Source organism: Thermoanaerobacterium xylanolyticum LX-11 (assembly GCF_000189775.2).
Taxonomy (GTDB): Bacteria; Bacillota; Thermoanaerobacteria; order Thermoanaerobacterales; family Thermoanaerobacteraceae; genus Thermoanaerobacterium; species Thermoanaerobacterium thermosulfurigenes.
Genome location: NC_015555.1, coordinates 1 through 57,671, shown reverse-complemented (window position 1 = coordinate 57,671; position 57,671 = coordinate 1). Strand labels below are relative to the sequence as shown.

Sequence of the window (57,671 nt, the reverse complement as noted above, 5' to 3'; positions counted from 1 at the left end):
CATTATTTAAAACAAACTTCCAATATAGTATCCTAAAAAAGCGCCAATAAGTCCAACAACGACAGTAACAGATGAATACAAAAATGCATGTATATAATGTTTTTTTCGAAAAAGATCTATTGTCTCATGAGAAAAGGTAGAATATGTAGTAAAAGCACCTATAAATCCTGTCATGATAAACAATTTTACATCATTATCAAATAGATGGATAAGCTTAGGACTTGATAAAAAACTTAATAATAAGGCACCTGTTACGTTTATGATAAATGTTTCTAATGGCACTACAAATTCCCTACTCTCTTTTATGTGTCTGGATATTTCATACCTTAATATTGCTCCCAAAACTCCTCCAAAGCCTACTAACAGCATATTTAGCATCAATTTTCTTCACGCCCTTTAATTATTTTTGCTGTCTTATCTCCTAACTCAAATCCCATAAAAGACATAATAAATCCTATAAGTATTGACAGAAGGACATACGTTACTGCAACTGCGATTCTCCCATTTCTCAGTAGATCCATAGTCTCTTTAGTGAACGTAGAAAATGTAGTGAAGGCACCTATAAATCCTGTCGTAATAGCAAGTCTTATATTGAAATTTATATTAAATTCTTCCAGGGTTAAATTTGAAATATAGCTCAGCAAAAATGACCCAAAAATATTTATAAAAAATGTCTCAATAGGAAATACAGTATGCAATATACTTTGATAATAAGTAGAAATTAAATATCTTAATATTGCCCCAAAAAAGCCGCCTACTCCTATATAGATGTATTCCATGAAAATCACCCTTCCATTTTCATTTTAAGTAATAAATATACTCCTATCAGGTAGTATACCCAATAGGAGCCATTAGCATCATCGCATTTAATGGTGAGCTCCTTCACCAGTCTTAATTATATTATAATCCAAACAAATTTTATGTCAAATTAATTTTCAGTAAACTTTAATTTACATTTCCCTTCTGCCTTCTAAAGCTCTGGACAGTGTTACAGAATCTGTGTATTCGAGGTCACCGCCTACTGGTACACCGTGTGCAATTCTTGTTACCTTTATTCCAAAAGGTTTTATCAGCTTTGCAATGTACATGGCAGTTGCCTCGCCTTCTATATCTGGATTTGTAGCTAATATTATTTCATTGATTTCAGCATCTTTTATCCTCTCCAACAGCTCTTTTATCTTTATATCCTCTGGCCCTATTCCATCCATAGGCGATATTGCACCGTGAAGTACATGGTATAATCCTCGATATTCCCTCGTCTTTTCCATCGCTACTACGTCTTTAGGATCGGAAACTACACATATGGTATGTGTATCCCTCGTCTCGTCACTGCATATACTGCAAAGCTCACTGTCAGTAAAGTTATAGCACTTTTTACAGTATCTTAAATTGTTCTTTGCTTCTAAAATAGCATTAGACAAATTGACAACATCATCTAAAGGCATATCTAAGATGTAAAACGCCAGTCTCTGAGCTGTCTTGCGTCCAATGCCGGGGAGTCTTGATAATTCATCAATAAGCCTTGACAATGACCTCGAATATACGTTCATTAATTAACTCACCTCAGAACAAGCCAGGTATGTTGAAACCTCCTGTTATTTTTCCCATCTCTTCTGCAATCATCTTTTCAGCACTTCTTAAAGCTTGATTTACTGCAGCCAATACAAGATCCTCCAGCATCTCTACATCGTCTTTGTCAACGACATCCGGATCGATCTTTATACTTATAAGTTCCTTTCTGCCATTTGCCACTACCTTTACAGCTCCACCGCCTGCAGACTCCTCAACCGTCTTGTTTTCAAGCTCCTCCTGCATTTTCTTCATTTGCTCCTGCATCTGCTGCGCTTGCTTTATCATGTTGTTCATGTTAAAACCGCCAGGAAATCCTCCTTTAGCCATCCAAATACCTCCTAATTAATTTTGTATTCTCTCTTATTTATATGCTAATTTTGACTTAGTAGTGATTAATCAATCTATTATTTCTACATCGCCAAAATATTTTTTTACTGCCTCAATTAACTGTTCATCTTCATTTTTTTCTTCTATAGCAAAAACTATGTTGTAATCATTACCTGTCAGTCTTTTAATAACATCTTTGATGTAATCTTTATTTTCGATTTTATTAAGTTCTTCTTTATAAAACACATGCTCCTTTGGATATTCTATCACAAAATTGCCATCTTTCAAATACGGTTTGCCTAAGCTTAAAAAAGAAAAAATCATCGGCCTGTCTTTCATTATCATACTTAACAGTTTTTTGAAAACTTCATTTACATTTATCTCAATGTTCTTATCTACTTTATCAACTATATCATCAGTTTTTTTCGCTTCTTTTTTTATCACTACATCATCAAAAACCCCTTCAGATTTTAAAGTTTTATCATTAGCGACAATATCCTTCTCTACAAACGGCATCATCTTACCGCTTTTAATCACATTCTCCAACTTATTTAGTCTATCTAATATGCTGTCTATATCAGGTGAGATTTCCGGATTTATAAGCTTAAGCAATGTTATCTCCAGCATTATTCTGGGAGATTGAGCATATCTTATTTTCCCCTGAAGATCTATCAATTTCTCTAACGCATTTGATAAAAACGCCATATCAAATAAAGATGCCTTCTCGATTACATCATTTATCTCTGTTTCTAATATCTCTTCTGACTCATCACCACATGTTTTGTATACAATCACATCTCTCAAAAAAGATAACAGAGCTTTCACCAAATTATTTACGTCTATGCCGTAAAGCATCAACTTATCTATCTGTTTTATGATTTCTTTTCCATCTCTATCGTTTAAACTATTCACTAAAGCAAACAACGTATCATCATTTACAGTGCCGAGTATATCGCACACATCATCATACGTTAAAACATCGCTGTATGAAGCACACTGCTCAAGTATGCTTATAGCATCCCTCATAGAACCATTTCCATGCTTGGCAATCAGTGCAATTGCTTTACCGTCTATATTTATTTGGCTGTCTTCAGCTATTTTCTTTATATTCTGTGAAATGACTTTCGATGATATCCTTTTAAAGTCAAACCTTTGACACCTTGACAAAATAGTTGCAGGTATCTTGTTTGGCTCAGTTGTAGCTAAAATAAATATCGCATGCTGTGGAGGCTCTTCAAGTGTTTTTAAAAGGGCATTAAAGGCACTGCCAGATAGCATATGGACTTCATCTATAATGTACACCTTGTACTTACATGAAGATGGAGCATATATGATGTTGTCCCTCAATTCTCTCACATCATCAACGCTGTTATTCGACGCCGCATCTATCTCTATTATGTCCATTAGAGAATTGTTATTAGCAGACTCGCATATCTGACATTTGTTGCAGGGCTCCCCATCTACGCTATTAGGACAATTAACAGCTTTTGCAAAAATCTTCGCAACACTTGTCTTGCCTGTACCTCTTGTACCGCAAAAAAGGTATGCATGTCCTATTCGTCCGCTTTTTATCTGATTTTTTAAAGTTCTGACAATATGATTTTGCCCCAAAACTTCACAAAAACTTTTGGGCCTATACTTTCTGTACAGTGATTGGTACATAAAAAAACACCTCATTTACTTAATTGTAACAAAAAAAAGGATACTTTTCTATATCCTTTTAGTTTGCTATTTCCGTTTCTATTTTAATCCTCTCCATCTTTTTTCTATCCCTCATGTAAATAGATATTACGCTGTCAACCACCCTCGGATTAAACTGTGTGCCTTTGTATTTCAACAATTCATTTACAGCCTCGTCAAAGGAAATACCTTTCCTATACGATCTATCAGATGTCATAGCGTCGAATGAATCCGCCACACACAGTATCGCAGCAATCAGCGGTATATTGTCGTCATTAAGCCCAAACGGATATCCTTTCCCATCATATCTTTCGTGGTGCTTTTCAATTCCATCTATTATATCCTTAGATAGTCCAATTGGTTCTAATATTTTTCTGGATATTTTTGGATGTTGTTTTATTTTGTCGTACTCCTCACTTGTAAGTTTTCCAGGTTTGGTAAGTATACTGTCAGCCACTCCTATCTTTCCTATATCATGCAGCAAACCAGCAATTCTTATCTTTTCTATCTCATCTTTTGGCAGTCCCATGCTTTCGGCTATAATTGCAGCGTACTTCGAAACTCTAAGCGAATGCCCTTTAGTATACTTATCCTTTGCCTCAACAGCATGAGCCAAAGCATCGATGGTCCTAAAGTACCAATTCCTCATGTCGTCATATAGATTTGCATTTTCTATGGCAACAGACACACTATCAGCAACAGATCTCAACAAGCTTATATCATTGGCAAGCCTTGAAGTTGTTAATATGTTTAAGATTCCCACAGCCTTATCTTTAGATATGAGTGGAACAGCTATTACGTTTTTTACATTTAATTCTTTCAATCGCAAAAGCAAATTATCATCTATCGGGAATTTATTAGGATCCAAAACAGTAATTTCTTTTGAAACAAGAAGCTTAACATTTTCATCCGACGACAACGACAACTCTTTTAAAAGAGGCATGTCTCTCAATTCCCCTGCTGCTACCATAAGCTCTAATCTTCCTGACTCATTTATTGTCCTTATGGTACAAAGTGGTGAAGAAAGTATGGTGGATATTTTCTCAGCAATAGAATATAGAACATCTCGAGGTTCTAAATTTTTAGTCAGCAATTGCGTCACATTTCCTATAGCCAGAATCTGCCTATTTCTCTCCATTATCTCTTTTTTCGCATTATTGTAATCAGTTATATCCCTCGACAAACCTTGAATTCCCACTATCTCATTTTCATTGTTCTTTATTACCTTAGCTCTCGTTTCTGTAAGAAGTATTGAACCATCTCTTTTTTTGAATTTTATTTCCGCCATGCTTATTCTACCATTCATCAGATCTTCCATGATCTTCTTATCGTCGTCATGAACGAATTCTGTGATTTTTCTGCCTGTCATCTCGTCTGGCATGTAATCTAAATATCTTACTGATCTATTATTAATAAACTCTATATTGTATTCACCATCAGTAAACCAAAGAATATCTGAAATATTGTCTACCAGTGTCCTATACCTTGATTCCGATTTCTCAAGTTCGTTTGTCACAGCTTCCATCTGCTCATAAGACGCCTCAAGCTCTGCATAGTAATCTTGCAATTCATTGTTTTTCTTTAAAAGCTCCTGAGATTCCCTTTTTAACTCTTCATAAGTTGACTTTAGCTTATGTGACATTTCTCTAAAACTTCTTGATAACTCTACAAATTCTTCTGAAACATCTATATCAATATTATAATCGTATTCACCATCTATTATACGTTTAACGCCTTTATTCAACTTTTCTATTGGATATGACAAGTGCTTTGACTCTGTCATTGCTATAAAAGCCGAAATAAACAATATCAAAAAAGAAGCAAATATGTTATTGCCTATGCCTTTTACTATGTGGACAAACGAAAGTAGATATACAAAGACTGAAACTCCGAATATTATGACAAACAAACGATTGCGATAACTTCTAAACATAAATACCTCCCTAAGCAGTAAAAGTCACTATTAGTATAGTCGACAATGCCCAAAAAAACTTTACACAAATTTTAAATATCTGAATATTTTTTGATATAATATTTTTTGTGTATGTATTAAAATTTTTTAGTAAAAGATAATAAAAATAAAAAGGCCGCACACCCGACTCTGTCATGTTACCATAAGCGTTACATAAGCAGTTAACTCCACTCAAGCACTCCCCCGGCACATGAAAGTATTTGCTTACCGTTGCTTCCTTCCAGACCTGGCGGGGTTCACAAATTTCCATTGCGGAGGACTTGAATATCATAATCACTTACTTATGCCAGCCTTACAGTAATCATGCCTCGGCTCGGGAATTCGACCCTGCTATAGCGGATTGCAGGTTACAGGGCACCGCTACCTCCCCATCTAGTACGGCCATGTAAGTCTTTTTTAACTTACAACATTATTTTGTGCAATGCAAGACCTATTATACATCGTCTATATGTAAAAATCAACACATGGATTGAAATTTTTAATGGATGTTATGGATTAAGATGGGAATTACATTTAATGGCGGAGAGAGAGGGATTCGAACCCTCGGTACCCGTTTTGAGGGTACACACGATTTCCAGTCGTGCGCCTTAGACCAGCTCAGCCATCTCTCCATGATATTTCCATGGCGGAGAGAGTGAGATTCGAACTCACGAGGCGGGAATCCGCCCACTCGCTTTCGAGGCGAGCGCTTTCGACCACTCAGCCATCTCTCCAGATCACCTTAGTCTACTAAAAAAATCATTTATCAATTTTTTGCACTCATCTTCCATGATGCCAAAATAAACTTCTGCTTTTTTATTTAAAAGATCATATACAGTACCTGCAGCACCGTTATCACGACTCTCTGCGCCTACATACACTCTTTTTATCCGAGACTCTATTATTGCACCTGCACACATTGGACATGGCTCTAATGTGACATAGAGCGATGCACCATTAAGCCTCCAATCGCCAATGCTTTTGCAAGCATCCTTTATAGCATTGATTTCAGCGTGCTGCGTCGCATCTTTTTCTGTTTCTTTTAGATTGTAGCCTCTGCCAATAATGATGCCATCTTTAACTACAACTGCACCAACCGGCATCTCTCCAAGTTTAAAGCTTATAATAGCCTCATCTATAGCAGCCTTCATAAACTCGTTGTACATCTTAATCACACAAATGGTGCGCCCGAGAGGACTCGAACCTCCGGCACACGGTTTAGGAAACCGTTGCTCTATCCTGCTGAGCTACGGGCGCATGATTTATATTATATATAAATTTTCAAATTTGTCAATATCATAGTGGTGCGCCCGACAGGATTCGAACCCGTGGCCTTTTGATTCGTAGTCCCAATTAGGCCACTTTTTTCGAATATCGTTTATTTCCCTTTAGTGCCTCTAACGCGCACCATTTCAACGTTTCGTTCACTTATATCATTATACAATATATGTTGAAATTAATCAAGTTTTTTCAGTTCGCAACAGAGATTTCGCAATAAAATTCCAGCAAAAAATTTATCTTTACAAGAATTTTTATATTTTACATCTAGTTGAATATATGGTAATAGTAAATCCATTTAGATGCTAAAAAAGTTGCACTTTCCCCTTACCCCATGAATTTAATAATGAATTTCCAGTTTTGTTTCAAATTATGTCTTCACAAACAGTGGATTACTCCATCCAGTTTCTATGATAAATATCTCATCTTTTATATCTTCAATAATATCTATTTGAAGCATATGCTTTTCCCTAAAATTTCTTATACACCTATATTCTAACTTATATCTGCCTTTTTGTCTGTATAGTTTTCTGATATCATTATATTATTTTTACGTAATCAATTTTATCTTTAAAAATATCTCTATTTCCTAAAATCCTAAACATTATTTCAATTTTATTTTTCGCATTAAATTTTTTGTAAATATGATAAATGTGGTTTTTAACAGTATTCTTTTTTATGTGTAAAATATTAGCAATTTGATTGTTTTTATAGCCTTTAAATATATAAAAAAGTATCTCCATTTCTCTTTTTGTTAAATTTATGCTATCTACGTACTTGGCTAATTTTTTAAATTTTAATTCATTCCACATATAAAATCCCTTGCTGAATACTGCTCTAATTGCTTTAAACAACTCAGTTTGTTCAGCATTTTCAAAAATATACCCATTTATATTTGTTCCCAAGGCAGTATATAAGTACAAACAATCAATATATGAATCGAGTAGGAGGCGGTGACTAACCGCCGTCCTCTCACACCACCGTACGTACCGTTCGGTATACGGCGGTTCATTAAGATTTAATGTACGATTAGATACCTTTTTGATAAACTTCTATAACCTATGTCTTCGAAGTATTTATTTGTAAGAGTCATATTGAGTATTTGGCTATTGGATATTCTCCAGTAGCCTTTCCTCGTATTGGCGTATGCCCAGGCTTTTTGTTTTTCTACTCCTAATTTTATCAGATTGTCATACTTTGTTTTTGTCTTCTTCCATTGCTTCCATATACATGCTCTTAGTCTACGCCTTATCCATTCGTCAAGAGCTTTCATTATTCCTTTCGCATCTGCTAATCCAAAATAGTTAACCCATCCTGTCGTTATCTGATTCAATCTACGTATTCTGTATTCCATGCTTATTCCCTTGTTTCGATTGGTTATTTCTCTTACTTTTTCCTTAAACCTTTTGATGGATTTTTCATGAATCCTTATTCTTACTTCGTTTTCTTTTGTATAAAACGAAAATCCTAAGAATTTTCTTTTCCATGGTCTATCTACAGCACTTTTTGTTTCATTGACTTTTAGTTTTAATTTGGTTTCTATGAATTTCTTTATGCTTTTCATTACTCTGTTTCCTGCTGACCTGCTTTTTACGTATATGTTGCAATCATCTGCATATCGACAGAATTTATGTCCTCTTCTTTCTAGTTCTTTGTCTAGTTCATCTAACATTATGTTTGCTAGTAGCGGACTTAATGGCCCTCCTTGTGGTGTCCCTTCTTCTGTTGCTACTTTGATTCCATTTATCATTACTCCTGATTCTAAGTATCTTCGTATTAGCTTCAGTACTCGTTTGTCTCCTATCCGCTTTTCTAATTTGGACATTAGTATGTCGTGGTTTACTCTGTCAAAGAACTTTTCTAAGTCTATATCTACTACCCATGTGCATCCTTCGTTTATATATACTTCTGCGGCTATTACTGCGTCTTTTGCACTGCGTCTAGGTCTGAAACCATAACTGTTATCAGAGAATGTATGGTCGTATATTCCACTTAGTATTTGGGCTATTGCTTGTTGTATTAGTCTGTCTAGTACTGTAGGTATCCCTAGTAGTCTTGTTCCTCCATCTGGTTTTGGTATTTCTACTCTCAACACTGGTTGTGGTTTATATTTTCCTTCCAGTAATTGTTGCTTTATGGTCGGCCAGTTTTCTTTGAGATACGGTAGAAGTTCATCTACTTCCATCCCATCGACTCCATGGCTTCCTTTATTTGCAACTACTCGTTTGTATGCTTCTTTCATGTTTTCTCGGTCTAGTATCATTTCAAGCATATTACTGGTGTATCTTTGTACATTGTTTCTTCTATCTTTTGACGCCGATGATATACTATGCACTTCCGCTCTCTCTTGAAATTCCATTTCTTGATTGAGCGGATAGCCTCTTTGTTGAGTTGTCTGCAGTCTCTGCATATCTTTCGAGTTCATAAGATTTCCAAAACCTCCTAATGTTCGGTCCTTCCTTATCTATTCATGACTAGATAAGTACTATGACCTCTGCTGACTTCTCAAGGTTCAGCCATACATCACTGCATGGGTTGTCATTTCAGAGTTCACTTTAATGACTTATCCTTGAGACCTCCCCGGGTAAGAACGATAACCTTCATCTCGTCTATCTGCCAGATTTACTGTATGGGGTTCGGGTAGTGTTGGACTTCGTTTTGTTCAGCAAACTCGTCCGCCCCAATTCAGCCTCTTATCTGGTTCGTATTCCTCAGACCGAGATTTTGCCTACCGCTTCCTTCAGATTCCACCTCACGATGGACACCCTTGCGGTTCAGCTAGTGGTTCCCACTACCAAGCCCACAGCGGACTTTCACCGCCAAGTTATCGCCCATGCCGGGCGCACTGAAAATAGCAATATTATTTTGCTATTCATCTTTTTACTTTTTATATACCGAAATTGTTCAAGACAATAATTATATGAACTGCTATCACAAATAATTATTATATCCGGATAATAAATAGTACTTATATCCGCAATTTTTTTTGCATTAGCTATTACATTCATACCTAAATCTTTTTCAATTAAACTTGTTAATGCCTGTCTCTCTAATGAATATAAGCCCAAAACCATTATATTTATCATGTCGGCACATCCTTTTTATACCAATGTAATATACTAAATTGCATATAAATAATAATATTCCATTTTGTGCAGAATCTCTGATCGCAATTTATCTTAACTTTGTTACATAAGTTCTCTGTTGTCACTATATCAAATGAATCCTATATAAAATTTACTCGAACATGCAGATCAATTATTATTGAACATCAATTCTATCTCCTTTGAAGTTTTAGGTTTTGATATATAATAACCTTGTATCTTATCACAACCCCATTCTTTTAACATACCAAGTTGTTCTTTTGTTTCTACACCTTCCGCTATAACTTCATAGTTCATTTCTTTTGAAATATGCAAAATACCTTTGATCAAAGTTTTCACTTTATTTTCATTAATCCTGTCAATAAGACTCTTATCTATTTTGATAGTACTTATAGGAAACTCTATCATGTTTATCAATGAAGAATATCCTACTCCAAAATCATCTAATGAAATCTTTATTCCTCTTCTCAACAATTCTTTTATTTTATTTATCTCTTGTTTATTAATATTCAATATTTGAGTTTCAGTAAACTCCATTCCAACAAGATTTAATGCTGTATTGTATTTACTAATAAGTTGTTCAAATTTAAATAAAAAATCATCCTCTTTAAGTTGAAGAGGAGAAACATTAATGTTAACTTTAAGTGCAATTCCTCTATTTTGCCAATAATTTATCTGTTTAAAAACATCTTCAATAACCAAAATGCCAAATTCTTTAATGAAACCACTTTCTTCAATAACCGCAATGAATTGGGACGGAGAGATATCTCCATATTTCTTATTTTTCCATCTTACAAGAGCTTCAACTTCTTCCATTCTATTTTCTTTCAAATTATAAATAGGCTGAAATAAAAGGTAAAATTCATTGTTTAACATTGCTTTTTTGATATCTACGATCATCCCGGTTTTTTTTAGTGTATTATCCTCTGTAACTTTATCAAAAACGATATATTTTGATTTTCCTAGCATTTTAGCTTTAAGCATTGCAACATTTGCTTTTCTTATTATATCATCAATATGTTCTCCCGACTTTGGTATATAAATTCCAGCGTTTACTGTTGTCAAAATATCTTTACCTTCAACTTTAAAAAAATAATTAAACTTTTGTGTAACATCTTCTACAATATTTATTGTTTTGTCAAAATTACTGTGAAAAACAACAATGAACTCATCGCCATCGAATTTAAAAATCTTTCCACTTTCTTTTACTGTTTCAGTCAGTACCTTACTTATTTTAACTGATACTTTATTACCAAAAAGATGTCCATAAGAATTATTTATGTATGTTAAATTATCAAAATCAAAAAGAACAAATATAAACTTATTAGCATCTTGTTTATAATAATCATAGAGAAAATATCTATTAGGGAGATTAGTTAAATAATCATAATAATATTTATCATTAGATTTTACTTCCATATGGTACAACAGTTCATCCTTTCTTACTGATTTAAACTCATAATAAATGAAGTTTAATCAATCAAGCACAAAATACTTCGAATAAAACCTTAAATTATACTAACGATAGAACCATCTATCGACCATAAAAATAATATAATTATGCAGTGCAATCAAATTGTAACCGCACTGCTTAATCAGACTAAAATATAAATAATTTATTTTGTATATATATAAGCATTTTTATATTTCCGTAATTTAAATATAGGTGTAATACGACTCATGGACTCTGAATGACCTAAAAATATATATCCTCCATCTAAAAGAGCTTCATAAAAATAATTTGCCACTTGTCTACGAGATATATCATCAAAGTAAATAAGAACATTCCTGCAAAAAATCACATCAAAGTTCCTCATTTTTTGCATTTCTGTTTTATCAATCAAATTCAACTGAAAAAATGCAATATTCTTTTTGAGCTTTGGTATTACCTCATAATACTGATCATTATGGTAAAAATAACGCTTTTTATACTCTTCAGGTACTACCCGGAGAGATCTTTCTAAATATAGTCCTCGTTCGGCTTTTTTTAAAACATCTGTATTTAAATCTGTTGCATAAATTTCCCATTTAATGCCATGTATATATTCAAGTACTTCTTCTAATATTATTGCCAAAGTATACGGTTCTTCACCTGTAGAACAACCCGCAGACCAAATTTTAATTTCTTTGTCATTTTCTTTCTTTTTTCTTTCAACAATTTCAGGTAAGATTTCTTCGGCAAAACATTTTAATTGATAATATTCTCTAAAAAAATAAGTTTCATTTACTGTCAAAATGTTAACTAATTCTTGAAGACCACGTCCAGTATTATCAAACTTTAGCCATGAAAAATAACTTTTAAAATCTTCATGTCCAGTAAGTTCTATCTGATTTAGAACTCTGTTCTTTACATAATACATCTTTTGATCTTCAAAATATATTCCTGTTTTTTTATATATAAACTCTCTTAACTTAATAAATTCTTCAAATGTCACTAGTTCACCTCATTATAATAATTCAAATTCTTTAACGCAATTTCTGTTATATACTTAAAAAATGGACTTGAAAAACGACTTAAAGTTCGTTTTATTATATTTTTATCTTCTTTGCTTTTTCCAATCTTACCTAAATATTCAACTGCTACAGCTACAACATTCTCTACTTTGTTATGTTCTATAACTTCTCTTAATATCATAGCAACATTTCTAAATTGTTCTTTTCTAAAAGTATTTTCAATTGTTAAACTAATATTTTTCTCAAAATCTGAAAATATCTTTTTAAAAATTTTAAGAGCCGAATTACTATTTGCTGCCAATAATTCTCTCCCAGCATCTCTAAGAAAAGCATCATTACTTTCAAGTAATTCCACAACAAGATTAGCAAAATTTTCGTCTCTTATTTCTGCAATAGATTCAAAAATCAGCTTTTCTAATTTTTTACTTTCTTCTGTTAAAAGCCTATTCATAAGCATTTTTAAACTAAATGTATTACTACAATTATTCATGTTTTTATCATTTTTTCTTAATATAGTCAACTTATCAAAATTTTGAAAATATTGCATGCTCATATACCTTCTTTATCAAGATGTCACTAATTTTATAAGCCGGAGCTATTATTTCAGCTCCACCACGTTCTATAGCCTCTCTTGGCATGCCATATACAATAGCAGTTTCTTGCGATTCTGCAATAGTTAATCCGCCCCGTTTTCTAATTTCAACCATCATATCCGCTCCATCATCACCCATTCCCGTCAAAAGTACTCCTATAATATTTTTACCATCTAAATTTTCCAGTACAGATTTCATTGTCACATTGACAGATGGTCTATAAAGTACATTTTCAGGTTCTTGAGTTAATCTAGTAACAAGTTTAGATCTTATTTTATCTTTTTCTACTTTAAGATGCCACCCACCTTTTGCAATAATAATAGTCCCATGTTCAATAACAGTATCATTTTCAGCTTCTTTTACATTTAAATTACAACTATGATCTAAACGCTGAGCAAAAGCTTTTGTAAAACCCGGTGGCATATGTTGCACAACAAGCACCGCTGCTGGAAAGTCTGAAGGTAAATATGGTAGAATTTCCATTAGAGTTTTAGGTCCACCTGTAGAAACTCCAATTATAACTAAATTTTTATTTTCATTTACCTTATTCTCATATATTTCATCATTTAAATTATGCTCTTCATGTTTTAAAAAATTTTTTATTTTTTTTAAAGATTTTATCTGTTCTCTATTGGATAATGCAGCTGCCCTTACTTTTGCTATAATTTCAGCAGCAAGTTGCTTTATACCCAAAGAAACTGTACCTCCAGGTTTTGCAACAAAATCAACAGCTCCAAGTTCAAGCGCCTCAAATGTGGTTAAGGCACCTTCTGTAGAAAGTGATGAAATAACTACAACAGGACAAGGTGAAAGTGACATTATATATTGCAATGCTGTAAGCCCATCCATTACTGGCATATTTATATCAAGAGTTATAACATCAGGATGAAGATCTATTGCTTTTTTTACCGCTTCATTCCCATCACGAGCAGTATCAATTACTTTCATGTCTTTCTCATTCTCTAGTATATCCTTTATACATCTTCTCATAAAAGCAGAATCATCAACTACAAGTACACGAATCATATGTATCACTTCTCTTATACAAAATTTGTATCAATTATTTACTTCATTATTTACTCTGTTAATTGTCATAAGTTTTTCTCTTTCCTCTCCTGATAATATGTTTTTAACAGATAGCAAAACAATCATTCTATTAGAACTCTCAAACTTTACTATACCTTCTATAAAACTTTCTTCAATTTCATCTGCGAGAACCTCTGGTACACTGTCTATTTGAGAACATCCAACTTTTAATACCTCTTTAATAGAATCAACAATTAAACCTGTATATTTCCCAGAAATATCGACTAACACTATTCTATTATAATCATCTATAATTTTCTCTTGCAGCCCAAATTTTTTTCTAAGGTCAATAATAGGTACAATTGTTCCACGCATATTTATGACACCTTCTACAAAGTCTGGCATATTAGGAACAATCATTATTTCTGTTGCACTTATTATTTCTTTTACATCCTCAATAGGAAATGCACATTCTACACTATCTATCAAAAAGCTCACAAGTTGTTTGTCCTCATCATTATTTGTATCAGAAACATTCATTTTTTGATCGTCTATATGTATTCTTAATACATCGACATTTTCTTTCAATCTATCTTTAAATAATTTTTGAGAATCAAGTACATAAACTAGTCGGTTACCTTCATTCATGCTACATATACCACTTATTTCATTAATATCTTCTGCGTTTAATAATGGTGGCACAGGAAGAACTGCATCTTTATCTATACGCAATACTTCTAAAACTAAATCAACTTTAAAACCAACTAAATATGAATAATCATTTTCTTCCATTTTAGCAACCACTATTCTCGATCTTTCATCAAAAGCACATTCTTCCATATTAAATAATCGTCTTAAACTAACAATAGGCAACACTCTATTACGAAGAGAAATAATGCCAAGTATATATGGTGGTACATTAGGTACTTCATGAATATCGCCAGAAAAACGCACAATTTCCTGTACGTTAGTTACTTCAATACCATATTCTCCTTCCCCTATCTTAAAACTTATCATTTGCAATTGTTTGGCATTGGCATTTATATTCTCTTCTTTTCTCACATTAAATATATCAGGTTTAGTATTTTCAGTACTTTCGTCATTTTCTTTTAAATCTTTGTTACTTAAATTTAAAAGTTTTTTTGCATCTAAAAGCATAACCAACTTGTCACTATCTTCAACTTTAACAACACGTTCAACAAGATTTTGAGCGAATTCTGGTGCATTTCCTTTTTCTAATTCATCCTCATTAAAAGATAATACTCCAACTAATCTATCAACCACATATCCTAATTTTTTATTTTTGGCTGTAAGCACAATTACACGAGTTGATTCAGTATCATCAATTCTTTCTAGTCTTAATCTTAATCTACAATCCACAATCGTCAAGATAGTACCTCGCAAATTAGTAATACCACGTATATAAGCAGGTGCACTTGGAACTTCTACTATATCTGGAACCCTCATTATTTCCTGGAGATATAACATGTCTATACCAAACATTTTATCTCCTAGGTAAAATATAATATATTGATGACCATCTTTTTTCAATATCTCTTTTGTATTCATTGACTCCATAAAATTATCACCTTAATTAATGATTATTTTTAAATTTGTTGCATTTCATCTGCTAATGCCGCAATTTCTTCAACAGCATCTGCTAATTCCTTTACACCTGCCGCTTGTTGTTTGCCAGCTGCTGCTGCTTCTTGAGTACTCTTTGAAGATTCTTCAGCAGCGGAAGCAATCTGATCTACACCTTCTCTTATTTGTCCTATTGCTAATATATTCTGATTTGATTCTTTTGATATTTCTTCACTCGCTTTAATCATTTCGTTCATATCTATTTCTATCTGTTCCAAATCTTTTGTAGTATTTTTAGTTTTTTCTACTTCTTCTACAGTAGAACTTACTACTGCTTCTGCATCTTTGAGTACTATCTGTATTTGTTCTTGAATAGATCTAACCAATTCTTTAATTTGTTCTGCATTATCAGTACTATTTTGTGCTAAATTCCTTATATCTGATGAAACTACTGCAAAACCTTTGCCATATTCTCCTACTCTCGCCGCTTCAATAGCACCACTTACTGCAAGCATATTTGTCTGAATGCCAACTGTAGCAATTGTATCAACAACTTTGTTAATTTGTTTAGCCATATTTTCCAATATTTTTATCTTTTCTACATTTACTTTATTTTCATTAAATATTTCTTCAATACTATTAATAAGCGTTCTAACATTATTTTTATTAGTTTCAAGCAATTTTAAAAGTTCCATTACTTTATTTAAAGCTGCCTGTGATTCTTCACTAATTTTGTTCATTCCCTTTTCAATTTGAGCAACTGCACTTGATGATTCCTCTGCTGCGCTTGCTTGCTGTTCTGCTCCCTTAGAAATTTGCGAGAGTGCAACCATTATTTGATCAGCAGATTTGCTTAATTCTTCTATTGCAGCAGATAATTCTTCCGCTGCAGCTGCAAAGCTTTCAGCCGATTTTTGAGTATCTGTAGATGTTCTCAAATCATCTGCCATTTCAGCTAATTCAGCAGCACCTTGGCTTACATCATCAAGAGCTTTTGTTTGTTGTTCAATCGCTTGAAGTGACTCTTCTGTTGCACTTGCCTGCTCTTCAGCACTGCTTGCTATTATTTCTGCTCCCTTTTGAAATTCTTGTACAGCTTGTAAAGATTGACGACTTAAGTCATTTATAATAGACATTCCTCTTACTACTTCATCCATTGATTTATGAATAGATCCAAGATTTTCACTTATGGTTTTCCCCATTTCAACTTGTGAAAATGCCTTATTAGTAACTCCATTAATTGCATCTACGACTACTTTTACTTCTTCCTGAATTTCATTTACTACTTTTGCAATATCATTAGCAGCTTTTTCAGATGTTTCAGCCAGCACCCTTACTTCTTCCGCAACTACAGCAAATCCTCTGCCGTGATCTCCAGCTCTTGCAGCTTCTATAGCGGCATTTAACGCAAGTAAATTAGTTTGATCAGCTATTTTTCCAACAGTCTTTACTATATCTTCTATATTCTCAGCTTGTTTTTCTAATTGTGCTACTAGTTTTGCTGATTCTTCATTTCGAGCCGATGCTATATTTACACCTTCTATAAGTTTTTCTATATCATTAGCAGCATTTTTTACAAGTATTTGTATAGATTTAGCTTTATCCAATACCTTCTGTGCATTTTCAGATGAACGTTCTGCTCCTTTATTAAGCTGTTCAATCGCAGCAAGCGACTCTTGCGCAGCTTTGCTTGCTTCTTCTGCACCACTAGCGATTTGTTCCATTGAAGACCTTAGTTCTTCAACAGCTCCCGAAGCTTCTTCACTTCCAGATGAAAGTTCTTCAGTTGCTGTAGCAATTCTTTCCGCAATTTGTTGTTTTTTAGCAAATGTACGTGCTTTTTTTCTTTCCATCTCAAATCGTTTTTTATTTGTCACATCATCAATTATTTCAATATTTTCTTTGCTTACGCTTTCTTTATTTAATGGAGCAAGCGTTTTATAATAATTTTCCTTCATGTTTTAAACCTCCGTAAAACTATTAAAATTTTATTATTCATCAATTTCTTAATAAATGTTTTTAAAGAAAATCTCTAGCAATTCATTTGTGAACCTACTCCATCCTATAAAGGATAGAACTTCCTATTTCATTGACCGTTGCCTGCTGTTATTTACGACAGGTCTTACACAATCTCCATATGCATAACTTCGGGAGGAACCTTCCCTACAATAGAAATTCATCGTCCACCTATAAAGGATGTGAGACTTCTTTCAAGCCTTTGTTGAATTTTTTAAGCAACTTAACCTGCTAGACATTGATAGTGTGCTATTGTAAAATCTCTAATTTATACAGTTAATAACACATTTATATTGAAATAATAAATTTAATTACAGTTTGCAAAGCACCTCCGTAACTTCCATATTAATTTAAATATTCTCTATTTTATTAAAAATATTTAAAGTAACAGAATGTCTATTTTGTTACTTTACTGATAATAAAATTAAATTTATATAACAAGATTTTAAAATTATATAATTAAATTTTGTGGATATATCTATGTACAATTTAATGTATTTTTTTTATAATATTTGTGATTAATTTTTACATTAATAGTAGTTTAACTGTTCATCAATATTAATATTTTATAATGGAGAGGAGGATAGACAATTGATAGTAGAACCAATTCGAAATAAAGCAAAAATTAAGCAAATGTATTACTATTTAAGCGGTAAAGATTCAAAATATGGCTTACTGTTTAAATTTGGATTAAATACAGGTCTAAGAATTAGCGATATCTTACCAATTAAAGTCAAAGATATTTATACAAACAATGGTAATTTTCGAGACTATCTTATTTTAAAGGAAAGAAAAACTGGTAAAGAAAAAAAAATCAAAATTAATGAAGCTCTTAAGAAAGAAATAGAAAAATATATGAAGTTGAAAAATTTAACGCAAGAAGATTATTTTTTCCCAAGCAAAAAAGGAGGGCATATAGGAAGGATTCAGAGCTACAGAATATTGCGTGAAGCTGCTGAAGCTGTTGGTATTGAAAACTTTGGTACACATAGTTTGCGCAAGACTTGGGGATATTGGACATATAAAATGTCACGGTATAATATCGGACTTATCATGGAAACCTTCAATCACAGTTCACCACGAATAACTTTACGTTATATTGGTATAAATCAAGATCAAAAGGATGAATTGTATTCTCTAGTTCAATTTTAATGTAATACAAAACCTTCTAAATGAATATTAAATTAAACAATTTTATTTGCAAAAAAAATAAAAAAAATTATTAGCTTGCAGGAAAAACAGATTTTTTGTCGAATTATAATATTTAAAGTAACAAAATAGACATTCTGTTACTTTACTATGCAAATATATTTGACTTATCAATGATAAAAAAGCAGGCTTAATGCCTACTTATCCACAAAAAGGTATGCGCATACCTCTTACTATACACTTTTCTTTTCCCTTTTAAGCTTTTGTTTAGTTCCTTTTTCAGTATCTATATCATAATCTTTCACGATTTCATCAGATTCTTTTATTTCTTTTGCAATAAGCTCATTAACATAAAACGCCAAATGTTCATTTTTGTTCTGTCTCTTTTTTATGTTTTATATTAAGTTCTGTGCCATTTTTTATATTAGGTTTATTTTGAGGCTTTATATTAGATTATTCATTATTTTTGTTAAACCTTTTCTTTAACTTTTACGTCCCATACAGGACTGTAGTTTCCGCCTTCCCTGTCGTATCTTGTTTTTAATTTGATATTTCTTTTATTAATCCTTCTTTTGCAAAATTAATTAATTCTTTCTACTATAGATGAGAAAAATTGATAACAAATATTACCATAAAATAGATACACTACGCCTATGCTAACTGTAGTTCTGCTAAAATTTCATCAATAGGTACTTTATTATTAGCTCGCTCATACAGCCATTGAACACGCTGCTTTTGTACTTCTTTGCGTACTATTTTTATTCCTTGCCCAAATTTATAATATTCGTCACCTGAAGTCGTACAATACAGGTATGTCAATGATATAAGCCATAATAATCTATCTATTGATTTTGTTGAGCGTACTTGATATGTATTTAGTCCAAGATTATTCTTTGTCTGCCTAAAGAATATTTCTATAGGCCATCTTTGACTGTAGTAATTTAGAATAGTCTCGGTATCTAATTCAGTATCAGTACAGATAAATGCATGTAGAACATTCTGATTTTTAAAAGCTTTCTCAGGCCAGCACATTAGAACTACAGCATTATCTATCCCATTTAAGGCTCCTTCATAGCGATATACCCAGTAATTAGAACCGTTCACTGTAACGAGGTGAACTTCGTTCTTTTCGATATATTGGGCAAAGTCTTTTATCTGAATTCTAATGCCTTGTGGATAGATAATTCTGTTAGTTTTTAGTGCTCCTATGAGATGGTATCCTCTTTCGAAATGTGCTTCTATTACTTTTTTGTTTATGTACCATGAATCACATAGTCCATATGCTGGTCCTTTAGGTATTGGAAGCATAGATACCATTTCACATATTCTTTCGATTTTGCTTTTGCCACCTTTTTCATAGCGCTCAATGCAGTAAGGTAATACTACCTTGCCGCAGGATAGCATCATGGTAAGAAGTTGATGTCCCCAAACTTGCTTCCCTTTTAAATGTGATTGATGGAATCCTGTTGCCTGGATAGTATGTTTAGCCTGTAACGAAGGCTTTGTCTTCTCAGCAATAGTATCATCAAAAATCACAAATATCGGCTTGTTGCTAGTTTGGGATAATTCAAATATAATGCGAATAACTTCTCGCCTTATAGCTCTCCATGCATACTCTATATTCCAAACACCTTGGCTTAAGAATTTGCCAAACGTGGTTCTATGGCAATTAGCAAGGCTTAAATTAACTATATCTGTAACAGTACCACTATAACCTTTTTGAGTGGCAGCAATTATAAATTCTAAAATATGACGAATAACAGGTTTAGTAAAATATAATGCAAAATTTAATTTCATTAAGTACTGGATTATTGATGAATTTTCTGTTATTCTATTATTATGAGACATTTGCTCCACTCCTATGGTTAATATTGTTATAGTGTAACAACATATTAAATACCATAGAAGCGAGCATTTGTCTCTATTTTTTATTAAATTTTTTCATGTAAGTTTATTATGGTAATTTATGTTAGTGAATTTTCTCATCTATAGCTTTCTATAGTAAATATTTCAAAACGCTTTTATACGCTTTTTACGCAATTTCTCCCATTATTTTTTGCTTCATAAAGCATATTATCTACTCTCAAAAGAACAGTGTCAATTGTGTCATTTTCTCTGTATTCAGTAACTCCAAAACTTGCCGTCACGTTACCTACATCTCCAAATTTCACTGTACTTATCTGCATTCTAATCTCTTCAGCCAGATTAGTTGCATTATTCAAGGAAGTTTCGGGCAGGAGAATTATAAATTCTTCTCCTCCCCACCGAGCAAAATAATCCGTCTTCCGTATTCTTCCTTTTACCATATCAGCAACTCCTTTAAGAACTGTATCTCCTGCTGCATGTCCAAAACGGTCATTCACGTTTTTGAAATGATCCAAGTCAAACATAATAAGCGAAAATGGCTTTTTACTCCTTTTTGTTCTCCCTGCTTCTTGCTCTAATATCTGCATGAAAAAACGCCTATTATAGATATTTGTAAGTGGATCAGTAACTGATTGACTGTAAAGCAATTCTTCAAATTTTTTGCGTTCACTTATGTCACGAATTATTCCTATAGCATGCCACGAATTATTAATTTTGACAACAGAAAGTGAAACTTCTACATCAATTTCATATCCATGTTTATGTCTTGTTTTCATTTCAACTGTTTTGCCTACTATACTTCCTTTACCATTTAATCGAAATCTTTCAAATGCTTCTCTGTATGCACTATATAATTGTTTATCTTGAATCACAATCGCATGTAGTTCTTTTCCTATTATTTCATCTCTTGAGTAGCCAAGTATCCTTTCTGCCGCAGGATTCCAAAAAGTTACCTTGCCATTATCATCAATCATAATAATGGCATCTCCAGCATAAAATGTTATAGTATTTAAAACTTCATTCTTTTCTTTTAGATCATTTTCTATCTTTCTGCGCTCTGTCAAATCTACAGCAAGTGCTACATATACTTTTTCTTCCCCCAATTCTATAAGTTCTAAGTGAATTTCCGCTGGATATAAAGAGCCATCTTTCCTGCGATTCATTGTATCAAAAATGATTAATTTTCGTTCTCCCTTTGAAAGAGGCTCAAGAAATTCTTTAAAAGCTTGTAATGTAAATTCTGGGCTTAAATCAATAGGTGTCATTTTTTTGAATTCTTCTTCAGTATATCCTAAATTCTCCCTTGCTCCATGGTTTACTGCGATGAATTTCAGTGACTGTGGATGAAATATATAAATTTCATTAAGTGAGTCTTCAAAAAGTTTTTTATAAAATTCAAGATCTTTTTTTGCTTTCCATTCTTCAGTAATGTCAAAAACAATTACGTGCATCAACGTTTTTCCTTGATAATCTAAAATGGTTGAATATGTTTCTACCAATCTTTCTTTCCCATTAACTAATTTTTGAAGGCAAATGCAAGGATTGCAATTATTTTTTAATACTTCGGAACACTTATTACAACCATCAATTGTAAAAATACCAGCAACAGATTCTATGTTCATCTGTAATATGGTTTCTTTAGAACATCCATAAAATTCACAAGCGGCTTTATTAGCATCAACAATAAGTCCTGATTCTGGTTCAATAAGCAGCATTGCTACATCATGATTTTCAAACATGCTATGAAATAATTCTTCTCTATTTTTAATCTGTATTTTTGCCTCATACAGATTAAAAGCCATTTCAATTTGAGAAATGAGTATATATTCATCTGCACCTTTTAGAATATAACCATACGCTGAAACTGATTTTATTTTTTCTGTTATCTCTTTACTGACATTTGCAGTCAAAAATATAATTGGAATGTCTTTATGTTGACCAATTATTTTCGCTGCGTCTATACCATCAATTGTTCCGCTAAGTTCTATATCCATAAGAATTAAATCTGGACTTTTAGAACTATGTATTGCTCTTTCAATGGCCTTTTCCCCTGTTAATACTATCTCTGTTTTGTATCCGTATTTATTTAAAATATCTGCGGTTATTTGTGCATTGAGTTTACTGTCCTCTACTAATAGAACCTCCTTAGTGCTCATCAGCTAATACCCCCAACGAAAGATTCCAGCAAATTTAACTATGTTGAATAAAACAATTTGCAATATTCAATTAAAAATTATTCAAGAATTTTGTTCCACGAAATATTATTATACTATTATCGCCTGAAAATACAATAAAATTTGCCATTTTGAAAATGATTAACGGCAAAATTTTATCATTAAAATTTTGTTCAAAGTGTTGAAAATATTTCCTTTATTATAATGCCCCATCTGTCAAGACAATCTTTTTAAAAACTAAGTTAGATTTTTGTACTACTGATAATTTTATATAAAATGTAAGTTAGATCTAATTTTAATTCGCAATCAACTCGCAATCAAAAAGGGTATATGTCCTATGACATATACCCTCAAATATGCTATCTTACTGGTGCGCCCGACAGGATTCGAACCCGTGGCCTTTTGATTCGTAGTCAAACGCTCTATCCAACTGAGCTACGGGCGCCCATTTACATATTTTATAATACCACAATTTATTTTTATTTGCAAATGCTAAATTGATTCCGCTTAAAAAGGGCTATAGACTTTTATCTATAACCCTTACTTTATTACTGCATTCCTGTTTGTGTTGTATTCTGCTGATTTGCTTGTTGGTTTAAGAAATTTGCCTGTGCTTGCTGAGCTTGTTGAGCTTGCAATTGAGGTGTCAACTGCTGCAGTTGCTGATTTGATGAATCTAATATTTTGCTCATCTGTGCAAATACTTGGTTTGCCTGTATGCTTTGTTGAGCCTGTTGAAGTGCAGCCATAGCCTGTTGTAATGCTTGCTGAACCTGCATATCTGTCTGCTGCTGTTGTTGTTGCGCTTGAGCTTTTACTTGATTTAATAATTGCTGGAATTGCTGCGGTGTGACATTTATGCCCATGCTCTGCAATTGTTGCTGAAATTGCTGCGCTTGCTGCTGTGCCTGTTGTTGAGCTTGTTGCTGTGCTTGATTGTTTTGTTTGCCAAATCTTGCACTTAATTCTTCAGACACTTCGCTATTTACTTTTTCGCCTAGGTAATCCTCAAATTCTCTCCTATTCAATGTAAACCCTCCTTTAAAAAATTTCCCCGTTATTTAATATTCCCTTTATGATTAGAATTAGTAAATGAAAATTTTACTATTGAAAATTTTCCAAATTATTTACAATGTCTTCGTATATTTTTATCCTATTCATGCCTTCTCTGGCGATGTACAAATTATTTAATGCTGTATTTAGATTGTTTACAAGTTGCGGCGGCAAGTCATACACGTATTCTACCTTTTCAGGTTCATTCTGACTGTTTAGCTCTATGTTTAAAAGCACATCCTTTTCGATTACAGCTTTCATAGAGCTAATATCTCTTTCAAGATCTTTTAACTTGTATAGTGTCTTTTTCATGTTATCCAGATTGTCTTTTAGAATTTTTACGTCATTACCTAATTCATAGATATTGGAGTAAATCATGTTTTCCATTTCTTTCAAGCTATCTAATCGATTGTCAGCCTTTATCAGATAACTTATTAGATACTTCCTATCGTTATTTTCTTCAAATTGACTTTCAATGTACTCCTTAATTTCTTTTTCGCTTTTTTCTAATTTTGCATCAATTTTTGTCACATCATTTGATAAAATCTCATTGAAGCTCATTAATTTTTCAAATATATGTTCTGTTTCTTTTATCAAATTTTCTATCTTTAATTCTGACTGCAGTATTTCCATTTAACATCACCTACATTTAGTATCTCCACTTTTAATGCAAAAAATAAAGTGCACCGCCAAATATTAATTAGCAGTGCACTTTTCATCATCACTTTTTTATGCTATTGTTTAAATCATTAAGCACGCTTCCAAGCTCATCGAGATTTTTACCGAAATCTGTCCAATCGCCATTTTTTGAAGCATTCATTGCATTATTATATATGTCATTTGCCTTCTTTATAAGCTCTTGCTGGGTTTCATTCGTCTGCACTTGTGGAACCTGTGGCTGTACCGGAGCTTGCAAATTAAATATCTTGTTTAATGCATTTGCAAGCGTATCCTCCATTACGATTTTATCTTTGTACGCCAGTATAACCCTCTTTACTTCAGGTATTGCATTTTCATTCGATGACTGTATATAGATAGGCTCAACGTATAGCATAGAATCATCAATCGGCAGCGTCAGCAAATTGCCTCTTATGATGCTTGAACCTTTTTGATCCCACAAGCTCATCTCTTTTGAAATATTTGGATCTTGATCGATCATATTCTCAATCTGCATAGGCCCATACACGACAGTGCTTTTTGGAAACTTATAGACTACCAGTTTCCCATAGTTATCACCGTCCATCCTTGCTGCCATCCAAGCCACCATGTTGTCTTTTGTGGCTGGCGTATACGGAATCATCAAAACATACTCAGCAGTTTTTTCTCCTGGAAGCCTCATTATGACATACTGTGACTCTTCCGGTTCTATCTTACCTGTAAATTTCTCCTTTGCTATGTCCCAAGAATCTTCTTTGTTGTAAAAAACCTGCGGATCCGACATGTGGTAATTTCTATAAACATTTGCTTGTATATCAAACATATACTGAGGATACCTTATATGAGCTTTTAAGCCTTTAGGCATCTCGTCTATGTTTTTGAATAGCCCGGGAAATATCCTGCTGTACACCTTTATTATAGGATCATTTTTGTCAGATATATAGTATTTTACATCGCCCGTATAAGCATCAACGACAACTTTGACAGAATTTCTTATGTAATTTATGCCTGTATCCCCATAAGGCTCTGAATACGGATAATTTCCCGAATACATATATGCATCAATCATCCAATACAGTTTGCCATCATCTACTACTATGTATGGATCATCATCGTATATCAAAAACGGAGCTATCCTTTGAACTCTATCCTTTATGTTTCTAAAAAGAAGCATCCTGCTATCATGCGTAATGTCAGTGGATAAAAGTATTTTTATATTGCCAGTATAAATTGTGTACAAAAGCTTGTTTAAAAACGTCATTGGTATGCCTGATTTGCCACTATAAAAATTTTCTTTGTTTGTGTCACCTACAGGGTAATCAAATTCACCTGTCTTTGTATTTACTATTGCGTACGTGTTTGTAAGCTCTCCAAAGTATATCTCTGGCCTCGTTATCTTTATATTTGTGCTACTCACTGGCGGAATATTTTTTATCACCATGTCTGGCTGCCCTGTAGCCGTTACATCATTTACGGTTGACATTACGACGCCATACCCATGTGTGTATTTAAGGTGCATGTTGATCCAATTTTTCGCTTGGCTTGCCAGATTGTCAAGATTCATCTCCCTTGCAGATATAAAAACTTGCCTGTAGTTTCCATTTATCATATATCTGTCGATATCTATATCATTGAACTTATAGTAAAGCCTTATGCTTTGAAGCTGGTTGTATATCTGGCTTACAGGCCTATAATCGTTTATCCTGATATTGTTTATGGTGTCTTGGTTTTCATCTAATACCTTTTTGTCTATATTGCCGCTTAAATCATAATTTTTCTCTTCAACATTATTTAAGTCAAATGCTTTCTGAGTAAAGTCAATATTGTACTTCAAATAAGTTTTTTCCTTGTCAAGCTCGTTTGGAGCAACGATGAAACTTTGAACTACAGTTTGAGAAACAGTCGATAAAATCATGATGACGATAATTATTACAGGTGATGCTATTATATATTTAAGTTTTTGCCTAAATGCACCAATCATAAACAAAATACCGGAAACTATTGATGCCAACATTAAAATCCTGTAAAATAAAAGCCTCACATGAACATCTGTATAACCTGCGCCAAAGACGACACCGCTTTTAGAGTACAATATGCCATACGCCTTTAAGTAATAACCCAATGAAAGTACGGCAAAAAATACAAATCCCAAAACGGCAATTTGCCTAAAAGCTATCATCAGTATCTCTTTGTTGTAAATAGCTCTAAAAAAACCTCCTCTGTCTGATATCTCATAAAACCTGGTCTTATCGGATAGGTACATGAGTCCATATACGATTATAGTGGCAACTATGAGAATCGGTATTATGATAATAAGCAAATCATATACATCTAAAAGAAATGGCAATCTAAACATGTAAAGGCTTATGTCTTTATTAAAAATCGGATCTTTCACGCCGAAATTCGAAGAATTTATGTAAAACAAAAAGTCGTTCCACCAATTTGCAGCGATAAATAAGGAAATCAAAAAGCTTACAAATAACGATAAGCCTATCACTACACCTCTAAATCTCTTGCGTACACTTTTGATTTCAATGTCCTGAGCAAACTTTGCATAGTCTTTAACCATTCTATTCAGGTAGAAATAAGAAAGGATAAAGATTACTACAAACGATGGCACACCTATAGTAAGCTGTGTTAAAAACTTTTTAAAAAATACCCCTAAATAATTTAAACTGTTAAACCACTGTATGTCCACAATAAGGTTTGCAAGGCTTGCAAATAAAGCTGCAATTAAAAATATAGATATCAATAAAATGATTATCGCCAAATTCCCTCTTTTCAAACAAATCACCATCCTAAAATGTACTTCTTGACACTATTATAATATATCCATTTTATAAAATGCAAAGCGATTTTTATTGATTAATTTAGGCATATAATGTATATTAGAAATAAATAGAAAACGATAATAAATGAGGATGTGATATATGGATGAAAAGGGCTTTGAAAATCTCCCTCCTTGTCATTTTAGGAATCGCTTTATCTATTGGCACAAGCGCATTTATGTTTTATAGAAATTTAAACGTTGTAAACACTGAAGAAAATCCTGTCACAACCAATAATCAAGTTAAAACATCTAAGCAAAATAGCAGTAGTCAAAACAAAAAAAATATACTGTTTGTCGGTGATGCCGATGGTCTCTCTGACACTATATTCGTAGCAAGCTTTGATGCAAATAAAAAAGAAATCGATATGTTATCGATTCCACGCGATACATATTATCCAAGGCCAGGCTACAATGCACCAACTGAGAAAAAAATCAATGCGGCTTATTCTGAGCAGAAAATAGATGGTTTAAAAGATGCAGTAGAAAATCTATTGGGAATAAAAATAGACAACTACGTGATTTTAACATACGACGGCTTTAAAGATATCATTAATACCATAGGGGGAGTTGAGGTAAACATACCGTTTGACATGAAATACGACGACAACGTAGCAAATCCTCCACTTCACATAAACCTAAAAAAGGGACTTCAAGTGTTAGATGGTGAACAATCTCTGCAATTTGTTCGTTATAGACATGGCTATACAGATGGCGATATAGGAAGAATAAATGCCCAGCAAGAATTTTTGAAGTCATTCATAAAGAAAGTCACATCACCTACCATAATAACGAAAATTCCATCTCTGGCCATAACACTAAGCAAAAACTTAAAAACAGATTTGACGGCAAAAGATATCACAACGTACGCATTGGACTTCGTCAAGAATAAGCCTCAAAACATAAATACTTCTATACTGCCAGGAGAAGGCGGATACATGGATGCTTACAGCTATTATTTTGTAGATCAGCAAAAAGCCATGGAAGTGGCATCAGAAATGTTTGGAGACGGTCTAAGCAGTGATTCAGTAAGCACAGTGTCGCAAATAACGTATTCACCTATAAATAATACCATTTCTGTTGCAGTCTACAATGGGACAAAAGTGGAAGGACTGGCTGCAAAGTACGCTGATGAACTTAAAAATCTTGGCTTTAACGTAGTAAAAATCGCCAATGCTGATGCGAAAAATTACGATGAATCTTGCGTTTATACAAATACCAACATTGATAAGGCCAGCAAAGTCGCCAGTGCTCTGTCAATAAAAAACGTATTAAAAGGTGAAAACTCAAACAGTGCAGATGTCACCGTAATAATAGGCAATGATAAAAAATGAAAAGGCGCAATTGCGCCTTTTTTTCAACAAAAAAAGTAGCCTATGTATGGCGGAGAAGGAGGGACTTGAACCCTCGCGCCGGGTTATCCCCGACCTACAGTCTTAGCAGGACCGCCCCTTCACCAACTTGGGTACTTCTCCATGTCAGCTACAATCCATTTTAATATTAAATTCATGGCGGAGAGGGTGGGATTCGAACCCACGGCTCCGTTAAGAGACACTGGTTTTCAAGACCAGCTCCTTAAACCCCTCGGACACCTCTCCACGCCGGGAACGATATAAAGTATATCATATGCCGGCTAAGTTGTCAATATTCATAAATCAATTATTTAATGCTATTTGATCCTTTTACTTCCTTATAACATCACATCTCATATACGGTCTTAAAGCCTCAGGCACAACTACAGAACCATCCTTTTGCTGATAGTTTTCAAGTATTGCTGCAAAAGTCCTGCCGACTGCCACACCTGAGCCATTTAGAGTATGGACATACTGAGCCTTTCCTCCATCTTTTGGCCTGTATTTGATGTTTGCTCTCCTTGCCTGAAAGTCTTCGCAGTTGCTGCAAGATGATATCTCAACATACCTTCCGTAACTTGGCATCCAAACCTCAAGGTCGTACTTCTTTGCCGCAGTAAAGCCAAGGTCTCCAGTGCATATAGATACAACCCTATAAGGTATGCCTAAAGTCTTCAGCACATCTTCAGCATCGCTTACCATCTTTTCAAGTTCTTCATATGATTTCTCAGGCTCTGTGATCTTTACCAGTTCTACTTTATTAAACTGGTGTTGCCTTATTAATCCTCTCGTATCTCTACCTGCAGAACCAGCTTCCTGTCTGAAACAAGCGCTATACGCACAATTGTAAATAGGAAGTTTTTCACTGTCAATTATGGTCTCTCTGTACATATTTGTAACCGGAACTTCAGCAGTCGGTATCAAGAAATAATCTGTCCCGGCCACCTTAAATGCATCTTCTTCAAATTTAGGAAGCTGTCCTGTGCCAAACATGCTTCTTCTATGAACCATAAAGGGCGGAAAAACTTCTGTGTATCCATGTTTTTCTGTGTGAAGATCCATCATGAAATTTATGAGGGCTCTTTCAAGCCTACAGCCTAATCCTTTGTAAAACGTAAATCTGGAACCTGTAACCCGTGATGCCGCCTCAAAGTCTAAAAGCCCCAGCTCAACTCCAATGTCCCAGTGTGGCTTTACTTCAAAGTCAAATTCTCTCACATCACCCCATCTGCGGATTTCCACATTATCAGCATCGCTGTCTCCAACTGGAACACTTTCATGAGGAATATTTGGTATGGTCCATAGAAGCTCCTCTAATTTTTCATCGTACTGCTTTACTTCGCTTTCCATCGCCTTGATTTTGTCGGATATTTCTTTCATCTCTTTTATAAGTTCATCAGCATCTTTGCCCTCTTTTTTCAGTTTAGCTATGTTTTCAGATTCTTTATTTCTGGTGTTTTTTAAAGACTCCAGTTCTTTTAAGATTTCCCGTCTCTTTTCGTCAATCTCTAAAAATTCATCGATGTTTGAGTTTTCTTTTTTAAGTTCAATAGCCTTCTTTACCTCATCTGGATTATTCCTTATCCTTTTAATATCAAGCATCATTTACACCTCCTAATAAAAATATCCCGCCCTATGTAGGGACGGGATTTCCGTGTTGCCACCCTGATTCGGCTTAAAAAGCCCTCGTCACTGATTTAACGGTCGCCCGATGGTTATTAACCATAGCTCCAGGCTGGATAAATATGTACATATACTGGTTTACACCCGCCACCAGCTCTCTTAAATACAATACATACTATTGGCCCTTCAACGCTTCTTTTTACTTAAAACTAATTATACTATATAACAAATGCGATTTCAACAGCTATTTGCCAATCATAGATCCAAATCTGCTTAAAGGCCAAATTCTAAATACTATTTTGCCCATTATAGCATCTTTGGATACATATTTGTTTTTCCAATACCTTGAGTCAAGAGACTGATTTCGGTTATCCCCAAGCATGAAGTAGTGATTTGGCGGGACTTTATACGGTCCAAATGTCTCATTTTTATTCATGGGCTCTTTAAGGTACGGCTCTTTTACTGGCTTTCCATTTCTATACAATATCCCATTTTTAATCTCAATGGTATCTCCGCCAATGCCGATTACCCTTTTTACAAAGCTTACAGACGGATCGTCAGGATACTTAAATACGACTATGTCACCTCTTTTAATAGGTTCAAATCTGTATATGAATTTTAATTCAATAAACTTATCATTAAGCTGTATTGTGTTAAGCATAGAACCTGTAGGTACGTCAACAAGCTCAAACACATACGTCCTAATGAACATAGCTATGATAAAAGCAAGCCCAATAGTAAGTATCCAACTTACAATCTCTTTTTTAGTATTGCTCTTCATCGTCCAATCTCCTTTTTTAAATATACAGTTATTATTATATCACATCAATATTTCAAATACTAACTTTATATGTATTACAATGTATATAATAAATATATGTGTCAATAATTACTATATAAAATAATTTATGGGGGAATATGATGAACGAAATTAAATATCTATTAGAAATTGCCGACATAAAAGACACAGAGTACAAAAACACTTTAGCTTTGACATCATTGATAGAATTGCTTATCGAAAAAGGTATAATATCTCAATCAGAAATAGCTAAAAAATCTTATGAAATCAAAATAAAGACCGCCCAATAAATAAAATCCGGCAAAACCGGATTTTATTTATTCATTTATGTAGACACGTGGTTATTCCGATACTATAATAAAGAGTAAGGAGGGGTTTTTCGTGAAAGATTTTCTCTCGCGGTATCAAAGCACCATTAGAAATTCAATCGTAATATTGGCAGTTGTACTAAGCTTTTATCTATTTGTGTTCAAGCTTATTCCATTTTTGATGCCTTTTGCAGTAGCATTGTTTTTGGCGATTTTAATTGATCCTGCCGTAGAGTTTTCAGAAAAAAAGCTGAAAATACCAAGAGGATTGTCATCTGCATTTTTTATACTTTTATTGATTGGAATAATTGGTCTTTTAATAAGCCTTTTAGTCACACAGCTTGTATTCGAACTCAATACCTTAGCTGAACACGCACCAAGTTACACAAAAAATTTTGATGTAGTAATATCTGATTTGATAGACAGAATTAGGAGGTATTATGTATCGCTTCCTACAAACATCTCAACTTTTTTAGAAAGCAATCTTCAATCGATTTTAAATAATATATCTGTGTACGCTAAAAACTTCGCAGGATGGATATTAGGCTTGGCAACAAAGCTGCCTAACTTTTTCTTTATGTCAATAATAACAATCGTATCGACGTTCTTTTTAAGCAAAGACAAATGGCTCATATTAAACTTTATAAAAAGACAATTTCCATCAAATTGGGCATTTCACGCTGAAAATATAAAAGGGGATCTTTTTCAAACTTTAATAGGCTTTATAAGGGCTGAAATAACCATAATGTTTATCACTTTTTTAGAAGTTTCCATAGGGCTTACGATAATAGGATTTGATTACGCATTTTTGCTAGGGCTTTTAGTCAGCTTTATAGACATACTGCCTGTTTTAGGATCAGGTTCTGTATTAGTCCCATGGGCATTGTACAATATATTCACAAAAAACTACCTTATTGGAATCTACTTGCTTATCATATATGCCATCGTCACAGTCGTAAGGCAGATGATAGAGCCAAAGATAGTCGGCCAAAGTATAGGCCTTCATCCTCTTGTAACGCTTTTATCCATGTTTATCGGTGCAAGGCTTTTTGGCGGTCTCGGGCTTATAATGGGACCTGTTTTCGTAGTCGTCTTTAAAACATTTCAAAAATCCGGCATAATACCATCATGGAAGTAAAATACCCATCTTAAAAGCGTAATGCTTATAAGATGGGTATTTTTCATAAGCTTTCTATTTCCTTTATCAAATTGGCCATCTCAATTGCTGTAACAGCCGCTTCAAACCCTTTATTGCCTGACTTTGTTCCAGCCCTCATGATTGCCTGTTCAACTGTATCCGTCGTAAGGACTCCAAATATTACAGGCACATCGTAATCTACCGATATTTTTGCTATTCCTTTTGATACTTCATTTGCAACATAATCAAAATGCGGTGTATCACCTCTTATTACAGCACCCAGTGCGATAATCGCATCGTATTTTTTTGATGTGGCCATCTTCTTTGATACAAGGGGTATTTCAAATGCGCCTGGAGTCCAAGCAATGTCAATGCTTTCATCATCAACACCATGTCTTCTTAAAGCATCCAAAGCACCATCCAAAAGTTTATTTGTTATAAATTCATTAAATCTGCTTACAACAATGCCTACTTTTAAGCCATCTCCAATGAGTTTTCCTTCATACTTTTTCAATACAATCTCTCCTTTGCTTATTTTTAAAATGAAGTAAATATGTGGTCAAATTTTTCTTTCTTTGTTTTAAGATATCTTTCATTGTGTCTATTGATTGAAACCTCTATAGGAACTCTTTCTACAATTTCAAGGCCATAACCTGAAATACCAACCAGTTTTTTGGGATTATTTGTCATTATCCTAAGTTTTTTAAGCCCAAGATCCTTCAAAATCTGAGCTCCAATTCCATACTCTCTCATATCAGCCGGAAAACCTAATCTGATGTTGGCATCTACCGTGTCAAGTCCCTCATCCTGTAAATGGTATGCTTTAATCTTGTTTAAAAGTCCTATTCCTCTGCCTTCCTGCCTTAAATACAACAGCACACCTCCTTCTTTGCCAATCTTCTCCATTGCTGCATGAAGCTGATCGCCACAATCACACCTTAATGAACCCATAATGTCACCTGTCAAACATTCTGAATGAACCCTAACCAATGTAGGGTTATGAGACAAACCACCTTTCACCAACGCAACATGTTCTTTACCTGTTAGGATTTCTTCATAACCTATTATCGTGAAATCTCCATACTTTGTTGGCAAATATGCTTCTGCCACTCTTTTTATCAGTTTTTCATTTTTTCTTCTATATTCTATAAGATCAGCGATAGATATTATTTTTAAATTGAATTTTTTCGAAAATTCAATTAACTCTGGGAGTCTGGCCATTTTCCCATCATCTTTTATTATTTCGCAAATTACACCAGCACTTTTAAGACCTGCAAGCCTTGCTAAATCACACGCTGCTTCCGTATGGCCCGCTCTTACTAAAACTCCTCCTTCTTTCGCTTCCAATGGAAATACATGTCCAGGCTTTGTAAAATCATCCGGCATCGATTCATCATCTATAAGCATTTTTATAGTAAGTGCTCTTTCATAAGCAGAAATTCCAGTTTTACAGTTTTTATGATCTACAGATACTGTAAAAGCAGTTTCTTTTTTATCGGTATTATCAAAAACCATCTTGCCAATGTTTAATTTTTTAAGCCTCTCCTCCATCATAGGAACACATACCAATCCACGGCCGTACTTTATCATAAAGTTCACATGGTCACTTGTCACTTTTTCCGCAGCCATAACTAAATCCCCTTCATTCTCTCTATCTTCATCATCGACTACAATGACCATTTTTCCATTTTTTATATCTTCTATTGCGCTTTCAATAGTATCAAACATCTATGAACATCTCCTTATAAATAATTTTCTATTAAAAATTCATCAACGTTTTTCTTCGCCAAAAGCCTTTCTGCATACTTTGAAAGTATGTCAACTTCAATATTTACGGTATCTCCGATTCTTTTTATATTTAAAGTTGTATTGTTATCTGTATGGGGTATAATTGACACTGTAAAGTATGAAGCTGATGATTCTACCACTGTCAAACTTATTCCATCCACAGCAATACTTCCTTTATCAGCCACATATTTTGAATATCTTTCACCAATTTTAATTTTAAATGTCGTCGTGTCGTTTATTTTGTTTTTATCAATTATTGTACCAACGGTATCCACATGACCCGTCACAATGTGTCCATTTAGCCTACCTAATATGCTTAATGCCCTTTCTAAATTGACAATGCTTCCTATCTTTAAACTTCCTAAATTGCTTGTTTTAAGTGTTTCATACATTATATCTGATGTAAATAAATCTTTACCTATATTTGTAACCGTTAAGCATACTCCATTTACAGCTACGCTATCTCCAATTCTTACACCATCTAAGACTTTTTTGCACTCTACCGCTATTTTGGTAATATTTCCTCTTTGAATCATCTTGACCTTTCCAACTTCTTCTATAATTCCTGTAAACATCTTAACACCTACTTTTTTATATAACCTTCTATAAGTATGTCATCGTCAAATTTTTTTATATCTATCTTTTCAATCATTATTGCGTCTTTAATCAAAGCAATGCCATCACCTTCCACAGGCGTCAATGAATTGCTTCCACCTATTATTTTGGGAGCAATATAAAACATAACTTTGTCTACTATTCCTTCTTTTAAAGCAGAATAGTTGAGAGTTCCTCCACCTTCTATGAGAATACTATCTATCCCTCTTTCCCCTAACGTATAGATCAATTTATTCAGATGGACTTTATTATCTTTTTTTTCGATTGTAACCACATCAACACCCAAATCCTTCAAAGCTTTCACCTTATCATGTGGCATCATATCTGTTGTAGCTATTAATGTCTTAGCAGATTTATCAATGATGACATTTGCATCTAATGGAATCCTGCCGTGACTATCCACAATAACTCTTAAAGGGTTTTTATATCCTTGCAATCTAACGGTAAGATGTGGATTATCTTTTATAACTGTATTAATACCTACCATTATTGCCATAACGCTACCTCTAACTTTATGGACATACTCCCTTGATTTTTCATTTGTTATCCACTTAGAATCGCCTGTAAAAGTTGATATCTTTCCATCAATTGTCATAGCGGATTTTAATATTACATAAGGTTCTCTACTTGTAATGTACTTTATAAATACTTCATTCAATTTCTCTGCTTCATCTTTTAACAATCCAGTATAAACATTTAAACCAGCTTCTTCAAGCTTTTTAATTCCCCTTCCTGCTACAAGTTCATTTGGATCCTCCATAGCGATAAAAACATTTTTTATGCCTGATTTTATGACAGCATCGACGCAAGGTGGTGTTTTTCCATGATGGCAACATGGTTCCAATGTCACATAAAGCGTGGCTCCATTTACATCTTCTTTAGCGTTTTTTAATGCATTTATTTCTGCATGTGGTCCTCCATAGTATTCATGATAGCCTTCACCTATTATCCTGCCATCTTTAATAATTACAGCTCCTACTAAAGGATTTGGGTTTGTGTGTCCTACACCAAGTTTAGCAAGCTGCAATGCCCTTTTCATGTATTTCTCCATAAAATCACCTCAAAAAATTAGCCCTGAAGCATGTAATACTTCAGGGCATAATGACAATTGCCATTTCACCTTCTTTCATCCAGACTATACTGTCGGCTCTGGAATCTAACCAGATCTGCCATAAGGCTCGCGGGCTTTACCGCCGGTATGGAATTTCACCAATCCCTGAAGGTTTAATCTTATTTAGTTTCTATAATTATAACATTGATTTTATAAAAATGCTAGTCTATCATCTCTTCAATGGTTCCTCCAGCAGGAATAAATGGCAGAACCATTTCGTCTTTGTCTATGATACACTCTAAAACATAAGGATTGTTGTTTGACAATGCTTCACTAAAAGCATCTGTAAATTCTTCTTTTGTGTAGATCCTTCTTCCAGTTACCCCAAAAGCTTCGGCGACTTTTGAAAAGTTGAGATTCGGATTTAAATCCGTCTGAGAAAATCTTTTATCGTAAAGGAGATTTTGCCATTGTCTAACCATGCCAAGTGTTTGATTGTTGAGGATTATCGTTATAACAGGTATGTTGTACACCGACATCGTTTCAAGTGCATGAATATTCATCCTTATGCTGCCGTCACCTGCAATATTTACCACTCTTTTGTCATCTCGCCCTACTTGTGCACCTATTGATGCAGGAAGTCCAAAACCCATAGTTCCAAGTCCACCAGATGTGACAAATGTCCTTGGCTCTTTGAATTTATAATATTGAGCCGTCCACATCTGGTTTTGCCCTACTTCTGTCGCTACTACAAGATTGTCTCCTCCAAGCTCTTGAACCCTTTCTACTATCCACTGTGGCTTCAATTTTCCATCATCTTTATATTTAAAGGACGTTTTGTCTTTTATCGATATAAGCTCATTAATCCATTCCCTATTGTCTTTTTCTTTTATCATTGCATTTAAAAGAGACAAGACTTCTTTGATATCTCCTACTAATGGCACATCGACATCGATATTTTTGCCGATTTCTGCAGGATCGATATCGATGTGAATGACTTTTGCATTTGGCGCCAGACCCCCTGCTTTACCTGCAACTCTGTCGCTAAACCTTGACCCTACTGCAATAACCAAGTCTGATTTATAAACAGCCGTATTGGCATATCTGCTTCCATGCATTCCAATAAGCCCTAATGACAATTCATCATCTTCTGGAAAGCATCCAAGTCCCATAAGCGAAGTAGCTACAGGTATCATGTGCTTTTTAGCAAAATCGTACAAATTCTTTGATGCCTCACTCCATATAACTCCACCACCAGCAAAAATAACTGGCCTTTTGCTTGATGAGATTAACTCTGCTGCCTTTACTAAATCTGATTCTAATACTTGATGTTTCTTTGTTTCAACGTAAAAATCTTTTCGCTTAACAAAGTTTATATCTGCAGTCTGAATGTCCTTCGGTATGTCTACGAGAACAGGACCTGGTCTTCCATCTTTCGCTATAAAAAAGGCTTCTCTCAAAGTGTCCGCTAATTTATCAGGTGATTTCACAATAAAATTGTGCTTTGTCACAGGCATCGTAATTCCTGCAATATCCACTTCTTGAAAAGAGTCCTTTCCTATGAGGCTCGTAGCAACTTGCCCTGTTATAGCGACTATTGGCACAGAGTCCATGTAGGCATTGGCTATTCCTGTGACTAAATTGGTAGCACCAGGTCCTGATGTAGCAAAACACACGCCAACTTTTCCGGTCACTCTCGCGTATCCATCTGCCATGTGAGCAGCCATCTGTTCATGTGTTGCAAGAATATGCCGCAAGTCAGAATTGTACAAAGCATCATAAAGAGGTATGACAGAACCGCCTGGAATGCCAAAAACAACTTCTACTCCTTGCTCTTTTAATACCTCTATGACAACCTGCGAACCTTTTATGATCACGATATGCGCCTCCTTTCATGGAATTTAAGCTTTGTCAATCGTCCTTTAAAACCGCACCAGTATTTGCAGATGTGACTAATCTGGCGTATCTTGCCATGTAACCTGTCTTAATGTGAGGCTCAGGCCTTCTAAAGTTTTTCCTTCTTTCTTCCATTTCTTCAACGCTTATCTTTAAATTAAGCTTTCTTCCCGGTATATCTATTTCAATAATGTCCCCATCTTTTATCAAAGCGATTTCGCCGCCTTCCATGGCTTCAGGCGACACATGACCTATGCAAGCTCCTCTTGTAGCACCAGAAAATCTTCCATCTGTAATAAGAGCTACATCCTTGTCAAGTCCCATACCGGCAAGTGCTGATGTAGGACTTAACATCTCCCTCATGCCAGGCCCACCTTTTGGACCTTCATACCTTATTACAACAACATCGCCTTTTTGTATCTTGCCATCGTAAATCGCTTTTATGGCCTCATCTTCTGAATCAAAAACTCTCGCAGGGCCAGAATGGTGAAGCATCTCTTTAGACACTGCAGACGCCTTTACTACAGAACCATTCTTCGCTATATTTCCATACAAAATCGCCAAACCACCTGTATTGCTGTAGGGATCTTCTACTGAGTGTATTACATCATGATTTTTTATCCGTGCATCTTTGAAATTCTCACCGATTGTATCACATGTGACTGTAATGCAATCTGTATTTAAGACTCCTAATTTTGACAGTTCTTTCAATACTGCCTGTATACCGCCTGCGTGGTAGAGATCTTCTATATGATATTTTCCTGCAGGACTTAATTTGCACAGATTTGGAACCTTCTCATTTATTTCATTTATCTTTTCAAGAGGTATATCGACTCCTGCCTCATGTGCAATAGCCTTTAAGTGGAGAACTGTATTTGTAGAGCCTCCTAAAGCCATATCTAAGCAAAAAGCATTTATAAAGGCATCTTCTGTCAAAATATCCCTTGCCTTAATGTCCTTTTCTACAAGCTCTACTATCTTCATTCCTGCTTTTTTTGCAAGTCTTATCCTCTCTGAGTAAACAGCAGGTATCGTGCCATTACCAGGAAGTCCCATACCAAGCCCTTCTGTAAGGCAATTCATCGTATTTGCTGTAAACATACCTGAGCATGACCCGCACGTAGGACAAGCTGACATCTCCATCGTCTTTAACTCATCTTCACTTATCTTACCTGCCTTCAATGCGCCTACTGCCTCAAACATGGAGCTTAAATCACATGTTTCTCCTTCGTAACTTCCAGCCAACATCGGACCTCCGCTTATTACGATAGCTGGTATGTTTAGCCTTGCGGCTGCCATAAGCATACCTGGAACTATCTTGTCGCAGTTTGGTATAAGCACAAGTCCGTCAAGGCCATGGGCCATAGCCATCGTCTCAACGCTGTCGGCTATCAATTCCCTTGAAGCAAGGGAATACTTCATACCTTTGTGATTCATGGCTATTCCATCACAGACACCTATTGTGGAAAATTCTAAAGGAGTGCCACCTGCAAGCCTTACACCAGCTTTTACTGCCTCTGCAATCTTGTCAAGATTTATGTGTCCAGGAATTATGTCGTTTTTTGAATTAGCAATGCCTATTAAAGGCTTATTTATCTCTTCATCGGTAAGCCCTAAAGCATACAAAAGTGATCTGTGGGGCGCTTTTTCAACTCCTTTTTTCACGCTATCGCTTATCATAAAATCACCTCTTTAAATATTTTACAACCATATCACCCATCTCTTCGGTGTTTAAAATAATACCTTTTCCTAAATCAGGAGTTCTGTAGCCATCCTCCAATAGGTCGTTTACCGCCTTTCTTATGTCATTTGCGGCATCAATCATATCAAAGGAATACTCCAGCATCATTGCGACAGATAGTATTGTAGCCAAAGGATTAGCTTTCTTCGTGCCAGCAATATCAGGAGCCGAACCATGTACAGGTTCGTAAAGCCCAACTTTGTCACCTCTCAAGCTGGCTGATGGCAACATTCCTATTGATCCGGTAAGCTGTGATGCTTCATCAGACAATATGTCTCCAAACATATTTGATGTAAGTATCACGTCAAACTGTGATGGATCTTTTATAAGCTGCATAGAGCAATTGTCAACATACTGATGGTTTAATTCTACATCTGGGTATTCCTTACTTACTTCATTGACGACTTTTCTCCATAATCTTGATGAATCCAAAATATTGGCCTTATCAACCGATGTGACTTTTTTCTTCCTGTTTCTCGCCGCTTTAAACGCTATATGGGCAATCCTCTCTATTTCCATCGTGGTATATGATTCTGTATCATATGCTTTATACCCATAATCAATCTTTTCAGTTCCTCTATCGCCGAAATATATGCCACCTGTCAATTCCCTTACAACAAGTACATCTAATCCGTCCTTTAAAATCTCATCCTTCAAAGGTGATGCACTTTTTAAAGAATTAAATAGAATGGCAGGCCTTAAATTTGCATATACATCAAGGCTTTTTCTCAGAGCCAAAAGACCTGCCTCAGGCCTTTTATCGCCATCTAAATCGTCCCACTTAGGACCACCTACAGCCCCTAATAAGACTGCATCGCTTTTAAGACATGCTTCTTCTGTTTCCTTAGGATACGGCGTTCCAAACTCATCTATGGCACAGCCGCCAAACAGGTACTTCTCTACTTCAAATTCAATGCTGTATTTTTCTGAAACAGCATTTAATACTTTAAGGGCTTCCTCCATTACTTCTTTCCCTATTCCATCTCCTGGTAATACAGTTATCTTGTACATCTATACCACCTTTTCCTTTACGTAGTTTACAAGGCCGCCACATTCGATTATCCTCTTTATAAACTCAGGAAATGGCTGCGATTTAAACTCGATACCTTTAGTTATGTCTTTTATGACACCCGTCTCAAAATCAACTGAAACAATATCACCGTCTTCTATTGAAGACGCCGCTTCAGGACATTCTAATATAGGCAATCCTATATTTATGGCATTTCTGTAAAATATTCTGGCAAACGACTTTGCGATGACACAAGATATACCAGACTCCTTTATGGCTATAGGTGCATGTTCTCTTGACGAACCGCAACCAAAATTGTCCCCCGCAACCATTATATCTCCAGGTTTGACTCTATCTTTAAAGCTTTTATCTAAATCTTCCATGCAATGGGCAGCAAGTTCTTTTGGATCAGATGTATTTAAAAACCTTGCAGGTATTATTACATCCGTATCCACATTATCACCGTACTTTATTGCCTTTCCTTCCAATTAAGCCACCTCCTCAGGACTTGCTATATAGCCTTTTATGGCTGATGCCGCTGCTACAGCAGGACTTGCCAAGTACACTTCGCTTTCTATGTGACCCATCCTGCCAACAAAGTTTCTGTTTGTAGTAGATATTGCCCTTTCACCTTTTGCAAGTATCCCCATGTGACCGCCTAAACAAGGACCGCATGTTGGCGTAGATACAGCAGCACCTGCCTTTATGAACTCTTCTATATAGCCTCTTTTTACACATTCCAAGTAAATGTCTTGCGTAGCTGGGAATATTATCAACCTTACATCTGGATGAACCTTCTTGCCTTTTAAAATTTCATACGTCACTTCCATATCTTGTAGACGGCCATTTGTACAAGAACCTATTACAACTTGATCTATCTTTACATTTCCAACATCATCTATGGACTTTGTGTTTTCAGGCAAGTGAGGAAATGCCACTTGCGGCTTTATCGTTGATAAGTCTATATCGTATGTCTTTACGTATTCTGCATCATCATCAGCTTTAAACACTTTGTAATTTCTCTTTGCTCTCCCCAAAACATATGCTTCGGTAATTTCGTCGTAATCGAAAATACCATTTTTAGCCCCTGCTTCTATAGCCATATTTGCAATTGTAAACCTGTCATCAATCGACAAAGACGAGATGTCGCCAGTGAATTCCATCGACTTATAAAGTGCGCCATCTACACCTATCATGCCGATGATGTACAGTATGACGTCTTTTCCGCTTACCCATTTATTAAGCTTTCCTTTAAGATTAAACTTTATGGCTTCGGGAACTTTAAACCAAGCCTTGCCTGTAGCCATGGCACAGGCCATATCAGTGCTTCCTATGCCTGTAGAGAAACACGTTATTGCACCGTACGTGCATGTATGGGAATCTGCACCTATTACCACATCTCCCGGCAAGACTAAGCCTTTTTCCGGTAAAAGCGCATGTTCTATCCCCATTTGCCCTACTTCAAAGAAGTTTACTATGCCATACTCTCTGGCAAATTTCCTTACAATATTTACTTGCTCTGCAGACTTTATGTCTTTGTTTGGAACAAAATGGTCAGGCACTAATGCAATTCTCTCTTTATTGAATACTTCTTTTACACCTATCTTTAAAAACTCTTTTATGGCAACAGGCGATGTGACATCATTGCCTAACACCATGTCAACGTCTATCTCTATAAGATCTCCAGGTTTAACTTCATATCCAGCTTTATTAGCTAAAATTTTCTGCGTAAGTGTTAACCCCAAAGCTCTCCCTCCTTAAAACTCTTACTGTTTAAAATTACATCTTCTACGATTTCTCTTATATCTTCATCATCTACAACCTTTTTGTTATCAGCTACATCCTTAAATCTCTTAAAAGCAATATTTACCTCATCTCGCGAAAGATTGAACCCCATGTTTTTTAACTTCAATTCAAAGGCATTTCTTCCGGATAATTTGCCCATAGATATATGATCAGTTGTTATACCTATGTCTTCTGGTTTCATTATTTCATAGGTGGCTTTATTGTTTATAACACCGTGCTGGTGGATTCCAGCAGTGTGCCTAAAGGCGTTAAATCCGACAATGGCTTTGTTTGGCTGAAGTTCTATCCCTGCCATCTCACTTACCAGCTTACATGTGCTGTAAATTTCCTTTGTGTTTATGCCGTGGATTACATTAAAATAATCCTTTCTTGTATTTATGGCCATGATGACTTCTTCTAAAGCAGCATTTCCAGCTCTTTCACCTATCCCACATACAGTAACTTCCACTTGATCTGCACCGCTTTCCACTGCTGAAAGTGAGTTTACCACAGCCATACCAAGATCGTTGTGACAGTGAACGCTTATCGTCACATTTTCTCTGTCGTGAATATTATCTTTTACGTACTCTACTAATCTGCCAAATTCTTTTGGAACAGCATATCCTACCGTATCAGGTATATTTATTATCTTAGCTCCAGCATCAATGACTTCGTTAAATACTTTTACTAAAAAATCCCAATCAGTCCTGGATGCATCTTCGGCAGAAAATTGAATTTCATCAAACTTACCTAAAGCATATTTCACACTGTCAACTGCCATTTTTAAGGCTTCATCTCTGGATATTTTTAACTTGTATTTTAAATGAATATCAGATGTAGCAATAAAAAGATGTATCCTGGATTTTTTTGCATTTTTTAATGCTTCATAAGTTCTATCTATATCGCTTTTCACACATCTCGACAATCCTGCAACAGTGACACCATCTAAATTTTCCGCTACATATTTCACAGCTTCAAAATCACCGTTTGATGCAGCAGGAAAGCCGGCTTCTATTACGTCAACTCCAAGTGAAACAAGCTTATTTGCTATCTTATATTTAGTTTCCTTGTCGAAATTGACGCCTGGCGTCTGCTCACCATCTCTCAACGTCGTATCAAAAACAATGACTTTTCTATCCCCCATAAACAAGCCCCCTCTTTACTTCTTTTTAAGCCATGACATCATTCCACGGAGCTCTTTTCCTACCTTCTCAAGCTTTTGATTTGCTTCTCTTTCTCTTATGGCATTAAACTGCGGTCTTCCTACAGCATTTTCTAAAAGCCATTTCTTTGCAAACTCCCCTGTCTGAATTTCATTCAAAACTTGTTTCATTTCGTTTCTCGTATCTTCCGTTATTATCCTTTTGCCTGTCAGATAATCACCATACTCTGCCGTATCAGAGATGGAATACCTCATGTTGGCAAAACCGCCCTCATAGATCAAATCGACTATAAGCTTCATCTCGTGTATACACTCAAAATAGGCTATTTCAGGTTGATAACCAGCATCTACTAAAGTTTCAAAACCTGCTTTCATAAGCTCCGTGACACCGCCGCACAAAACCGCCTGTTCACCAAAAAGATCCGTCTCTGTCTCCTCTTTAAAAGTAGTCTCTAAGACACCTGCTCTTGTGCCTCCAATTCCTTTAGCATAAGCTAAGGCTATCTCAAAAGCCTTTCCAGTGTAGTTTTGATGAACCGCAACTAAATCAGGAACGCCTTTTCCTTCTGTAAAAACCCTTCTTACCAAATGTCCAGGCCCTTTTGGCGCTACCATGAATACATCCACGTACTCTGGCGGCACAATCTGATGGAAATGTATATTGAAACCATGAGCAAAAACCAAAGCATTTCCAGGTTTTAAGTGCTTTTCTATGCTTTCTTTGTACACTTTTGACTGCTTTTCATCAGGTATTAAAATCATTATTATGTCAGATACTTCACACGCATCATCTACATTTAAAACCGTAAGTCCATCCTGTTTCGCTCTTTCAGCAGATTTGCTTCCTTCATATAGACCTACCACAACATCTAAACCAGAATCCCTTAAATTAAGAGCATGTGCATGTCCTTGGCTACCATAACCAATTATCGCAATTTTCTTTCCTTTCAAAAGATTTAAATCTGCATCTTCATCATAATACATTCTTGCCATTTACAATTCCTCCTCGTATTCTTTTAAAATTCTATTTCCTCTTTCTAAAGTTATAAGACCTGTTCTTGTAAGTTCTCTTACTTGAAATTGTTTGATGAGTTTTATAAATGCCTCAACCTTTTCAGTGTCTCCAGTCATTTCAATGATGATAGAATCCAGTGAAATATCAATGACTTTGCCTCTAAAAGTATCTACAATATGCATGATGTCATCTCTCGTGCTGGAATTGATCTCGACTTTTACCAGTACAAGCTCCCTTGAGACATTAGGAAATTTGCCTACATCTTGTACCTTAATAACATCATACAGCTTGCTAAGCTGTCTTATTATTTGTGTTATCACATAATCGTCACCATCGACTGTTAAGGTAATGCGAGATTGATCATTTTGTTCTGTGGTGCCTACAGCCAAACTTTCGATGTTATAGCCTCTTCTTGAGAAAAGACCTACAACTCTCGACAATACACCAGAATGATTGTTTACCAAGACAGATATTGTGTGTATGATAATATCACCCCTTTCACATATTAAAAAATCCCCGCCCTATATTCAGGGCGAGGATCATCTCGCGGTACCACCTGATTTCGTATTTACCTCACGGCAAATACCTCAGCAAGTAATCATACTTTACCTTTAACGCAGGTCTTACGGTTAAGCCTACTAAAACTTCAACTTAACTACTCCGGAGCGATCTAATATATGTACTCGCACCGGTTTGCAGCAACCACCGGCTCTCTTTAGCTTATACATATACCCCTCTCCATCATCGCCTTTATTGAGATGAAATATCTTAAGGTGAAATTAATAGTTATTCTATCAGCATATTGAAAATAAGTCAACTTAATTTTTTGTAAATTCTAAATAAATCATCGTTTACATTTATTAAAAAATTTTAATTTTTTAAGCAAAAAAATACTTTTTTATCAGTATCATCATAGTATGAATCAACATATATTTTTAAAGAGGTGAATTTTAATGGTAAGCAAAAAAGAGCTTATATCAAACTTGAATACTGACTTAACCAAGGAATATGCCGCAATGGTGCAGTACATCCAGCATTCCAGCATGCTGCACGGTGCGGAATACGTGGAAGTCATCGACAAGATATTAGAACACGCAAAAGATGAACACGATCATGCGGTAATATTGACAGACATTATACAATACCTTGGTGGTATCCCCACAGTGGAAGTTTACCCAAGGCAAACTTCTCTTGACAATAGAGAAATGCTTTATCAAGATTTAAACTACGAGTACGACGCATTGAATGGATACAATCAAAGGATAGCTCAAGCGGAAAATTTAGGATTGTTTGACGTAGGACAAAAGCTCAGAAATATAGCTTTAGAAGAAGAAAATCACATAATAGACCTGGAAAAAGCATTAGGTATACTAAAAATAGATCCATGAAAAAGACCCTCCAAAATGGAGGGGTTTTTTATTTCTTAGCATCTTTCAATGCTTGATTTGCCAACTCTACAAACGTCTTTGATGATTCTGTAGCACCTGCCACAGTATCGACTTTTGACGTATCTTGGCTATCTACTAATTCTTGCTGAAGTTTTTCATCTACTTCTTTTGGCGTTATGTTGTTTTTAGCTTTCATCTTTGATGCGTAGTCGGCATCGTCTCTTTTGAACTTGCCGTTTTTATCTACTTCATTGTACACAACGCTTGAAATCTTGCCGTCTTTTACGGTGATCTCAATCTGTCCTTTGTATCCGTGTGCATCGAATGATGCTTGTTCTGCTTTGTAAGTACCGTCTTTGTACGCACCGGATGAGCCAGATGTATTTGAAGACGTATTGGAGCTATTTGAACCACAACCAACCAAGCTTACTGCAATAAATGCCGTAGTAAGCCCAATAGCCAATGATTTTTTCATGGTAACCTCTCCTTTAGAAAAATTTTTAACAATTTACCTCTATATATATATTCAACATCTATCTTAAAAATCCTTCTTTTGTTAAAATAAATTTTAACAATTTATTCCTCATCATTTGCTATCCTTGCAGTCGAAACAACTCTATCACCTTCATCAAGCTTCATCAGCATCACACCTGTAGTATCCCTATGCATCTTTGATATATCAGCAATTTTTGTCCTTATAAGGATTCCATTGGCTGAGATTATCATAAGCTCATCTTTTTCACTTACAGACATTATAGAAACCAATTTTCCAGTTTTTTTCGTTATTTTTGCAGCTATTATTCCTTTTCCTGCCCTTGTCTGCGATCTGTATTCATTGGCATCGCTTCTTTTTCCATATCCATTTTCTGTAACAACTAATATGTCTTTATCTCTATCGACCAAATCCATCTCAACAACATAATCATCGTCTCTAAGTGTAACTGCTATTACACCTCTTGCCTGTCTGCCCATTGGCCTTAAATTGTCCTCATGGAACCTTATGCAGAAGCCATTTGCTGTACCTATGATTATTTCCCTGTTGCCATCTGTAAGCATGACATTTATAAGCTCATCTCCATCATCAAGCTTTATGGCTGTATTGCCGCTTTTCTTTATCTTCGGGAAATCGTCGATTTCAGTCTTTTTGATTATTCCATTTTTCGTGCACATTACGACATACTTAGCATTGTGAGATTTCTTAATTGGTATCACAGCATTTACTTTTTCATCCTGATCTATCTGAATGAGGTTTATTATAGCTGTCCCCTTAGCTTGCCTTCCTGACTCAGGTATATCTATAGTCCTTAAGCTGTACACCTTACCTTTATTTGTGAAAAACAATAGCCTATCATGTGTCGTAGTCGTAAATACATTTTCCACAAAATCGTCTTCCCTTGTAGATATGCCAGATATGCCCTTTCCACCACGCTTCTGTGCTTTATAAGCATCAAGAGGCATTCTCTTTATGTAACCAAAGTGCGTCATGGTTACAACAGCGTCTTCCAATTGAACCAAATCTTCAATGTCAACTTCGTCTTCTTTTGCCACAATGTGAGTTCTTCTGCCTGATGAATATTTATCTTTTACATCTTTAAGCTCTTTCTTTATTATGTCCAACACCTTTTTTTCATCTGACAGTATGCTTTTTAGCTCTTTTATTTTTTGGTAAAGATCGTTTAATTCATCTTCTATCTTCTGTCTTTCTAATCCTGTAAGGCGTCCTAGCCTCATATCAACGATAGCCTGTGCTTGCCTATCACTAAGCCCAAACTTGTCCATCAAATTATTCTTCGCTATAGGCTCTGTTTTGGAGCTTCGTATAACATTTATGACTTCATCAATATGGTCAAGGGCAATCTTCAAGCCTTCTAAAATATGTGCCCTTTCTTCAGCCTTTTGAAGGTCAAACTTAGTCCTTCTCGTAATGACATCCACCTGATGATCCACGTACTTCTCAATAATCTGGTTTAACGAAAGTATCTTTGGAGCTCCATCTACAAGGGCCAACATGATAGCTCCAAACGTCTGCTGCATCTGTGTATGCATGTACAATTTATTCAAGACGACCTTTGGATTTACATCTCTCTTTAATTCGATGACAATTCTCATGCCGTTTCTATCCGATTCATCTCTTAAATCAGAGATGCCTTCTATATGCTTGTCCCTTACAAGCTCTGCTATCTTTTCAACCAACTTTGATTTTATAACCATATAAGGCAATTCTGTTACGACTATGCGATTCCTGCCATTGTGCTCCTCTATCTCTGCCTTAGCTCTTACTATTATCTTCCCTCTGCCTGTCTCGTACGTTTCTCTGATGCCATCTTTTCCAACTATAAGACCACCCGTAGGAAAGTCAGGGCCCTTTATATACCTCATAAGCTCATCTGTAGCAATATACGGATTATCTATATACGCAATTATGCCGTCTATCACTTCGCCTAAATTGTGAGGAGGAATATTAGTAGCCATTCCAACGGCTATTCCTTGTGATCCATTTACTAATAAGTTTGGAAACCTTGATGGAAGAACTACAGGTTCTTTGTAGTTTTCATCGAAATTTGGCACAAAGTCCACAGTCTCTTTATTTATGTCAGTAAGCATTTCCAAGGCTATCTTTGATAACCTTGCTTCTGTGTACCTCATTGCAGCAGCCGGATCTCCGTCGATGCTTCCAAAATTACCATGGCCGTCAACCAATGTCTCTCTCATAGAAAAATCCTGCGCCATCCTAACCATAGCATCGTAAACTGCCACATCGCCGTGTGGATGGTATTTCCCTAATACTTCACCTACGACAGTTACGCTTTTCTTGTAAGGCTTGTCAGGCGTAAGACCAAGGCCATTCATTGCATAGAGAATTCTCCTGTGAACAGGCTTTAATCCATCTCTCACGTCAGGCAAGGCCCTGCTTACGATGACGCTCATGGCGTAATCTATAAAAGATTTTTTCATCTCATCTTCTACATCTACTGGTATTACTCTCAATTCTTCATTATTTGTGTTATCGCTCACTTAAATCACCTGCCTATATATCAAGATTTCTAACGGTTTTAGCGTATTTTTCTATAAATTCACGCCTTGGCTCTACTTTGTCGCCCATCAAAATAGTAAATATTTCATCAGCTGCAATAGCATCATCAAGGCTTACTTTCAGCATAGTCCTTTTCTCAGGATCCATCGTAGTATCCCAAAGCTGCTCCGCATCCATTTCTCCTAAACCTTTGTACCTCTGTACATTGTAATTTTCTCTTCCGATCTCTTTTAAAATATTGTCAAGCTCTTTATCGGAATAAGCGTAGTATACCTTTTTATTTTTCTCTATCTTATAAAGTGGTGGCTGTGCAATATATATATTTCCATTTTCTATCAAAGGCCTCATAAACCTGTAGAAAAATGTAAGAAGCAATGTCCTTATGTGGCTTCCGTCAACATCGGCATCTGTCATTATGACGACTTTATGGTATCTAAGCTTTGAGATGTCAAAATCGCTACCAATTCCAGTGCCTAATGCTGTTATCATCGCTTTTATCTCATCACTTGATAAAATTCTATCAAGCCTTGCCTTTTCTACATTCAAAATCTTACCTCTAAGAGGAAGTATAGCTTGATATTTGCTATCTCTCCCCATTTTTGCAGAACCGCCTGCAGAATCACCCTCAACAAGGTAAAGTTCGCATTTAGATGCATCCTTTTCTGAACAATCTGCTAATTTACCTGGAAGTGAAGTAGATTCCAGCGCTGACTTCCTTCTTGTAAGCTCTCTGGCTTTTCTGGCTGCTTCTCTTGCTCTTGCAGCAGATGTAGCCTTTTCAAGAATGACTTTTGACAGTGAAGGGTTTTCCTCCATGAAAGCCGTCAGCTTTTCCGTCACGACAGAATCAACTATTGAACGCATCTCGGAATTACCTAATTTCGTCTTCGTCTGTCCTTCAAACTGCGGATTCATGAGTTTCACGCTTATAATCGCCGTAAGCCCTTCCCTTACATCTTCCCCTTGCAAATTTTTGTCGTTTTCCTTTATGATGTTAAACTTTCTTGCGTAGTCATTAATGACTTTTGTCAATGCTGTTTTAAAGCCTATTAAATGTGTGCCGCCTTCTCTTGTATCGATATTGTTTGCAAAGCTAAATATGTTCTCCGTATAGCTGTCATTGTACTGCATCGCCACTTCAACTTCGTACGTATCGCTTTTGCTTTCCATGTAAATAGGCTCTGGATGCAACACTTCTTTATTTCTGTTTAGATACTTTACAAACTCAACTATGCCACCTTCATAGTGAAAAACATCTTCTTTTCCATCTCTCTCATCAACAAGCCTTATTTTTACGCCTTTATTCAAAAACGACAATTCCCTTAGCCTCTGTGAAAGCACGTCATAATCATACTCTAACGTCTCAAATATTTCCCCATCTGGAGAAAATGTTATTGTCGTACCGGTTTCATCTGTCTCACCGATTACTGTAAGATCTGTCTTTGGAACCCCTCTTTCATACTTTTGCTGATACACTTTTCCATTTTGCTTGACGATAACTTCAAGATTTTTTGATAAAGCATTTACTACTGATAGTCCTACACCGTGAAGACCACCAGAAACTTTATAAACGTCATTGTTAAACTTACCACCTGCATGTAGTACAGTCAGCGCAACTTCAACACCTGATTTACCTGTTTGTGGATGTATGTCTGTCGGTATTCCCCTACCATCATCTATTACAGATACAGAATTATCTTTGTGAATAATGACATCTATATTTTTGCAGTACCCTGCCAATGCCTCATCAATGCTATTGTCTACTATCTCATACACAAGATGGTGAAGTCCCCTACTGCTGGTGCTTCCTATGTACATGCCAGGACGCTTCCTTACAGCCTCAAGACCCTCTAATATTTGAATTTGACTTGCACCATATGTTTCATCATTTGCCATATACATACCTCCGTACTAAATTCCAATAGTTTTATTGTATCATTTTTTTGTTTTTTATACAAGGAAGCGAATTTAAGCAGATTTTTTTGCATTTTTACTTCTAAAAGGAAATTTTTTATTTTATAAAAAGACTATTTTATAATATACTTAAATATGTAGATATGATGTTCATTTTCAAGGTGGTGTTATATTGGATCTTCTCGGTATCTTAGTAGGAAAATTTGTAATACTTGGTTGTAAATTAACTGGAAAAAACGGTACATCATTGCCAGGAAAATTAGCTTTAAAGGTAGATTCTGATATCATAAAGAACATCGTAAAAGATGTAAAAAATGAAAAGATAGTTGTGACGGGAACAAATGGAAAGACTACTACATCAGGACTTATAGCGGAGATTTTAAGGTCGTCTGGCAAGAAAGTAGTTCATAACAGAGAAGGAGCAAACATGTTAAGTGGAATTGCCACTGTGCTTATAAAAAACAGCGACATCTTTGGCAATATAAGTTGCGATACTGGCGTGTTTGAAGTTGACGAAGCGAATATGCCTCTTGTCTTAAATGACATCAATCCAAAGGTAGTCGTTGTGACGAATTTTTTTAGAGATCAGCTTGACAGATACGGTGAATTAGACACGACAATCAAAAAAGTCAAGGAATCTTTAAGTAAACTTCCTAAAGATTCAATGCTTCTTTTAAACGCAGATGAGCCTTTTACAGCTTCTTTAGGCGATGACCTTAACATAAATGTTTTTTACTACGGCATCTTAGATAAGTTAAACTACGGTTACAGCCTATCACCGGCATTTGAACAAAAATATTGTCCAGTTTGCGGTGGAAAATACGTCTACAAGGATGTTTTTTACGGTCAGCTTGGCGACTACTACTGTCCTAAATGTGGAAAATCACGTCCAAAATTGGATTTCGGTGCACTTGATATAAAACTTACAGAAGATGGAATATCATTTAAATTAAAATACAAAGAAAAATTGATAAACGTAAAAAGCCATCTTACAGGTGCATACAACGTTTATAACGTCATGGCATCTGTAGCAACAAATGTACTTTTAGGTATTTCATTTTCAGATATACAAACGGGACTTAACAACTACACGCCTATTGCAGGTAGACTTCAAAAGACTTATTTAAAAGGCAAAAAAACCATAATAAATCTCATTAAAAATCCAATAGGCTTTGACAGCACTTTAAATATGTTAAGAGAAATCAATAAACCTTTAAACTTATTAATTGCCATAAACGATAATTACGCTGACGGTAGAGATGTATCTTGGCTTTGGGATGTAGACATCGAAAACTTTGTATCACATACAAAAATAAACCATGTTGTAACATCGGGGTTAAGGGCAGAAGATATGGCCTTAAGGCTTAAATACGCCGGAATAGATCAAAAGAAGATAAAAATCATAAAACCAATAGATGAAGCAATGGACTACATTCCAACCATAACAGATGAAGAATTGATAGCTGTACTTCCTAACTACACATCATTGCATGAAGTAAATAACTACTTAAAATCAAGAGGTGTAAAACAATGAAACTCGTAATAGGCCATATGTACCCGGAACTACTGAATCTTTATGGAGATAGAGGAAACATAATAACACTTAAAAGAAGATGTGAGTGGAGAGGAATTGAAACCGAAATAAAAGCTATAACAGTGGATACCAATACAAATTTCAAAGACATCGACATACTGTTCTTAGGCGGCGGCTCTGACAGAGAACAAAAAATCGTCAGCGATGATCTGACATTAAAGAGAGCAAATAATTTAAAGTCTGCCATTGAAGATGGATTGACGCTTCTCAGCATATGTGGCGGATATCAACTGCTTGGCATGTACTATTTATCTTCGGACGGAAACAAATTGCCTGGCATAGGTGCACTTGAAATATACACGGTAGCAGGAAACAAAAGGATGATTGACAACATAATAATAGAATCATATATCGATGGCAAGACATTTAAGATGGTAGGATTTGAAAATCACTCCGGAAAGACATTTTTACAGAATAACGTAAAGCCTTTAGGAAAGGTCATATATGGAAATGGCAATAATGGAGAAGACGGCATGGAAGGTGCAATATACAAAAACACATTTGGAACGTACCTTCACGGTCCAGTTCTGCCTAAAAATCCAGAGTTTACAGATATATTGATAAAAAAAGCTCTGGAAAGAAAATACGGCAATTGCACTCTAATGCCTTTAGATGACTCCTTCGAACATCTAACACAAGATGCGATCGTTAATAGATTTGTAAAAAAATAGAGGTTTTACCTCTATTTTTTATTCACTGTATTTTAAGGCCCTTTTTATAATGGTGTAGGACGATATGGGAGATATGTAGATTATGCTTTTTTTATTTCTCTCTGTTATTACAAAAGACTTTATGTTGTCATCTGATATTTTTACAATAAATCCTTCTTCTTCAGCAATCCTTAAAAATTCACTGGTATCTTTTGAAGATTTAACATCTATATTAAAAACTGCAATTATTTCATCGTCTGGCACCACTACATTCCCACCTAAATGAACGTACATAATTTCCTCCTTAATCAGATATAATTAAACCATCAGAAATCAAAAAATATTTATCACCTTTTACGTCTTTTTTTTCTGTATGTGTTATAAAAGTCTGACATCCCTCAACTTTATTTAAGATATATTTTCTCCTATTTTCATCTAACTCTGACATAACATCATCAAGCAAAAGTATAGGATTTTCACCATTTTCTGATCTTATTACTTCGTATTCTGCCAATTTAAGACATAGAGCAATAGTTCGCTGCTGACCTTGTGAAGCGAAAATTCTTGAATCATGGCCATTTATAAATATTTTCACATCATCTCTGTGAGGCCCGTACTTCGTATCGCCGTATTTTATATCAACATCCCTGTTTAATATCAACTTATTTAAAAGTAAATCTTTGATAGACTTAATGTCATCAATTTTGTCTGTAACATTATTCCAATATATCAAATCAACTTTTTCACATGAAATATCTTGAACAATTTTTTTTACTATTAAGTCAAGATTATTGATGTACTGTCTTCTGTACATAATAATTTTCGAACCAAAAAATGAAAGCTGTTCATCCATAATGTCCAAAAGTCTTGCACTTTCTTTTTTAAATTTTACATCCTTTAAAACCTTGTTTCTGTTTGCTAAAACTTTGTTGTACTGTATTATGTCGTAAAGGTAGTTTCTCTTGATCATTGAAATAGATGCATCCATGTATCGCCTTCTTAATGAAGGACTGCCTTTTACGATATTTAGGTCATCTGGAGAAAAAATCGTAGTAAGTATAACGCCGATTAACTCCGAAATATTCTTTATCTTATTGTTATTTACCTTAAAAAACCTGTTTTGATTTAACTTATACCCTGTCTCAACTGTTACTTCTTCGCCATCTACGTCGAAAACACCTTTTATATAATAATAATCTACATCAAAACAAACCATGTCCCTATTTTTACTATTTCTAAAGGATTTTCCAATGCTTAATAACCTTATGCATTCTAAAAGATTGCTTTTTCCTTGCGCGTTTGAACCGTATATTACATTTGTACCAGCAGAAAATATAACCTTTTGATGCTTTAAATTCTTAAAATTGTCAACAATAAGCTCTTTTAGATACATTCATTCCTTTTCCTTTCGTACAGCAAAACTGTACTTTATTTAATCACAAACTTTTTTTCATCTACGATTACCGTATCACCTTTGCGCAATTTTTTCCCTCTTTTAAGCTCAATATTTCCATTTACCTTTACAAGACCTTCTAATATCATTTGTTTACCTTTACCACCAGTTTCCGCTATACCTACGTACTTTAAAAACTGGTCAAGTGTAATGTATTCAGTGTTTATTTTTACCTCTTCCATCATACCAAACCCTCTCGATTAATCATTTAATTTTACAGGCAACACCATGTACAAGTAGTCATCATCTTCTATAGGTGTTATTATCATGGGGTTTATGCTGTTTATCATGCTAATCTTTATTTTTTTAGAATCGATGACTCTAAGAGCTTCTAAAAGGTACCTGGAGTTAAAAGCTATTTCAATCAGATTACCTTCAATTTCTATATTAAGCCTTTCTGACATCTTTCCCTTTTCAGAGTTTGATGATATCACAAGTTCTCTTTCATTAAAAGTAAATTTAATCAAATTACTTTTATTTGAAGCCAACAATGACGCTCTATCTATAGCACCTATTAAATCATCTTTATCTATAATGACTACAGACTTAAAATCCTTAGGTATTACTGTCTTATAATTCATATAATTCCCATCTAAAAGTTTCGATATAACTTTTGTATCGTTAAATTCAAATAAAATCTGATTACCTGTAAAAGATATAGATACCTCATCATCACTATCTTCCATAACCCTTAAAAGCTCATTAGCTGTAGTACCTGGTATTACAACGCTAAAATCATCCAAATTTTTTGATAAAGGATCTTCTGAAACGTATTTTTTTATGGACATTCGGTATCCATCAAGTGCTACCATATTTATCGTATTTTTGCTTACTTCCATAAGTATACCTGTCAAAATCGGCCTAGCCATATCTTGAGCAACACTGAATGAGGTCATTTTTATCATTTCTTTTAGAATCTTCTGATTTAACGAAAAAGTCACATCTTTTATTACATCCGGAATATCAGGGAATTCATCAGAAGAATTTCCTGATATAGAAAATTCAGTTAAACCACACTTTATATATACCATATTGCTTTCATCAGATTCAAAAAAAACCGTATCATCTGGAAGCTTTCTTACAAGATCTGAGAAAACTTTAGATGAAACAACTATGCTTCCATCTTCAATGATAAATGCCTCAATACTACATTGAATTCCTATTTCCATGTCTGTAGTATACATTACTATCTTGTTGTTTTCTGATTTTAAAAGAATACCTTGGAGAATAGGGAGGGTGGTACGGGGGGTTACCCCTTTTATAACTTTATTTACAGCATTTAATAATGAAATTTTATCACAAGAAAATTTCATAAAAAATTTCGCTCCTTTTAAGCATATTTAAAAAAAATAAAAATATAAATAAATAATAATAGTAGTAGTAATAATAGAGCTTGTTAATATGTTAAAAACTCTTAATTTAGTTAATATACCATATTTTTATGTTGTTGATAACTTATTATTATTTTTGAAAAGATATTGACAATATCAACAAGCCCAAAAAAATTTATGTTATCAACAGTTTATCAACGTTGATATGTTAAAAACCTTTTATTCTCTTTTTAAGTTCTTCAATTTGCTTATTTAAAGATTCATCTTCCTTTATGTCGTTAGAGATTTTGTCGTACGCATGAATAACTGTAGTGTGATCTTTGCCAAATTCTTCACCTATCTTAGGCAATGACAAGTCTGTCATTTCACGGGCTAAGTACATTGCAATTTGCCTTGGGAAAGCTATTGTCTTAGTCCTCTTTTTTGATATAAAATCTTCGTAGTTTATGTTGTAGTATTTGCATACCTCTTCTTGTATTAGCTTAACTGTTATCTTTCTAACTTTGTTTGATATTATGTCCTTCAAAGCATCTTTTGCAAGATCAAGGTCTATGTTCGCCTTTGTAAGTGAGGAAAAAGCTACGATTCTTATTAAAGCACCTTCTAATTCTCTTATATTTGAAGGTATTTTTTCAGCAATGTATACTAGCACATCGTCAGGAATATTTAGGTTTTCGTTTTGCGCTTTTTTCTTTAGTATTGCTATCCTCGTTTCGAAATCTGGTGGCTGTATATCTGCTATAAGGCCCCATTCAAACCGCGATCTAAGCCTGTCTTCCAGCGTTGGTATTTCTTTAGGAGGTCTATCGCTGGAAACTATTATCTGTTTATTGGCTTCGTACAGTGTATTAAAAGTATGGAAAAATTCCTCCTGCGTCCTCTCTTTTTTAGCTATAAATTGTATGTCGTCTATTAAAAGTATGTCCATGCTTCTGTATTTATTCCTAAATTCTTCGTTTTTGTCGTCTTTTATAGAGTTAACCAGCTCGTTTGTAAATGTCTCTGATGTAACGTACATTATCTTTGTGTTGCTGTTGTGCTCCAGCACAAAATGACCTATAGCATGCATTAAGTGGGTTTTGCCTAGGCCAACACCTCCGTATATAAACAGTGGATTGTACGCTCTTGCGGGTGATTGTGCTACAGCTAAACATGCGGCGTGTGCTAATTTATTGCTATTTCCTACAACAAATGTATCAAAAGTGTACTTTGGATTTAACATATTAGAAACAGTCTTGTCCTTTTCGCTTTTAAATTGGACGGTTTCTTTTATTTTCTTGTATTCTTCTTCATCCTCGGATACTATCTTTATTTCAATTTTTTTATTTGTTATCGATTTTGCTGCATCGTATATTACATTTAAGTACCGTCCATTTATTATGTTTTTTGTAAATACATTTACCGCTGATAGCACAAGTATGTCATCTAATAGTGCCACAGGTTTTAAATGAACAAGCCATGTGGTATAGCTGGTGGTTGTCAATTCGCTTTTTAATTTTTCAAATATTGCATCCCAAAGTGAGTAACAATCGTCATACATTTTGTGACCTCCTACAAATATAAACAAGCTGTTGATAAAAAATAATTTATATGTGTTTATATCGGCAAGTTGTTAATAAATTTTGTTAAAAAGACAAAAAAATATTAACAATGTAACATTGTTTTTTTAAGATATAAAAATGCTGTTGATAAAATTTTATTTGATAAAAATATA

At 34.8% G+C, this 57,671-nt stretch carries 51 protein-coding genes, 6 tRNA genes, 1 other RNA gene, 2 riboswitches and 2 other annotated features; of the genes, 7 read left to right on the top strand and 51 right to left on the bottom strand.

Annotated elements, in window-relative coordinates:
• Nucleotides 1–6: 6 nt before the first annotated feature.
• From crcB (THEXY_RS00280) to THEXY_RS00190, 20 genes are all read right to left on the bottom strand, one after another.
• Nucleotides 7–378 (bottom strand): fluoride efflux transporter CrcB, encoded by a 372-nt coding sequence (gene crcB, locus THEXY_RS00280; RefSeq protein WP_013786877.1) that lies wholly within the window; start codon nucleotides 376–378, stop codon nucleotides 7–9.
• Nucleotides 378–779 carry a fluoride efflux transporter CrcB gene (crcB, locus tag THEXY_RS00275; RefSeq protein WP_013786876.1) on the bottom strand — a complete coding sequence of 134 codons (402 nt, stop codon included), beginning with the start codon at nucleotides 777–779 and terminating at the stop codon, nucleotides 378–380. Before crcB (THEXY_RS00275) ends, crcB (THEXY_RS00280) begins: the two co-directional genes overlap by 1 nt.
• A 56-nt stretch (nucleotides 780–835) precedes the next feature.
• Nucleotides 836–896: riboswitch (Fluoride riboswitch) on the bottom strand.
• A gap of 54 nt (nucleotides 897–950) precedes the next feature.
• Nucleotides 951–1,550 carry a recombination mediator RecR gene (gene recR, locus THEXY_RS00270; protein WP_013786875.1) on the bottom strand — a complete coding sequence of 200 codons (600 nt, stop codon included), beginning with the start codon at nucleotides 1,548–1,550 and terminating at the stop codon, nucleotides 951–953.
• A 13-nt stretch (nucleotides 1,551–1,563) separates the two neighbouring features.
• The gene (locus THEXY_RS00265) at nucleotides 1,564–1,899 is read right to left on the bottom strand and encodes a YbaB/EbfC family nucleoid-associated protein (protein ID WP_013786874.1); all 336 of its coding nucleotides are present in this window, start codon (nucleotides 1,897–1,899) and stop codon (nucleotides 1,564–1,566) included.
• A 69-nt stretch (nucleotides 1,900–1,968) separates the two neighbouring features.
• The gene (gene dnaX, locus THEXY_RS00260; RefSeq protein ID WP_013786873.1) at nucleotides 1,969–3,561 is read right to left on the bottom strand and encodes a DNA polymerase III subunit gamma/tau; all 1,593 of its coding nucleotides are present in this window, start codon (nucleotides 3,559–3,561) and stop codon (nucleotides 1,969–1,971) included.
• Between the two features lie 58 nt (nucleotides 3,562–3,619).
• Nucleotides 3,620–5,512 (bottom strand): HD domain-containing phosphohydrolase, encoded by a 1,893-nt coding sequence (locus tag THEXY_RS00255; protein WP_013786872.1) that lies wholly within the window; start codon nucleotides 5,510–5,512, stop codon nucleotides 3,620–3,622.
• Nucleotides 5,513–5,666: 154 nt separating this feature from the next.
• An RNA gene (gene ffs, locus THEXY_RS12260) (signal recognition particle sRNA large type) lies at nucleotides 5,667–5,932 on the bottom strand.
• Nucleotides 5,933–6,068: 136 nt separating this feature from the next.
• Nucleotides 6,069–6,162, bottom strand: a tRNA-Ser gene (locus THEXY_RS00250).
• A 12-nt stretch (nucleotides 6,163–6,174) separates the two neighbouring features.
• Nucleotides 6,175–6,264, bottom strand: a tRNA-Ser gene (locus THEXY_RS00245).
• A 3-nt stretch (nucleotides 6,265–6,267) separates the two neighbouring features.
• A complete protein-coding gene (locus THEXY_RS00240; RefSeq protein WP_041592155.1) occupies nucleotides 6,268–6,696 on the bottom strand; it encodes a nucleoside deaminase in 429 nt (142 codons plus the stop codon).
• A gap of 14 nt (nucleotides 6,697–6,710) precedes the next feature.
• Nucleotides 6,711–6,787, bottom strand: a tRNA-Arg gene (locus tag THEXY_RS00235).
• Between the two features lie 560 nt (nucleotides 6,788–7,347).
• Complete coding sequence (locus tag THEXY_RS00230) at nucleotides 7,348–7,620, bottom strand: response regulator transcription factor (RefSeq protein ID WP_049781431.1); 273 nt, start codon at nucleotides 7,618–7,620, stop codon at nucleotides 7,348–7,350.
• Nucleotides 7,621–7,826: 206 nt separating this feature from the next.
• The gene (ltrA, locus tag THEXY_RS00225) at nucleotides 7,827–9,233 is read right to left on the bottom strand and encodes a group II intron reverse transcriptase/maturase (RefSeq protein WP_013786870.1); all 1,407 of its coding nucleotides are present in this window, start codon (nucleotides 9,231–9,233) and stop codon (nucleotides 7,827–7,829) included.
• Nucleotides 9,234–9,621: 388 nt separating this feature from the next.
• Nucleotides 9,622–9,894, bottom strand: coding sequence for a hypothetical protein (locus THEXY_RS00220; RefSeq protein ID WP_013786869.1), 273 nt, complete (start codon nucleotides 9,892–9,894; stop codon nucleotides 9,622–9,624).
• Between the two features lie 168 nt (nucleotides 9,895–10,062).
• A complete protein-coding gene (locus THEXY_RS00215) occupies nucleotides 10,063–11,331 on the bottom strand; it encodes a putative bifunctional diguanylate cyclase/phosphodiesterase (RefSeq protein ID WP_230197603.1) in 1,269 nt (422 codons plus the stop codon).
• 197 nt (nucleotides 11,332–11,528) lie between these two features.
• Nucleotides 11,529–12,347: a CheR family methyltransferase gene (locus THEXY_RS00210; RefSeq protein ID WP_013786867.1), complete on the bottom strand. Its 819-nt coding sequence runs from the start codon at nucleotides 12,345–12,347 to the stop codon at nucleotides 11,529–11,531.
• The gene (locus THEXY_RS00205) at nucleotides 12,347–12,913 is read right to left on the bottom strand and encodes a hypothetical protein (protein WP_013786866.1); all 567 of its coding nucleotides are present in this window, start codon (nucleotides 12,911–12,913) and stop codon (nucleotides 12,347–12,349) included. The genes THEXY_RS00210 and THEXY_RS00205 overlap by 1 nt, the downstream gene beginning before the upstream one ends.
• Nucleotides 12,891–13,985, bottom strand: a complete 1,095-nt coding sequence (locus tag THEXY_RS00200) for a protein-glutamate methylesterase/protein-glutamine glutaminase (protein WP_013786865.1) — start codon at nucleotides 13,983–13,985, stop codon at nucleotides 12,891–12,893. The genes THEXY_RS00205 and THEXY_RS00200 overlap by 23 nt, the downstream gene beginning before the upstream one ends.
• A gap of 30 nt (nucleotides 13,986–14,015) precedes the next feature.
• Nucleotides 14,016–15,563 (bottom strand): chemotaxis protein CheW, encoded by a 1,548-nt coding sequence (locus tag THEXY_RS00195; protein WP_013786864.1) that lies wholly within the window; start codon nucleotides 15,561–15,563, stop codon nucleotides 14,016–14,018.
• Nucleotides 15,564–15,592: 29 nt separating this feature from the next.
• On the bottom strand, nucleotides 15,593–17,527 hold the full coding sequence (locus THEXY_RS00190; RefSeq protein WP_013786863.1) for a methyl-accepting chemotaxis protein: 1,935 nt from the start codon (nucleotides 17,525–17,527) through the stop codon (nucleotides 15,593–15,595).
• Nucleotides 17,528–18,176: 649 nt separating this feature from the next.
• Between THEXY_RS00190 and THEXY_RS00185 the strand changes: the two genes are divergently transcribed.
• Nucleotides 18,177–18,737: a tyrosine-type recombinase/integrase gene (locus tag THEXY_RS00185; protein WP_013786862.1), complete on the top strand. Its 561-nt coding sequence runs from the start codon at nucleotides 18,177–18,179 to the stop codon at nucleotides 18,735–18,737.
• A gap of 230 nt (nucleotides 18,738–18,967) precedes the next feature.
• On the opposite strand, the gene THEXY_RS12880 is transcribed toward THEXY_RS00185, so the two are convergent.
• The 7 genes from THEXY_RS12880 to THEXY_RS00155 form a co-directional block, all read right to left on the bottom strand.
• Entirely contained in the window at nucleotides 18,968–19,096 is a 129-nt protein-coding gene (locus tag THEXY_RS12880) for a hypothetical protein (RefSeq protein WP_268257774.1), read from the bottom strand.
• 289 nt (nucleotides 19,097–19,385) lie between these two features.
• The gene (locus THEXY_RS00180; protein ID WP_013786861.1) at nucleotides 19,386–20,582 is read right to left on the bottom strand and encodes an IS701 family transposase; all 1,197 of its coding nucleotides are present in this window, start codon (nucleotides 20,580–20,582) and stop codon (nucleotides 19,386–19,388) included.
• Nucleotides 20,583–20,755: 173 nt separating this feature from the next.
• Nucleotides 20,756–22,756 (bottom strand): GGDEF domain-containing response regulator, encoded by a 2,001-nt coding sequence (locus THEXY_RS00175; protein WP_013786860.1) that lies wholly within the window; start codon nucleotides 22,754–22,756, stop codon nucleotides 20,756–20,758.
• Between the two features lie 386 nt (nucleotides 22,757–23,142).
• A tRNA-Arg gene (locus tag THEXY_RS00170) sits at nucleotides 23,143–23,219 on the bottom strand.
• Between the two features lie 103 nt (nucleotides 23,220–23,322).
• Nucleotides 23,323–23,802 carry a hypothetical protein gene (locus THEXY_RS00165; RefSeq protein WP_013786859.1) on the bottom strand — a complete coding sequence of 160 codons (480 nt, stop codon included), beginning with the start codon at nucleotides 23,800–23,802 and terminating at the stop codon, nucleotides 23,323–23,325.
• A 76-nt stretch (nucleotides 23,803–23,878) separates the two neighbouring features.
• On the bottom strand, nucleotides 23,879–24,460 hold the full coding sequence (locus tag THEXY_RS00160) for a hypothetical protein (protein ID WP_013786858.1): 582 nt from the start codon (nucleotides 24,458–24,460) through the stop codon (nucleotides 23,879–23,881).
• Between the two features lie 88 nt (nucleotides 24,461–24,548).
• Nucleotides 24,549–27,269: a UPF0182 family membrane protein gene (locus THEXY_RS00155; RefSeq protein WP_013786857.1), complete on the bottom strand. Its 2,721-nt coding sequence runs from the start codon at nucleotides 27,267–27,269 to the stop codon at nucleotides 24,549–24,551.
• A gap of 149 nt (nucleotides 27,270–27,418) precedes the next feature.
• Here THEXY_RS00155 and THEXY_RS00150 point away from each other — a divergent pair, with 149 nt between their 5' ends.
• The gene (locus THEXY_RS00150) at nucleotides 27,419–28,645 is read left to right on the top strand and encodes an LCP family protein (RefSeq protein ID WP_013786856.1); all 1,227 of its coding nucleotides are present in this window, start codon (nucleotides 27,419–27,421) and stop codon (nucleotides 28,643–28,645) included.
• Between the two features lie 47 nt (nucleotides 28,646–28,692).
• Here THEXY_RS00150 and THEXY_RS00145 read toward each other — a convergent pair.
• The 4 genes from THEXY_RS00145 to lepB all read right to left on the bottom strand — a co-directional run bounded on the left by THEXY_RS00145 (nucleotide 28,693) and on the right by lepB (nucleotide 31,067).
• A tRNA-Ser gene (locus THEXY_RS00145) sits at nucleotides 28,693–28,786 on the bottom strand.
• Nucleotides 28,787–28,820: 34 nt separating this feature from the next.
• Nucleotides 28,821–28,909 (bottom strand) — tRNA-Ser (locus tag THEXY_RS00140).
• Between the two features lie 84 nt (nucleotides 28,910–28,993).
• Nucleotides 28,994–30,265 (bottom strand): serine--tRNA ligase, encoded by a 1,272-nt coding sequence (serS, locus tag THEXY_RS00135; protein WP_013786855.1) that lies wholly within the window; start codon nucleotides 30,263–30,265, stop codon nucleotides 28,994–28,996.
• A 34-nt stretch (nucleotides 30,266–30,299) separates the two neighbouring features.
• Nucleotides 30,300–30,485: a binding site (T-box leader), on the bottom strand.
• A gap of 45 nt (nucleotides 30,486–30,530) precedes the next feature.
• Entirely contained in the window at nucleotides 30,531–31,067 is a 537-nt protein-coding gene (gene lepB, locus THEXY_RS00130) for a signal peptidase I (protein ID WP_013786854.1), read from the bottom strand.
• Nucleotides 31,068–31,207: 140 nt separating this feature from the next.
• Between lepB and THEXY_RS12600 the strand changes: the two genes are divergently transcribed.
• Together THEXY_RS12600 and ytvI are read left to right on the top strand one after the other, a co-directional pair.
• Nucleotides 31,208–31,375, top strand: a complete 168-nt coding sequence (locus tag THEXY_RS12600; RefSeq protein WP_013786853.1) for a hypothetical protein — start codon at nucleotides 31,208–31,210, stop codon at nucleotides 31,373–31,375.
• Nucleotides 31,376–31,466: 91 nt separating this feature from the next.
• Nucleotides 31,467–32,531: a sporulation integral membrane protein YtvI gene (gene ytvI, locus THEXY_RS00125; protein ID WP_013786852.1), complete on the top strand. Its 1,065-nt coding sequence runs from the start codon at nucleotides 31,467–31,469 to the stop codon at nucleotides 32,529–32,531.
• 43 nt (nucleotides 32,532–32,574) lie between these two features.
• Here ytvI and ribH read toward each other — a convergent pair whose 3' ends face one another.
• The 12 genes from ribH to ilvN all read right to left on the bottom strand — a co-directional run bounded on the left by ribH (nucleotide 32,575) and on the right by ilvN (nucleotide 45,075).
• Entirely contained in the window at nucleotides 32,575–33,045 is a 471-nt protein-coding gene (gene ribH, locus THEXY_RS00120) for a 6,7-dimethyl-8-ribityllumazine synthase (RefSeq protein ID WP_013786851.1), read from the bottom strand.
• 23 nt (nucleotides 33,046–33,068) lie between these two features.
• Nucleotides 33,069–34,259 carry a bifunctional 3,4-dihydroxy-2-butanone-4-phosphate synthase/GTP cyclohydrolase II gene (locus THEXY_RS00115; RefSeq protein ID WP_013786850.1) on the bottom strand — a complete coding sequence of 397 codons (1,191 nt, stop codon included), beginning with the start codon at nucleotides 34,257–34,259 and terminating at the stop codon, nucleotides 33,069–33,071.
• A gap of 14 nt (nucleotides 34,260–34,273) precedes the next feature.
• Complete coding sequence (locus tag THEXY_RS00110; RefSeq protein WP_013786849.1) at nucleotides 34,274–34,894, bottom strand: riboflavin synthase; 621 nt, start codon at nucleotides 34,892–34,894, stop codon at nucleotides 34,274–34,276.
• Nucleotides 34,895–34,902: 8 nt separating this feature from the next.
• A complete protein-coding gene (gene ribD, locus THEXY_RS00105; RefSeq protein ID WP_013786848.1) occupies nucleotides 34,903–35,985 on the bottom strand; it encodes a bifunctional diaminohydroxyphosphoribosylaminopyrimidine deaminase/5-amino-6-(5-phosphoribosylamino)uracil reductase RibD in 1,083 nt (360 codons plus the stop codon).
• A 63-nt stretch (nucleotides 35,986–36,048) separates the two neighbouring features.
• Nucleotides 36,049–36,162: riboswitch (FMN riboswitch) on the bottom strand.
• Between the two features lie 44 nt (nucleotides 36,163–36,206).
• Nucleotides 36,207–37,862, bottom strand: coding sequence for a biosynthetic-type acetolactate synthase large subunit (ilvB, locus tag THEXY_RS00100; RefSeq protein WP_013786847.1), 1,656 nt, complete (start codon nucleotides 37,860–37,862; stop codon nucleotides 36,207–36,209).
• A 34-nt stretch (nucleotides 37,863–37,896) separates the two neighbouring features.
• A complete protein-coding gene (gene ilvD / locus THEXY_RS00095) occupies nucleotides 37,897–39,561 on the bottom strand; it encodes a dihydroxy-acid dehydratase (protein WP_013786846.1) in 1,665 nt (554 codons plus the stop codon).
• 4 nt (nucleotides 39,562–39,565) lie between these two features.
• Nucleotides 39,566–40,633: a 3-isopropylmalate dehydrogenase gene (leuB, locus tag THEXY_RS00090; RefSeq protein WP_013786845.1), complete on the bottom strand. Its 1,068-nt coding sequence runs from the start codon at nucleotides 40,631–40,633 to the stop codon at nucleotides 39,566–39,568.
• A complete protein-coding gene (gene leuD / locus THEXY_RS00085) occupies nucleotides 40,634–41,119 on the bottom strand; it encodes a 3-isopropylmalate dehydratase small subunit (protein ID WP_013786844.1) in 486 nt (161 codons plus the stop codon). It abuts the gene before it with no gap.
• The gene (gene leuC, locus THEXY_RS00080; RefSeq protein WP_013786843.1) at nucleotides 41,120–42,376 is read right to left on the bottom strand and encodes a 3-isopropylmalate dehydratase large subunit; all 1,257 of its coding nucleotides are present in this window, start codon (nucleotides 42,374–42,376) and stop codon (nucleotides 41,120–41,122) included.
• Complete coding sequence (locus THEXY_RS00075; RefSeq protein WP_013786842.1) at nucleotides 42,367–43,560, bottom strand: 2-isopropylmalate synthase; 1,194 nt, start codon at nucleotides 43,558–43,560, stop codon at nucleotides 42,367–42,369. The genes leuC and THEXY_RS00075 overlap by 10 nt, the downstream gene beginning before the upstream one ends.
• Before the next feature lie 15 nt (nucleotides 43,561–43,575).
• Entirely contained in the window at nucleotides 43,576–44,571 is a 996-nt protein-coding gene (ilvC, locus tag THEXY_RS00070; protein WP_013786841.1) for a ketol-acid reductoisomerase, read from the bottom strand.
• Nucleotides 44,572–45,075, bottom strand: coding sequence for an acetolactate synthase small subunit (gene ilvN, locus THEXY_RS00065; RefSeq protein WP_041592037.1), 504 nt, complete (start codon nucleotides 45,073–45,075; stop codon nucleotides 44,572–44,574).
• Between the two features lie 43 nt (nucleotides 45,076–45,118).
• Nucleotides 45,119–45,347: a binding site (T-box leader), on the bottom strand.
• A 199-nt stretch (nucleotides 45,348–45,546) separates the two neighbouring features.
• On the opposite strand from ilvN, the gene THEXY_RS00060 reads away from it, so the two are divergent.
• Nucleotides 45,547–45,981, top strand: a complete 435-nt coding sequence (locus tag THEXY_RS00060; protein WP_013786839.1) for a ferritin-like domain-containing protein — start codon at nucleotides 45,547–45,549, stop codon at nucleotides 45,979–45,981.
• Nucleotides 45,982–46,009: 28 nt separating this feature from the next.
• Here the strand turns inward: THEXY_RS00060 and THEXY_RS00055 are convergent, their stop codons facing one another.
• From THEXY_RS00055 to gyrB, 3 genes are all read right to left on the bottom strand, one after another.
• Entirely contained in the window at nucleotides 46,010–46,456 is a 447-nt protein-coding gene (locus THEXY_RS00055; protein WP_013786838.1) for an FMN-binding protein, read from the bottom strand.
• A 101-nt stretch (nucleotides 46,457–46,557) separates the two neighbouring features.
• A complete protein-coding gene (gyrA, locus tag THEXY_RS00050; protein ID WP_013786837.1) occupies nucleotides 46,558–48,996 on the bottom strand; it encodes a DNA gyrase subunit A in 2,439 nt (812 codons plus the stop codon).
• A 13-nt stretch (nucleotides 48,997–49,009) separates the two neighbouring features.
• Nucleotides 49,010–50,911, bottom strand: a complete 1,902-nt coding sequence (gene gyrB / locus THEXY_RS00045; RefSeq protein ID WP_013786836.1) for a DNA topoisomerase (ATP-hydrolyzing) subunit B — start codon at nucleotides 50,909–50,911, stop codon at nucleotides 49,010–49,012.
• 190 nt (nucleotides 50,912–51,101) lie between these two features.
• On the opposite strand from gyrB, the gene THEXY_RS00040 reads away from it, so the two are divergent.
• A complete protein-coding gene (locus tag THEXY_RS00040; protein ID WP_013786835.1) occupies nucleotides 51,102–52,463 on the top strand; it encodes a MurT ligase domain-containing protein in 1,362 nt (453 codons plus the stop codon).
• Nucleotides 52,460–53,194 (top strand): type 1 glutamine amidotransferase, encoded by a 735-nt coding sequence (locus tag THEXY_RS00035; protein WP_013786834.1) that lies wholly within the window; start codon nucleotides 52,460–52,462, stop codon nucleotides 53,192–53,194. The genes THEXY_RS00040 and THEXY_RS00035 overlap by 4 nt, the downstream gene beginning before the upstream one ends.
• 18 nt (nucleotides 53,195–53,212) lie before the next feature.
• Here the strand turns inward: THEXY_RS00035 and remB are convergent, their stop codons facing one another.
• From remB to dnaA, 5 genes are all read right to left on the bottom strand, one after another.
• Nucleotides 53,213–53,467 carry an extracellular matrix regulator RemB gene (gene remB, locus THEXY_RS00030; protein ID WP_013786833.1) on the bottom strand — a complete coding sequence of 85 codons (255 nt, stop codon included), beginning with the start codon at nucleotides 53,465–53,467 and terminating at the stop codon, nucleotides 53,213–53,215.
• A gap of 10 nt (nucleotides 53,468–53,477) precedes the next feature.
• Nucleotides 53,478–54,566 carry a DNA replication/repair protein RecF gene (gene recF / locus THEXY_RS00025; protein WP_013786832.1) on the bottom strand — a complete coding sequence of 363 codons (1,089 nt, stop codon included), beginning with the start codon at nucleotides 54,564–54,566 and terminating at the stop codon, nucleotides 53,478–53,480.
• A 35-nt stretch (nucleotides 54,567–54,601) separates the two neighbouring features.
• Nucleotides 54,602–54,808: an RNA-binding S4 domain-containing protein gene (locus tag THEXY_RS00020; RefSeq protein ID WP_041592153.1), complete on the bottom strand. Its 207-nt coding sequence runs from the start codon at nucleotides 54,806–54,808 to the stop codon at nucleotides 54,602–54,604.
• An 18-nt stretch (nucleotides 54,809–54,826) separates the two neighbouring features.
• Nucleotides 54,827–55,939 (bottom strand): DNA polymerase III subunit beta, encoded by a 1,113-nt coding sequence (gene dnaN / locus THEXY_RS00015; RefSeq protein ID WP_013786830.1) that lies wholly within the window; start codon nucleotides 55,937–55,939, stop codon nucleotides 54,827–54,829.
• A gap of 226 nt (nucleotides 55,940–56,165) precedes the next feature.
• Nucleotides 56,166–57,497, bottom strand: a complete 1,332-nt coding sequence (dnaA, locus tag THEXY_RS00010) for a chromosomal replication initiator protein DnaA (RefSeq protein ID WP_013786829.1) — start codon at nucleotides 57,495–57,497, stop codon at nucleotides 56,166–56,168.
• Between the last annotated feature and the right edge of the window lie 174 nt (nucleotides 57,498–57,671).

What these genes read in the sequence shown, in the direction of transcription:
- crcB (WP_013786877.1), bottom strand. Translation starts at nt 378, where the DNA reads ATGCTAAATATGCTGTTAGTAGGCTTTGGAGGAGTTTTGGGAGCAATA.
- crcB (WP_013786876.1), bottom strand. Translation starts at nt 779, where the DNA reads ATGGAATACATCTATATAGGAGTAGGCGGCTTTTTTGGGGCAATATTA.
- recR (WP_013786875.1), bottom strand. Translation starts at nt 1,550, where the DNA reads ATGAACGTATATTCGAGGTCATTGTCAAGGCTTATTGATGAATTATCA.
- THEXY_RS00265 (WP_013786874.1), bottom strand. Translation starts at nt 1,899, where the DNA reads ATGGCTAAAGGAGGATTTCCTGGCGGTTTTAACATGAACAACATGATA.
- dnaX (WP_013786873.1), bottom strand. Translation starts at nt 3,561, where the DNA reads ATGTACCAATCACTGTACAGAAAGTATAGGCCCAAAAGTTTTTGTGAA.
- THEXY_RS00255 (WP_013786872.1), bottom strand. Translation starts at nt 5,512, where the DNA reads ATGTTTAGAAGTTATCGCAATCGTTTGTTTGTCATAATATTCGGAGTT.
- THEXY_RS00240 (WP_041592155.1), bottom strand. Translation starts at nt 6,696, where the DNA reads ATGTACAACGAGTTTATGAAGGCTGCTATAGATGAGGCTATTATAAGC.
- THEXY_RS00230 (WP_049781431.1), bottom strand. Translation starts at nt 7,620, where the DNA reads ATGTGGAATGAATTAAAATTTAAAAAATTAGCCAAGTACGTAGATAGC.
- ltrA (WP_013786870.1), bottom strand. Translation starts at nt 9,233, where the DNA reads ATGAACTCGAAAGATATGCAGAGACTGCAGACAACTCAACAAAGAGGC.
- THEXY_RS00220 (WP_013786869.1), bottom strand. Translation starts at nt 9,894, where the DNA reads ATGATAAATATAATGGTTTTGGGCTTATATTCATTAGAGAGACAGGCA.
- THEXY_RS00215 (WP_230197603.1), bottom strand. Translation starts at nt 11,331, where the DNA reads ATGGAAGTAAAATCTAATGATAAATATTATTATGATTATTTAACTAAT.
- THEXY_RS00205 (WP_013786866.1), bottom strand. Translation starts at nt 12,913, where the DNA reads ATGCAATATTTTCAAAATTTTGATAAGTTGACTATATTAAGAAAAAAT.
- THEXY_RS00200 (WP_013786865.1), bottom strand. Translation starts at nt 13,985, where the DNA reads ATGATTCGTGTACTTGTAGTTGATGATTCTGCTTTTATGAGAAGATGT.
- THEXY_RS00195 (WP_013786864.1), bottom strand. Translation starts at nt 15,563, where the DNA reads ATGGAGTCAATGAATACAAAAGAGATATTGAAAAAAGATGGTCATCAA.
- THEXY_RS00190 (WP_013786863.1), bottom strand. Translation starts at nt 17,527, where the DNA reads ATGAAGGAAAATTATTATAAAACGCTTGCTCCATTAAATAAAGAAAGC.
- THEXY_RS00180 (WP_013786861.1), bottom strand. Translation starts at nt 20,582, where the DNA reads ATGTCTCATAATAATAGAATAACAGAAAATTCATCAATAATCCAGTAC.
- THEXY_RS00175 (WP_013786860.1), bottom strand. Translation starts at nt 22,756, where the DNA reads ATGAGCACTAAGGAGGTTCTATTAGTAGAGGACAGTAAACTCAATGCA.
- THEXY_RS00160 (WP_013786858.1), bottom strand. Translation starts at nt 24,460, where the DNA reads ATGGAAATACTGCAGTCAGAATTAAAGATAGAAAATTTGATAAAAGAA.
- THEXY_RS00150 (WP_013786856.1), top strand. Translation starts at nt 27,419, where the DNA reads ATGAAAAGGGCTTTGAAAATCTCCCTCCTTGTCATTTTAGGAATCGCT.
- serS (WP_013786855.1), bottom strand. Translation starts at nt 30,265, where the DNA reads ATGCTTGATATTAAAAGGATAAGGAATAATCCAGATGAGGTAAAGAAG.
- lepB (WP_013786854.1), bottom strand. Translation starts at nt 31,067, where the DNA reads ATGAAGAGCAATACTAAAAAAGAGATTGTAAGTTGGATACTTACTATT.
- THEXY_RS12600 (WP_013786853.1), top strand. Translation starts at nt 31,208, where the DNA reads ATGAACGAAATTAAATATCTATTAGAAATTGCCGACATAAAAGACACA.
- THEXY_RS00115 (WP_013786850.1), bottom strand. Translation starts at nt 34,259, where the DNA reads ATGTTTGATACTATTGAAAGCGCAATAGAAGATATAAAAAATGGAAAA.
- THEXY_RS00110 (WP_013786849.1), bottom strand. Translation starts at nt 34,894, where the DNA reads ATGTTTACAGGAATTATAGAAGAAGTTGGAAAGGTCAAGATGATTCAA.
- ribD (WP_013786848.1), bottom strand. Translation starts at nt 35,985, where the DNA reads ATGGAGAAATACATGAAAAGGGCATTGCAGCTTGCTAAACTTGGTGTA.
- ilvD (WP_013786846.1), bottom strand. Translation starts at nt 39,561, where the DNA reads ATGATAAGCGATAGCGTGAAAAAAGGAGTTGAAAAAGCGCCCCACAGA.
- leuB (WP_013786845.1), bottom strand. Translation starts at nt 40,633, where the DNA reads ATGTACAAGATAACTGTATTACCAGGAGATGGAATAGGGAAAGAAGTA.
- THEXY_RS00075 (WP_013786842.1), bottom strand. Translation starts at nt 43,560, where the DNA reads ATGGGGGATAGAAAAGTCATTGTTTTTGATACGACGTTGAGAGATGGT.
- ilvC (WP_013786841.1), bottom strand. Translation starts at nt 44,571, where the DNA reads ATGGCAAGAATGTATTATGATGAAGATGCAGATTTAAATCTTTTGAAA.
- THEXY_RS00060 (WP_013786839.1), top strand. Translation starts at nt 45,547, where the DNA reads ATGGTAAGCAAAAAAGAGCTTATATCAAACTTGAATACTGACTTAACC.
- THEXY_RS00055 (WP_013786838.1), bottom strand. Translation starts at nt 46,456, where the DNA reads ATGAAAAAATCATTGGCTATTGGGCTTACTACGGCATTTATTGCAGTA.
- gyrB (WP_013786836.1), bottom strand. Translation starts at nt 50,911, where the DNA reads ATGGCAAATGATGAAACATATGGTGCAAGTCAAATTCAAATATTAGAG.
- THEXY_RS00035 (WP_013786834.1), top strand. Translation starts at nt 52,460, where the DNA reads ATGAAACTCGTAATAGGCCATATGTACCCGGAACTACTGAATCTTTAT.
- remB (WP_013786833.1), bottom strand. Translation starts at nt 53,467, where the DNA reads ATGTACGTTCATTTAGGTGGGAATGTAGTGGTGCCAGACGATGAAATA.
- recF (WP_013786832.1), bottom strand. Translation starts at nt 54,566, where the DNA reads ATGTATCTAAAAGAGCTTATTGTTGACAATTTTAAGAATTTAAAGCAT.
- THEXY_RS00020 (WP_041592153.1), bottom strand. Translation starts at nt 54,808, where the DNA reads ATGGAAGAGGTAAAAATAAACACTGAATACATTACACTTGACCAGTTT.
- dnaN (WP_013786830.1), bottom strand. Translation starts at nt 55,939, where the DNA reads ATGAAATTTTCTTGTGATAAAATTTCATTATTAAATGCTGTAAATAAA.
- dnaA (WP_013786829.1), bottom strand. Translation starts at nt 57,497, where the DNA reads ATGTATGACGATTGTTACTCACTTTGGGATGCAATATTTGAAAAATTA.